A 55,331-nucleotide genomic window follows, 5' to 3' on the forward strand; every position below is an offset into this window, starting at 1 on the left:
GTCGGACATCGGCGCCCGCCATTCCCAGCTGCTGAGAGCGCAGGACACACTCATGGACACCTCCGTCACGCTGGAGGCCCAGCGCTCCGGCCTCGAGGACCTCGACCTGGGGCGGGCCGTGCTCGACCTCAAGCTCCAGGACAACTCGTACCAGGCGGCCCTCGCGGTCACGGCCAAGGTGCTGCAGACGTCGCTGATGGACTTCCTCCGATGAGCGCCGTGACGACGACGGTGACCTTCACCGCGCCTCCCTTCGGCCTCGAGCCGGCCGTCGACTTCGTGCTCGACGACATCGACGGGGCCGTCGGGCTGCACGCCCTCCGCGCCGTCGACCCCGCGACCCGCGAGATCGACGCCTCCGTGCGCCTCTTCGTGCTCGACGCCGCCGTGCACCTGCCCGACTACTCGCCGGTGCTGACCGACGAGCAGACGTCCGCGCTCGACCTCCGCTCGGCCGACGAGGCCCTGCTGCTCGTCGTCGCGACGCCGGCCGAGACGGGCATGACCGTCAACCTGCTCGCCCCGGTCGTCGTCAACGGCCGCACGGGATCGGGCACCCAGCTCATCCTCGAGGGCCAGGACTGGCCGCTGCGCGCGGAGCTCGCCGCGCGCTGACCCCGCCGCCGCCCGTGCGCGGCCCGTCCGCGGCCTGTCCGCGGGCGGAGGCGACGATCCCTCGCTCGTCACGGTCGTGCAACGATGCGCCCCACGTGTCGCCTCCGTCGTGTCTGATGGAGCGATGGAGGCGCGGAGCACGACGACGAGGCGCCCCCGGCCCCGACGCCTCGCGCTCGGCGCCGCGGGGCTGGCGATCGTCGTCGCCGCGGGCCTGGCCGCCTGCACGGGCGGCGACTCCGGGGCGGGCTCGGCCGACGCCTCCCGCTCGGCCTCCGGCAGCGCCTCGGCCCCCGTCACCACCGACCGCGGGCCCGCGCCGGCCGCCCGTGCCGCGGCCACCGGCGCGGTGCGCGTCGCGCCGGGCGCCGAGCCCACCGACGTCGTCACGGGCCTCGACTCCCCCTGGTCGGTCGTCCGGCTCGACAGCGGCTCGTCGTTCGTCAGCCTGCGCGACACCGGCCGCGTGGTCGAGCTGACCGCCGACGGCGACGTGCGCGACGTCGCCGAGATCGACGGGGTCGTGCACCAGGGCGAGGGCGGCCTGCTCGGGCTCGCCGTGCTCGCGGGCTCGCCGTCGTACCTCTACGCCTACGCGACCACCGACTCCGACAACCGCGTGCTGCGGGCCCCGATCACCGGCACGGCGGGCTCCTACGGGCTCGGCCCGGTCGAGGAGGTGCTCACGGGCGTGCCGAAGGCGTCCAACCACGACGGCGGCCGCCTGGCCTTCGGCCCCGACGGCATGCTCTACGTCACGACGGGTGACGCGAACCGGGGCGACGAGGCGCGCGACCCCGACTCGCTCGCGGGCAAGATCCTGCGCCTGTCGCCCACCGGCGACGTGCCCACCGACAACCCGATGCCCGGGTCGCCCGTCTACACGCTCGGCCACCGCAACCCGCAGGGCATCGCCTGGGACGGCTGGGGCTCGATGTGGGCCGCCGAGTTCGGGCAGGACCGCTGGGACGAGCTCAACGCCGTCAGCCCCGGCGGCGACTACGGCTGGCCCGACGTGGAGGGCACGGCCCCGTCGTCCGACACGCTCGCGCCCGTGCTGCAGTGGGGCACCGACGACGCGAGCCCGAGCGGCCTGACCGCCGTAGGCTCGACCCTCTTCCTCGCCGGGCTCGGCGGCGAGCGCCTGTTCGAGATCCAGGTGCCCGAGGCGGGGGTGGCCACCGCGACCGAGCGCTTCGCCGGCGACGACTCGCTCGGGCGCGTGCGCGACGTGCTGCCGGGGCCCGACGGCACGCTCTGGCTCGTGACGAACAACACCGACGGCCGCGGCGACCTGCGCGCCGGCGACGACCGGATCGTCAGCGTGCCGCTCTCGACCCTGGGCTGACGCGGGCGGCCGCGCGGTCTCGGACGGAGTCGCGTGTCGCGTGCGCGGCGGACGGCCAGTTCCGCACACCGGCGGTTACCCTCGTACTCGATGAGCCAGCACGACCCCTCCCTCGGATCAGCCTCCGGCAGCGCCCGCCCCGGCAGCGCCTCGGAGGGCCGCGCGCGCCCCGACAGCTCCGCCTCCGGCTTCGACCCGGTCAGCCTGCGCACGGCCGTCGACGTCGGCGCCGCCGAGGCCCGGCTCGCCGCCCTCGGGCAGAGCCGCAGCACCTCCGCCCTCGGCGAGCGCGCCGACCTGCTGCGGACGCTGGGCCGCCTCGACGAGGCCCTCGCGATCGCGGAGGAGGCCTTCCGCCTCGCCCACTTCACCGGCGACCGCGCCGACTCGACCGCCGCGCGCATCCGCCGCGCCCACGTCCTCCGCGAGCAGGGCAAGCTCGAGCGGGCCCTGAACGACCTGCACACCAGCCGCATCACCGCCTCGACGGAAGAGTGGCGCGACCTCGAGACCGCCGCCGCCGAGCTCGAGGGCTACACGCTCTTCGACCTGGGCCGTCACGACGAGGCGCAGGAGGCCCTGCAGCAGGCCGTCGTCGCCTTCGAGGCCACCGGCGCCCCGCGCGACCGCGTCGAGGCCCTCCGCCGCGCGGTCGAGGGCGTGCTCCGGGCGTACCTCTCGGGCACCGGGCCGATCGAGCCGGTCAGCGCCCCCGCACCCGCCGACGTCCCGGCCGCGTCCGCGGCCGCCGCGCCGGCTCCCGCGGCCGGCCCTGTGTCGGATGTCGACGCGCGCCCCGGCGACACCAACCCCGTCGACCTCTCCCGCCCCTCCGACGCCCTGGTGCCGACCACGGCGCCCGTCCCCGACGAGCGACCCGCGGCTGTCGCCCCGGGCTCGGCCCCGGCCGGCTCGTGGCGCCCCAGCCAGCCCGCACCGGCGGGCGACCCCCAGCCGGAGCTGCCGCCGCGCGCCGACGCCGGCCTGTGGAGCAAGATCTCCGGCCTCGCCGCCAACGCCTCGGCGCACCGTGAGCGCACCGAGCGGGCCGAGCGCGCCGCCCGCGGCGACGGGCGCGGCGACGCACGGGCCGACGGCTCGCGCGACGACGAGCCGCGTCGTGGCACCACCGGCGTGACCGGCGTGGTCGACGGGCTGCCCCGTGACGACCAGCCGACGACGTGGCCGTTCCCTCGCCGCTGACCCGCGCCTCCTGACCCTCCCGTGGCCGACCTCGACCGGGTGCGGCGCTGGGCCGACGCGCTCATCGCCCTGCACCTCGACCCCGCGGTGTGGAGCTTCGCCTTCGACGCGGCCAAGACCCGCGCGGGGCTCTGCAACTACACGGCGAAGCGGATCTCGGTGTCGCGGCACCTCGCCGGCCGGTACGAGGACGACGAGATCCACCAGGTGCTGCTGCACGAGGTCGCCCACGCGATCGCCGGGGCGCGGGCAGGCCACGGTCCCCGCTGGCGGGCCACCGCCGCCGAGCTGGGCTACGTCGGCGGCCGGCTGCACGACGGTGCCGTCGCCACCGAGCTGGCGCCGTGGGTGGGGGTCTGCCCCGCGGGCCACGAGCACCACCGCTACCGCCGGCCGACCAAGGTGCTGACCTGCGGCCGGTGCGCCCGGAGCTACGACCCCGCTCACGTGATCACCTGGACGAAGCGCGAGGTCTGAGCCGCGGCGGCGACACCGCCTAGGGTGGTCAGGTGACTGGTCAGTGGCTGCGTTCCGACACGGGCACCCCGTGGTTCTTCGACTCGGGGGCGCTCAGCCTCGACTTCGCGTACCTCGGCGGGTTCCGGGCCGGCTCGCGGCTCGGCCCCGAGTCGGGCTTCGCGCTGCCGGCCGACGGGTCGGTGCCGTGGGACGGCCTGCTGCTCACCGCCGACCTCGACGACTGGGTCGCCGAGCGCTGGCCCGGCGTGGGGGCCGCCGCCTCCGACCGCGAGCTGGCCGACGCCCGCGCCCTGCGCGACGCCGTCGCCCGCCTCGCCGTCGCCGCGACGGACGCGACGTCGCCCGACCCCGACGACGTCGACACCCTCAACCTGTTCGCGGCAACCCCCGACGTGCCGCCGACCCTCGCGGGGGGCCGACGCCAGGCGGGTGCGGGGCGGCTGCGGCTGGGTCAGGCCCTGGCCTCCGTCGCGCGCGACGCCGTCCGCCTCCTCGACGAGGTCGGGTTCGGCGGCGGTGACGACTCGCGCCTCCGGCGCTGCTCGAACCCCGAGTGCGGCCTCGTCTACCGCGACGAGTCACGGGGGCGCAGCCGGCGGTGGTGCTCGATGCAGCGCTGCGGCAACCGGGCCAAGGTGCGGGCGCACCGGGCCCGTCTCGCCGCGGGCTGACGCTGCCGGGACACGGCAGTGCGGCGGGTCGCCGTCCTCCCGCGCGGGCCATCGCTGACCCGCCGGGGAGGACGGCGACCCGCCGCACCGGTCAGATCGTCTACTCGACGACCTGCACGTCCTTCCAGAACGCGACGTAGCCCGAGTAGTCCTGGCCCACGCGCTCGAACGACGTGGGGATCGGGGTCGGGTAGCTCCACGCGCGGTCCTGCAGCAGGGTGTCGCCCGACTTCACGCTGAAGTACTGGGTGTCGCCCTTCCACGGGCAGTGGTACTGCGTCGGGCTCTCGGTGAGCAGCCCGGCGTCCACGCTCGCGGGCGGGAAGTACCAGTTGCCCTCGATCGAGATCAGGTCGCTCTTCGGGGCCTCGGCCACCACGGTGCCGTCGCTCAGCACTGCCTTCATCGTTCCTCCTCTGGGGTCCGTCCGGGCCCGGCCGGCTCGGCCCGGCCCGTCGAGGTGAACGCTACGCCCGCGCGCGCTCTTCCCCGACGACGCGCAGCGGCTGCTCAGGGGCCCGGGCGGCCGCGACGGCGTCGGCCCGGCCGGCGCCGGCCAACTCGGCCGCGGAGACGGAGGCGCTGAGCAGGTGGGCGGACGCGCGCCGCAGCGAGACGGCCGCCGCGCAGACGAGCGCGGCCTCGGGCGACGAGAAGTCGACCCCGGCCGCGGCGAGCGCGTCGACGACGGCCCCGGCGGCCAGCTGGTCCTCCCCGGCGGGGCGGAACCCGTCGTCGTCGACCGACCCGGCCGCCACCACGGCCACGACCGCGCGGTCGCCCCGGCGGGACTGCCGGTCGAGCACGTGCCGGGCGACGTCGTCGGCGGCGGAGGCGGCGGTCACCGACAGCAGGTCGGCCCCGTCGTCGACGAGGTCCGCCACCCGGTCGAGCACCTCGGCGCGCGCGAGGAGGCCGTGCCCGTCGAGCACGTCGACGACGACCACGACGTGGGCGCCCGCCACGACGCGGGCCGCGCCCGGGACGCCGTGGTCGAACCGGACCTGGTACTTCTGCTGCTGGGGCTCGCTCACCCGTCGAGGCTACGTCGGGGGCGGGCGCGGGTCGCGGGTGTTGCGGCGCGTTACGCGGGCGGCTGTGGGGCGACGGGGGGCGGGGCGGGGCGACGGGGGCGGAGCGGCTGCGGTCGCGGGGCGGGGCCTGCCCAGCACCGGGGGTGCACACTCGACCCATGCACGTGCAGCTCAAGATCCGCCTCGCCTGCCCCGTCGACGCCGCCGCCGACGCGCTGCGCGACCCCGCCGTCATGGTCGCGGTGACGAAGCCCCTCGTCGTCTACCGCTCGGAGGAGCCGGGCGGGTTCCCGCACCGCTGGGACGAGGAGGCGCACCCGGTCTCCGCGCGCATCCTCGGCCTGGCCTCGCTGGGGCACACGCACGTCGACCTCGACTGGCAGGAGCGTGACGGGGCCTGGATCCAGCGCGACACCGGGCGCGGCACCTCGGGCCAGTTCGCCTCGATGCGCATCGACCACCGCATGGCCGTCTCCCCGATCGGCGACGGCGAGACGCTGCTGCGCGACCGCCTCGTCTTCCACGCCGGTCCGGTCGGCGTGCTGCTCTGGCCCGGGCTGTGGGCCGTCTGGCAGTGGCGGGCGCTGCGCATGAAGCAGCTGGCGCCGACCTGGCGCACGCCGGACGCGCACCCGCGCCACGCGGGCTGAGCGCCGGGCGCGCGCCCGGCGCGCTCAGCGCCGCGCGGGTGCCGTCCGGGCCGAGCGTCAGCCCTTCGGCTCGTCGTCCACGACGACCGACACCGTGTACTCGCCGTCGTCCTGCCCCTCGGTCGAGATGGTCGAGACCGAGTCGTAGAGCACGTCGTAGCCGGGAGTGTTGACGTCGCAGTGCACCTCGTCGCCGTCGACCACGGGCACCGCCTCGTCGCCGCAGTCGACGTCGGGACGCGTGCCGACCTCCTGCTCGAGGGCGTCGGCGACCGCCGTGGCGAAGGCGTCCGCCGACACCGTGGGCGACACGGAGGCCGAGGCGCTGCAGCCGACGACCCCCAGGGCGAGGGCGGCCGCGACGAGGGCGGTGCTGGTGACGGTGCGGACTGTGCTCATGGTTCCCCCTGTGCGGGAGGCACGCCGGTCGTCCCCCCGGTGTCGAGCTTGCCACGGACGGTGGGAGGCACGTTCCCGGTCGACGAGGAGGGCCCGGGTCTAGCGTCGAGCCGGTGACCGACCCGACCCGCGACTCCTCGACCCCCACCGCCTCCCCCGTCTCCACCGTCGACTCGGGGCTCGACCTCGCGGCCTGGCGGCGGACCATCCACGGGCTCTACCGGCAGGTGCGCGAGGCGACCGACCTGGCGGCGGCCCACGACCTGTGGCGGCGCACCCGTGACGAGCTCTTCGCGACGAACCCCGTCACGCCGCTCCTGCCGGAGGACCGCCCCGTCTTCACCGGCCTGCCGACCGCGCCGTACGACCCGGCCTGGCGGTTCGAGGTGCCGATCACGCCCGCCGAGCCGCACCGCATGACCGTGACGACCGGCACCGACGGCGACGTGCCCTTCGACCGCGTGGGCCTGGTCGACGTGCCCGGGGTCGGCAGCCTCGACGTCTGGCGCCTGCGCTCGTACGGCGGCGGCCTCTTCGTGCCCGTCGGCGACGCCCTGGCCGGGAAGCCCGGCGGCACCTACGGCGGAGGCCGCTACCTCGTCGACACCGTCAAGGGCGCCGACCTCGGCCCGGGCTCCGAGCCCGGCTCGATCGTGCTCGACTTCAACTTCGCCTACAACCCGAGCTGCGCGTACGACCCGGCCTGGGCCTGCCCGCTCGCGCAGCCGGGCAACCGCGTGGCCGTGGAGATCCCGGTGGGCGAGAGGTACCACGGGGCGCACTGACGTCGGCGCGGTGGGCCCGCCGTCCCGAGCCGGGGTCGAGGTGATCGCCCGACGCCTGTCGCGCTCGGCGGCCTCAGCCGCTAGACTGGGACCACTTGTGGATCGATCCGTTCGGTCCCCTGCGTCGTAGCACGCCCCTCCCCGCCTCCCGACCTGGCACACACCCAGGCACCCAGCAGGCGCGCGAAGCTCACTCTGCGGCGAAACGATCGTGCACACCTGCACCGTCGCCACACCTCGAGCCCGGCTACGACAGCCGCTCTCCGGCTCTGCACCGCCCTGCCGTCCGCGCCCTGCGCAGACGTCGCGGCCGTCCGCAGCCCGGCCCGGCTCGACACCCTGCCCCTGAAAGGCACGCATGTCCACCACGCTCCCCGTCACCGACGTCGCCGACGCCCCCACCGCCTCCTTCGCCTCGCTCGGCGTCCCGGCCCCGATCGTCGCCGCCCTCGCGAAGGACGGCAAGGAGAACGCCTTCCCGATCCAGATCGACACGCTGCCCGACACCCTCGGCGGCCGTGACGTGCTCGGCCGCGGCAAGACCGGCTCGGGCAAGACCCTCGCCTTCTCCATCCCGATGGCCGCGCGCCTCGGCGGCGCGCTGGCCGGCGGCGCCCGTCGCGCCGGTCGCCCCCTGGGCCTCGTGCTCGCCCCGACCCGCGAGCTCGCCACCCAGATCGACGCCGTGCTGGCCCCGCTCGCCGCGGCCTACGGCATGCGCACCACCACGATCTTCGGCGGCGTCTCGCAGAACCGCCAGGTGCAGGCCCTCAAGGCCGGCGTCGACATCGTCATCGCGTGCCCCGGCCGCCTCGAGGACCTCATGAAGCAGGGCTTCATCAAGCTCGACGCCGTCGAGGTCACCGTGCTCGACGAGGCCGACCACATGGCCGACCTGGGCTTCCTGCCCGGCGTCACCCGCATCATGAAGGCCACCCCGAACGACGGCCAGCGACTGCTCTTCAGCGCGACCCTCGACAACGGCGTCGACAAGCTGGTCAAGCAGTTCCTCCACAACGAGGTGCTGCACTCGGTCGACGAGGCGAACTCGCCCGTCGCCAAGATGACCCACCACGTCTTCGAGACCGAGTCGCTCGACACCAAGAAGGCGCTCGTCGAGAAGCTCGCCTCGGGCAAGGGCCGCCGCATCCTCTTCATGCGCACTAAGCACCACGCGAAGAAGCTCGCCAAGCAGCTCACCGACTCGGGCATCCCCGCCGTCGACCTGCACGGCAACCTCTCGCAGCCGCAGCGCGACCGCAACCTCGCCGCCTTCCAGGACGGCTCGGCCCGCGTGCTCGTCGCCACCGACGTCGCCGCCCGCGGCGTGCACGTCGACGACATCGAGCTCGTGATCCACGTCGACCCGCCGACCGAGCACAAGGCGTACCTGCACCGCTCGGGCCGCACCGCCCGCGCCGGTGCCGAGGGCGACGTCGTCACCCTCGTCATCCCCAGCCAGAAGCGCGACGTCGCCCAGCTGATGAAGAAGGCCGACATCCGCCCCACCATCACGTCGGTCACCCCGTCGTCGCCCGAGGTCGCCGCGCTCGTCGGCGAGGTCGCCGCGTACGTGAAGCCGGCCCCCCGTGCCGCCGTGCAGCAGCAGGGCGGCGGTGGCGGCGGTCGCTCGCAGGGCGCCAACGCCCAGCGCAAGCGTGCCGCCCGTCAGGACAGCCAGGGCAACCCGATCGCCCGCGCCGACCGCTCGGGTCGCCCCGCGGCGGCCGGTGCCGGTGCCGGCGGCGGACGGTCCGGAGGCGCGGGTCGCGGCTCCGAGGCCGGTCGCGGCGGTGCCGGTGCGGGTCGCTCCGGCGGCTCGCGTCAGGGCTCCGGCCAGGGCTCGCGCGACGGCGGCTCGCGCCGCGACGCCGCGCCCCGGGGCGGCGCCTCGACCTTCTACTCGACCGAGTCGGGCCGCGGCGCCGTGACGCCCGTGCGCGAGGACTCGCGCGACGAGGCTCGCGGCACCCGCCAGACCGGGCGCCGTGCGCAGAGCGACGGCGGCCAGAGCCGCACCAACGCGGTGCGCAACGACCAGGCCGACTTCGCCGCCTCGCAGGGCCAGCGCTCCGGCGGCGGCGCCGGCGGCGGCTCGCGCCGTGCGTCCTCCGACGGCGGTCGCCCCGGCGGCCTCAAGGTCGGCGGCCTCGTCGGCGGCAAGCCGCGCGGCGGCGGCGGCCAGCGCGGCGGTCGCTGAGCCACCAGCTCGACTCTCGTCTCGCTGACGCACCCGCATCACCTCGGGCCCCGCTCCGGGCGCGCACCCTCCCCGGGTGCCGCGCCCAGGGCGGGGCTTCGTCGTCGCCGCTCCGCGCGCGGCGGATGACGAACCACGTTCTCGCCCTCGAACCACGCCGCGGCCTGGTTCCGGTGCGAAGACCTGGTTCATCACCGCCTACTGGCGACGGGCATGACGCCTGCGTCGGCGAGGGTGAGCGCCAGTTGGCGCGGGTCGTTGACGGTCGACCAGTCCCAGCGGGCGAAGCCCGAGACCTCAGGCAACGCGCGGATGCGGTCCTCGCGTTTCTTCTCCTCGATCTTGACCTGATCCAGGCTGCGCCCGGAGCGCCGGGCCAGCTCGAAGTACTTCATCGCCCCGTCGAACTCGCCGACGACCCCGAGCCCCGGCCACCAGAAGTCCACCCGGCCGATGAATCCGCGCCTGTCCCAGAACTCCTTCTGCAGTTGCGGGAGAGGAACCCCGATCTCGACCATGACGACCCGGCTCAGCGACTCGCCCGGCGACTCGGACGAAGCGTCTGCCAGGTCGAGGGCGAGCAGCGCTCTGCGCCGTCCGACCAGAGGCGCGCCCTCCACGGCGGCCCGGAGCGCGGCGTCGTCGAAGGCACCCTGACGCAGACCGTGGTCGAGCGCGACCACGGAGGAGCGGAGGTCGTCGAGACGAGCGGTGTCCGTGGCGGCCCGGAGAGGCCTCACGACCCGCAGCCCGTCGACCGAGCCGACCTCCTCGTCTGCGAGCGGGGCGCCGTGGCGGACGACCAGCGAGGTCGTCTGGGTCGTCCGACGTGCGCGGTGGATGACGTGCGTGCGCGACGGCATGGGCGCGAGCAGGGGGAACCCGTGCACGGCGAGCGCAGATCGATGCGACACGACGAGGTCGGCGCTCGACCGCGCGACGGTCGCGCGCACGACGACGGCGTGCCGCTGCTCGGGCGACGCACGGGACCACGCCGTCGCGGCGACGTAAGTGCCCGGTGCGACCCGCACCAGCTCGCCCCGCTCCGCGGCCCTCCGGAGCGCCCGATCGTCACGGCCCGCGGAGACGATCGACGAGCGGTGGATGAGCGTGCCGACGAGCGGCTCGGGTGGGGTGGCGACGGGCGAGGGCCGCAGGAGCGGAGGAGCAGGAGTCATGCCGACGAGAGTGTCGCCGACTGCGCACGGTCAGGACTGGCGGCGAAGCCGTCTGTGGACGCCCGACCCGCGACTCCCCCTGTGGAGGACGGCGACGATCGCGTCGCACCCCCGACGGGGGCACCACGTTCTCGCAGCCGAACCAGGCCGCGGCGTGGTTCCCGTGCGAAGAAGTGGTGCGACCGACGGGCGACGGCCGTGGACGGGCGGGCGGGCGGGCGCGGAGCGGAGAGCGAGGCACCACGTTCTCGCCACCGAACCAGGCCGCGGCGTGGTTCCCGTGCGAAGAAGTGGTGCCTGACGGGTCGCGGGCCGGGCGCGCGGCGGGCGCTAGTGCAGGGCGCCGACGGAGGCGAGCGCGGAGCGGAGCAGCGCGCCGCGGCCGCCCTCCATCTCGTCGGCGACCTCGGGGCTCGCCGCCTGGTGCGGCGTCAGCCAGGTGAGCTCGAGCGCGTCCTGGCGCGGCTCGCAGGTGCCCGTCACCGGCACGACGTAGGCGAGCGACACCGCGTGCTGGCGGGCGTCGGTGTACACCGACGAGCCCGGCAGCGGGAAGTACTCGGCGACCTGGAACGGCACCGGCGACGGCGGCAGCTGCGGGAACGCCATCGGCCCGAGGTCCTTCTCGAGGTGGCGGAACAGCGCGGTGCGCAGGCTCTCGCCGTACATCACGCGGCCCGACACGAGCATGCGCGACATCTCGCCCTCCGGCGACGCCCGCAGCAGCACGCCGACCTCGGTGACGATGCCCATGCCGTCGACCCGCACCGGCACGGCCTCGACGTAGAGGATGGGCAGCCGCTGGCGGATCGAGTGCAGCTCCTCCTCGGACAGCCAGCCGGGATTGGGGTCGGGGGTCTGCACGGAGCTCATGGCCCATGTCTACAGGCAGCGCGCGGCGCCCGGGCGACGAAACGCTAGGGGCGAACACGCCGACGACCGCCGGGCGCCGGGCGGGCACGCCCCGAGGTGGGCGCGGCGAGACGGTGCGGAGCGACCCCACGAGGCGAGGCGAGCCAGGGCGAGGCACGACGAGCGGAGCACGAGGAGGCGCGCCCCGTGACGCCCCGCTGGCTAGGCTCGGCGCATGGTCACCATCGATGCCGCCCTCGTCCGCTGGTCCACCGACGAGGCCGAGCGTGCCGGCCGCCCGTTGCTCGTGCTGCTGCACGGCGTCGGGTCGCACGAGGGCGACCTGATCGGGCTGGCTCCGTACCTGCCCCGTGACCTGGCGATCGCCTCCCTCCGGGCTCCGCTGCCGCACGGCGACGGGCACTCCTGGTACCCGCTCGCGCTGCCCGGCTCGCCCGAGCCCGGCCCGGTCGACGAGGCCGCGGAAGCGGTGCTCGCGTGGGTCGACTCGCTCGGCGACGCGCACCCGTCGGTGGCCCTGCTCGGCTTCTCGCAGGGGGGTTCGCTGACGCTGCAGCTGCTGCGCCACGCCCCCGAGCGCTTCGCCTGGGCGGCCGTGCTCGCGGGCTTCGTCGTGCCCGACGACTCGGAGGCCACGTCGCGTCGTGACGCCGAGCTCGCGCGGGTCCGCCCCGACGTCTTCTGGGGCCGCGGCGACGTCGACGCGGTCATCCCGCTCGACGCCGTGCAGCGCACCGCCGACTGGCTCGCCGCCCACGCCGACGTCGAGGAGACCGTCTACCCCGGCCTCGCCCACGGCATCAGCCAGGAGGAGCTCGACGACCTCAACGCCTTCATCTCGCGCGTGACCAACCCGCTGGCCGGCCTCGACCCGGACACTCTCGACAGCGACAGGGACAGCGACGTCGCGGTGACCGACCGCGACGCACCCGACCGCGCGGCCGCACCCGCACCCGCACCCACGGCCCCCGCGGCCGCAGCGCCCGAGACGGCCCCCGACGCCACCACGACCTCCGACGCCGACACCCTCGCCGTCGACGCCGGCCGGCGCATCGGCACCGTCGACGACCCCGCCGTCCGCTAGGCGGGAGCGCCCCGTGGTCACGATCTCCGTCACCGGCACAGCGACGCACCGGCACCGGGCCGAGCGCGGCACCGTGCGCCTCGGGCTGGCGAGGGAGGGCGCCGACCGCGAGCAGGTCCTCCGCGACAGCGTCGCCCTGCACGACCGGGTGACCGCCGAGGCCACCGTGCACCGCCGCCAGGGCGCCGCGACCTGGTGGAGCGCCGACGACGTCACCGTGGGGCCCGTGCCCGGTGCCTGGCAGGAGGACGGCACCCGCGCCTCCACCGGGCTGGTCCGCTCGCGGTCGACGGTCGCCGTGCGGTTCTCCGACGTCGCCGTGCTCGCCCGCTGGGTCGCGGGGATCGCCGCCCTCGAGGGGGTCGCCGTCGAGGGCGTCGAGTGGTCGCTGAGCCACGACCGCCGGCCCGAGGTCGACCGCGCGGCGCGGGTCGCCGCGGTCGCCGACGCCGTCGTCCGCGCGGTCGACTACGCCGACGCCCTCGGGCTCGGCACTCCGACCCTGCGGTCGCTCTGGGAGCCGGGGCTGCGCCCGGGTGCCGGAGGCGCGGGCGCGGCGGGCGGACCGGCCCTGTTCGCGCGCGCCGCGTCCCCGTCCTCGGCCGACGACGGCTCGCTGGCGTTCGCGCTCGTGCCCGCCGACGTCGAGGTGCACGCCGAGGTCAGCGCGGACTTCGTCGCGGAGGGCTGAGGCCCCCGCCCGCTACACGCTCCGCCAGCTGTCGTCCTGCAGGTGCGACCCCGCCTGCGGGCCCATCTGCAGCATGCCGCCGTCGACGGCCCAGGAGGCGCCCGTCACGTACCCGGCGGCGGGTGACGCCAGGAAGGTGATCACCGACGCGATCTCCCACGCGTCGCCGGGACGCCCGAGCGGGATGCCCGGCCGGTCGACCCCCGTCGGGTCGACGTCGGTCTGGCCGGTCATCGGCGTCGCGATCTCGCCCGGGGCGACGGCGTTGACCGTGATCCCGTCCCGACCGAGCTCGAGGGCCATCGTCTTGAGCAGCCCGCCGAGGCCGTGCTTGGCGGCGTCGTAGGCCGCCGACCCGACCCGCGGCTGGTGCTCGTGCACGCTCGTCACGCCGATCAGGCGGCCGCCCCGGCCCGCGGCGACCATGCGGCGCGCGGCCCGTTGCAGGCAGACGAAGGCGCCGTCGAGGTCGGCGGAGACGACCCGTCGCCACTCGGCCAGGGACATGTCGACGACGAGCTCGGAGGCGCCGGTGCCGGCGTTGGACACGAAGACGTCGAGGCCGCCGAGCCGGTCGGCCAGCTCGTCGACCACGTCGCCGCAGCGCTCGAGGTCGGTCGTGTCGAGCTGCGCGACGTGGGCGGTGCGCCCGTGCGAGCGGACCTCCTCGGCCGTGGCCTCGGCCCCGGCCTCGTCGTCGAGCCAGGTGACGCCGACGTCGAGCCCGGCGACGGCGAGGGCGACGGCGGTCGCCCGGCCGATGCCCGAGTCGGATCCGGTGACGATGGCGTGCTGCGGGGTGAAGGGGGGCACGGCGGTCCTCTCGACGTCGGTGGCGGTGAGGTGCCGGCGGGAGGCTGCCCCTCCCGCCGGCTCCTGCGACGCTAGGCCGGAGTCGCGGGTCGGGTCGGGCCTTGACAGCCGCCTCCCCGAGGTGGCAGCGCGGGCACCGAGCGGCTGGCGTGGCCCCAGGGCCCCCACCGCGCCTCCCCGGGGCCCGCGGCGGTGCGCGCCGCCCGCGCGCCTCCCCGGGGCCCGCGGCGGTGCGCGCCGCCCGCACCGCGCCTCCTACCGGGCCGGCAGCTGCTTGCTCCAGACTCCCTCGTGCTCGAGCGGGACGAAGCCGACGGCCTCGTTCACGTCGAGCATCGGGCGGTTCTCCTCCGCGTTGAAGGTGATGACGGCGGGGTGCCCCGGGCGCTCGGCGGTGAGGAGGTCGGTGGTCGCGACCTTGAGCAGCCAGCCGAGCCGGTGCCCGCGGTGCTCGCGCAGCACCAGGGTGTCCTGCTGGAAGGCGGGCGACGCGAGGTCGGCCGGGGCCGCCAGCTGGCTGAAGCCGACCAGGTGCCCCGACGGCACGTGCTCGACGACGGCCGTGAAGCGGGTGCGGGGGCCGGCGAGCGCGAGCTCCTCCTCGTCGCGGAAGCGCTCGGCCGTCCAGACGTCCTCGGGCTCGGGCACGCCGCCCGCGGGGGCGTCGGTGCTCATGCGCGTCTCGAGCAGGGCCAGGTCGACGAGCCAGCGCTCGGGCGAGCGCCCGACCCACGAGTGCAGCCGGTAGTCGTCACCGGCGGAGGCGCGGGCCCGGTCGCGGATCTCGCCCAGCGCCTCCTCGTCCGGCGGCAGCGCGAGGCGGCTGCAGCGCATCACCTGGCCGAGCTGCCACCCGCGGCCGCGCAGGAACCGCACCTCGACGTTCGTCGCGGGCACCGAGCCGGCGCCGGTCGGCGGGGTCAGCCGGGGCTCGCCGTCGCCCCGCGACCGCACGTAGGCGATCAGCTGGGTGCGCCCCTCGGCGGCGGCGAGCGCCTCGAGGTGGTCGGCGAGCACGGTGCCGAAGCCGCGACGGCCGACCTCGGGCAGCACGCAGACGTCGAGCCACGCGGTGCCGGCGGCGTCGCCGGAGCGCCGCGTCTCGTAGTCGCCGACCGCGACGACGACGCCGTTCTCGCGGAGGACGAACCGGCGGCGGTCGGACCACGTCGTGTCGAGGTAGCCGGTGAGCAGCTCGGCGGGGCTCCACGAGAGCTCGTCGCTGCCGACGGCGGCGCGCCGGACGGCGTTCTCGACCTCGACCGACTCGACGAAGTCGGCGGCGTCGGGCGCGTCGATGCTCGCCGGGACGACGACCTGCTCGACGACGGCACCGGTGTGGGGGTGCGTGGTGCGGACGGTCGCCGCGGCGGTGCCGCCGGCGGTGTCGACGGTGCCCGCGGGGGTGTCGACGGGGATGCCGGCGGGGATGCCGCCGGGGCGGGGCCCGGTCGGCTCGGGGGTGCTGGTGCTGGGGGTCATGTCGGCCCTCGGCCGCAGGGGCGTGCGGCGGTGCGCGCCGCCCGGTGGGCAGCCGACCAGACTAACGCGTCCGGTGCGCGGAGTCGAGGGCGCGGTCGTGGTCGGCGGGTCGGCGTCCTCCCGGGCTGGCCCGCGCCCGCCCGCCCAGGAGGACAGCGACCCGCCGCAGGGGTAGACCGGAGCGATGACCGACCACTCCGAGCTCCTCGCCCGCCACGACCTCGAGCGCTTCGTCGACGCCCAGGAGGCGGACGGCACCTTCGACCGCGCCCTCCGCGAGCTGCGGAACGGGAACAAGCGCACCCACTGGATGTGGTTCGTCTTCCCGCAGGCGGCCGGCCTCGGCACGAGCGAGACGTCGCGCCGCTACGCGATCGGCTCCATCGGCGAGGCCCGTGCCTACCTGGCGCACCCGCTGCTCGGCCCGCGCCTGCTCGACAGCGTCGACGCCCTGCTCGACCTGCCCGGCGACGACGCGGTCGCGGTGCTCGGCGACGTCGACGCGACGAAGCTCCGCTCGTCGCTCACCCTCTTCGCCCAGGCGGACCCGTCCGAGCGACGCTTCTCCGACGCGCTCGCGAAGTTCTTCGACGGGCAGCTCGACCCGGCCACGCTCGAGCACCTCTGAGCGCGGGCTCTCCGCCCGCCGCCGGCGCACCCAGGACGCACGGCCCGCCCAGCACGCACGGCACGCTCAGCACGCGCGGTACGCCCAGCCGGCGCCGCTAGCCTCGGCGGATGAGCGTCTACATCGCCGGCTGCGGAGACCTGGGCACCGAGGCAGGGCTGCGGTTCGCCGCCGCCGGGCACCGGGTGGTGGGCCTGCGGCGCCGTGCCGAGCTCGTGCCCGCGCCCCTCGAGGGCCGTGCCGTCGACCTCCGCACGGAGACCCCCGTCATCGACGACGACGCCACGGTGGTCGTCGTCGCCCTGGCCGCGGGCAGCCGCGATCCGGACGAGTACCGGGCGACCTACGTCGACGGGCTGCGCCGGGTGCTCGACGCGATCGAGGCCTCGGCGGCCGACCCGCGACTCCTCGTGGTCTCGTCGACCGCGGTCTACGACGTCGACGACGGCAGCGTCGTGACCGAGGAGACCCCCGCGACGGGAGCGAGCCCGACGGCGGCGGTGCTGGTGGAGGCGGAGGCGCTGCTCCGGGAGCGCGCACCGCACGCGACCCTGCTGCGGCTCTCGGGCATCTACGGCCCCGGCCGCGAGCGCCTGATCGAGCAGGTGCGCGGGGGCGACGCGACCCTCGCCGAGCAGCCGAGGACGTCACCGCACACGAACCGCGTGCACCGTGACGACGCCGCGGCCGCCATCGTCCACCTGGCGGGCCTCGCGATGATCGGTCCGGTCTACCTCGTCACCGACGACGAGCCGGTGCGGCTCGACGACGTGCTCACCTTCCTCGCCGCGGAGCTGGGCGTCGCCGCCCCCGCGCCCGCGCCTCCCCGCGGTCGCCAGGCCGGCGGCGACAAGCGCCTGTCGAACGCGCTGCTGCGCGCGACCGGGTTCTCGTTCACCTACCCGACCTACCGCGAGGGCTACCGCGCGGTGCTGGCGGGCGAGGGCACCCGGCACGACTGACGGGCGTGCCGCCGGGCGGTCACGATGCGCGGCCGGCGTACCCGCCGACGACCGCGCCGTGACCGCTCGGCAGCGCGGTCACCAGCGGGGGTGCACCTGGTCGCGGAAGTACTGGTCGTAGATGCGGACGACCTCGGAGTCGAGGCCCTCCTCCAGCTCGACGTCGCCGGCGGCCGCGTTGGCCCGGGCCTGCTCGACGTTGCGGGCGCCGGGGATGACCGTGCTGACGCCGGGCTGGTCGACGATCCAGGCGAGGGCCGCCTGCGGCACCGTGACGCCCTCGGGCACCGACTCGGCGAACTCGCGCGCCGCGGCGACGCCCTGCTCGAAGTCGACGCCGCTGAAGGTCTCGCCCTGGTCGAAGGCCTCGCCGTGGCGGTTGAAGCTGCGGTGGTCGTTCGCGGCGAAGGTCGTCTCGGTCGTGTACTTGCCCGAGAGCAGGCCGCTGGCCAGGGGCACGCGGGCGATGATGCCGACCCCGGCGCGCTGGGCGGCGGGGAGCACCTCGTCGAGGGGCTTGAGCCGGAAGGCGTTGAGGATGATCTGGACGGTCGAGACTCCGGGGCGGGCGATGGCGGTCAGGGCCTGCGCGGTCTCTTCGACGCTGACGCCGTAGGCCGCGATCGCGCCGTTCGCCACGAGCTCGTCGAGGGCGTCGTAGACGGCGTCGTCGGAGTAGACGGCCGTCGGCGGGCAGTGCAGCTGGACGAGGTCGAGCGTGTCGACGCCGAGGTTGCGCCGCGAGCGGTCCGTCCACGCGATGAAGTTCTCGCGCACGTAGTTCGAGGGCACCTGGTCGGCGCGGCGGCCCATCTTCGTGGCCACGGTCAGCGGCACGTCGGGGTTCGCGGCGCGGAACGTGCCGATGATCTGCTCGCTGCGGCCGTCGCCGTAGACGTCGGCGGTGTCGAAGAAGGTGACGCCGGACTCGACGGAGGCGCCGAGCACCTCGAGAGCGTCGCTCTCGGAGACGTCGCCCCAGTCGGCGCCGAGCTGCCAGGTGCCGAGGCCGATGACGGAGACTTCGCGGCCGGTGCGGCCCAGGGTGCGACTGTGCATGGGGACGAGCGTAGGCGTCGCCGCCGACATCGGCCCGCCGGGCCGGTCGGGAGCGACCGCCGGGCCCTCCGGTCGGTCGTGCTCAGCGCCTCGTCGTCGCGCGCCCGTCCGCCGCCCGGCGCACGGCCGCCCGCACGATCGCCCAGGCGACGGCGACCAGCACGAAGGCGGCGAAGAGCAGCACGACCCCCACGCCGACGCTGCCCTTGGCGAGCGAGACGAGGCCGACCACCGCGGCGATCGCCGACAGGAAGCCGAGCCCCCGGGCCGTCGCCGCCTGGGCGCGACGCGCGAGGCGCGACCGCGAGGGGCCCGCCACCTCAACCGAGACGACGCGCGGCGTCGCCCGCGGCCGTGAGGGCGGAGGCGAGCTCCTGCTCGGACCTCTCGCGCGCCTCCGCCGGCATCGCGAGCAGCTCACTGAGCGTGAGGTCGGTCGTGATGACCTCGACCGCCATGCCGAGCGCCCCGCCGAGCACCTGCTGCAGCACGGGCACGGCGTGGTCCCAGCCGGCGGTCGGCGTGCCCGCGTCGTAGGCGCCGCCGCGGCTCGTGACGACGACGGCCGGGCGGCCCGCCATCGGCTGCTGGTCGTCGCCGTCGAGCGGCGCGGTGACCGAGGGCAGGTGGACGTTGTCGATCCAGGCCTTGAGCGTCGACGGCACCGTGTAGTTGTAGAGGGGAGCGCCGACGAGCACCACGTCGCTGGCCACCAGCTCGGCGATGAGCTCCTGCTGCAGGGCCTCCGCGGCCGGGTCGGGCGACGCGCCCGCCGGGCGCAGGCGCGGCGGCCAGTGCAGCGCGGCGTCGGCGAGGTGCGGCAGCGGGTCGGCGTGCAGGTCGCGGCGGGTGACGGTGTGGTCGTCGCCGAGCGACCGCCAGGCGGCGGCGAACGCCGCCGTGATCGCCCGCGAGCGCGAGGCCCCCAGGTCGGCGGACGAGTCGAGGTGCAGCAGGTTCGGCATGCGACCACCGTAGCCGCGGCCGCCCGGCCGGTTGTCGGGGGTGCAGGGCAGGATGGCCTGCACGATGACCGACGTGCTCGAGAAGTTCTCCCCCGCGACCCGCGAGTGGTTCCGCGGTGCCTTCCCGGCGCCCACGCTCGCCCAGGTCGGGGCCTGGGAGGCCATCAGCGCCGGCGACGACGCCCTCGTGATCGCGCCGACCGGGTCGGGCAAGACCCTCGCGTCGTTCCTCTGGTCGATCGACACGCTCGCCAGCGGGCCCGCCCCCGAGGCGCGCGAGAACCGCACGCGGGTGCTCTACATCTCGCCCCTCAAGGCCCTCGGCGTCGACGTCGAGCGCAACCTCCGCTCGCCCCTCGTCGGCATCACCCAGACCGCGCGACGCCTCGGCATCGAGGCGCCCGAGCTGACCGTGGGCGTGCGGTCGGGCGACACCTCGTCGGGCGACCGCCGCCTCCTGCAGCGCACCCCGCCCGACATCCTCATCACGACCCCCGAGTCGCTGTACCTGATGCTCACCTCCGCGGCCCGCGAGAACCTCAAGGGCGTGCACACCGTGATCGTCGACGAGGTGCACGCCGTCGCCGCCACCAAGCGCGGCGCCCACCTCGCGCTCTCGCTCGAGCGCCTCGACGGCCTGCTCGACAAGCCCGCCCAGCGCATCGGGCTCTCCGCGACGGTCCGCCCGCCGGAGGAGGTGGCGCGCTTCCTCTCCGGCCGCAAGACCGTGACGATCGTGAACCCCCGGTCGGAGAAGACCTTCGACCTCAAGGTCGTCGTGCCGGTCGACGACATGACCGAGCTCGGCACGGCCGCGCCGCTCGAGGGCTCGGCCGCGGGGTCGGCCCCGCAGGGCTCGATCTGGCCGCACGTCGAGGAGGGCATCGTCGACCTGATCCTCGACCACCGGTCGACGATCGTCTTCTCGAACTCCCGTCGGCTGGCCGAGCGCCTCACGGCCCGCCTCAACGACATCTACCTCGAACGGACGGGCGGTGACGAGGCCGTCGCCGAGTCGAGGTCGACCACGGTCGGCCGCGAGCTGGTCGCCGTGGTCGCGGCCGCCGGGGCGGTCGGCGACGAGGCCGACCTGGCCGTCGACCCCTTCGCGCCTGCCGCACCGGCTGCCCCGGGGCGGAACCCCGCGGTCGGAGGCGGTGCTCCCGCCCAGCTGATCGGCGGCAGCGGGCAGACCCAGGGCTCCGAGCCGCTGCTCGCCCGCGCGCACCACGGCAGCGTCTCGAAAGACCAGCGCGCCCTCATCGAGGACGACCTGAAGAGCGGGCGCCTGCGCTGCGTCGTCGCCACCAGCTCGCTCGAGCTCGGCATCGACATGGGCGCCGTCGACCTCGTCATCCAGGTCGAGTCGCCGCCGTCGGTCGCCAGCGGCCTGCAGCGCATCGGCCGCGCCGGGCACCAGGTCGGCGAGACCTCGCGGGGCGTGATGTTCCCGAAGCACCGTGCCGACCTCATCCACTCGGCGGTCGCGGCCGAGCGCATGGTCGCCGGTCTGATCGAGGAGCTCCGGGTGCCGACCAACCCGCTCGACGTGCTCGCCCAGCAGACCGTCGCCGCGGTCGCGCTCGACGAGATCGACGCCGACGAGTGGTTCGACACCGTGCGCCGCAGCGCCCCCTTCGCGACCCTGCCCCGGTCGGCCTACGACGCGACGCTCGACCTGCTCAGCGGCAAGTACCCGTCCGACGAGTTCGCCGAGCTGCGGCCCCGCATCGTCTGGGATCGTGTGCACGGCACGCTGACCGGCCGGCCCGGCGCTCAGCGGCTCGCCGTCACGAGCGGCGGCACCATCCCCGACCGCGGTCTCTTCGGGGTCTTCATGGTCGGCGAGAAGGCCGCCCGCGTCGGCGAGCTCGACGAGGAGATGGTCTACGAGTCACGCGTCGGCGACGTCTTCGCGCTCGGCGCGACGAGCTGGCGCATCGAGGACATCACGCACGACCGCGTGCTCGTCTCCCCCGCCTACGGCCAGCCCGGCCGCGTCCCGTTCTGGAAGGGCGACGGCATCGGCCGCCCCGCCGAGCTCGGCCGCGCGATCGGCGGGTACCTCCGCGAGCTCGCGGGCTCGTCGGCCGACGACGCCGCGGCGCGGGTCGCGGCCGGCGGCCTCGACGAGCGGGCCGCCAAGAACCTCATCGCCTTCATCGCCGAGCAGCGCGAGGTCGCGGGCCACGTGCCCACCGACACGACCCTCGTCGTCGAGCGCTTCCGCGACGAACTCGGCGACTGGCGTCTCATCCTCCACTCCCCCTACGGCATGCAGGTCCACGCGCCCTGGGCCCTGGCGGTGTCGGCCCGCATCCGCGACCAGCTCGGGGTCGACGGCGGCGCCATGGCGGCCGACGACGGGATCGTCGTGCGCATCCCCGACACCGACGCCGAGCCTCCCGGGGCCGACCTCTTCCGCTTCGAGCCCGACGAGCTCGACGACATCGTCACCGAGGAGGTCGGCGGCTCGGCGCTCTTCTCCTCGCGCTTCCGCGAGTGCGCCGCCCGTGCCCTGCTCCTGCCCCGGTACAACCCCGGCCGTCGGTCGCCGCTCTGGCAGCAGCGCCAGCGGGCCTCGCAGCTGCTCGACGTCGCGCGCAAGTACCCGCAGTTCCCGATCGTGCTGGAGGCGGTGCGCGAGGTCCTGCAGGACGTGTACGACCTGCCCGCCCTGATGAGCCTCACCCGGGAGCTCGAGACCCGCGCCGTGCGCGTGGTCGAGACCGAGACCGAGGTGCCGTCGCCCTTCGCTCGCTCGCTCCTCTTCGGCTACGTCGCGGCGTTCATGTACGAGGGCGACTCGCCCCTCGCCGAGCGCCGGGCGGCCGCGCTCTCGCTCGACTCCACCCTCCTGCAGGAGCTCCTCGGCCGCGCCGAGCTCCGCGAGCTGCTCGACGCCGACGTCATCGACCAGCACGAGCTCGAGCTGCAGCGGCTCGCGCCCGACCGTCGGGCCCGCGACGTCGAGGGCGTCGTCGACCTGCTCCGCCTGCTCGGGCCCCTCACCACCGCCGAGATCGTCGAGCGCAGCTGGCTGGCCGAGACGGCGGGGTCGGCGGCGGCGGAGCCCGACGACGAGGCCCTCGGCAAGCTCGAGGCCGCGCTGACCGACCTAGCGCGGTCGAACCGCGTGCTGCGGTTCACGCACGCCGGCGTCGAGCGCTGGGCCGGCATCGAGGACGCCTCGCGCCTCCGCGACGCCCTCGGGGTGGCCCTGCCCATCGGCGTGCCGACCGCGTTCGTCGAGCCCGTCGACGACCCGCTCGGCGACCTCGTCGGCCGCTTCGCCCGCACCCACGCTCCGTTCACGCCGCTCGCCGTCGCCGAGCGGCTCGGCCTCGGCACGGCCGTCGTGCTCGAGACCCTGCGCCGGCTCGGCGTGCAGCGGCGCGTCGTCGAGGGCGAGTTCCGCCCGAAGCACCAGGGCAGCGAGTGGTGCGACGCCGAGGTGCTGCGCCGCCTGCGCAGCCGCTCGCTCGCGGCGCTCCGCCACGAGGTCGAGCCCGTCGCTCCCGACACGCTCGGGCGCTTCCTGCCCGCCTGGCAGCACGTCGCCACGGGCACCAAGGGCAGCGGCCTGCGGGGGCTCGACGGCGTCGTCCAGGTCATCGACCAGCTCAGCGGGGTCGCGCTGCCGGCCTCCGCGTGGGAGTCGCTCATCCTGCCCGCCCGCGTCACCGACTACTCCAGCGGCATGCTCGACGAGCTGACCGCGACGGGCGAGGTCATCTGGTCGGGCTCCGGCAGCCTGGCCGGCAACGACGGCTGGGTCAGCCTGCACCTCGCCGACGGCGCCCAGGTGACCCTGCCCGAGCCGCTCGGCACCGACACCGACGAGCTGCAGCGCGAGGTGCTCGCCGCGCTGGCCGGCGGCGGCGCCTACTTCTTCCGCCAGCTCTCCGACGCGGTGGGCAGCACCGACGACGACGCCCTGGTCACCGCCATCTGGGATCTCGTCTGGGCCGGGCAGATCACGAACGACACCTTCGCCCCGCTCCGCACCCAGGTCGGCGGCAAGGCGCCCCGGCCGCGCACGCCGACCCGCTCGCGCTCGTCGTACCGGAGCCGCGGGCGCGTCACGATGCCCCGGCAGGCGGGGCCGCCGACGGTCGGCGGGCGCTGGTCGCTGCTGCCGCTCGCCGAGCCCGACGCGACGGTGCGCGCCGCCGCGATGGCGGAGATCCTGCTCGAGCGGCACGGCGTGGTCACGCGGGGCGCGGTCGCGAACGAGGGCGTGCGCGGCGGGTTCTCGACGGTCTACAAGGTGCTGAGCGGCTTCGAGGAGTCGGGCCGGGCACGGCGCGGCTACTTCGTCGAGGGGCTCGGCGCGGCGCAGTTCGCCACCGGCCCGACCGTCGACCGGCTGCGCTCGTTCGTGCGCGACGAGACCGACCGCCGCGACGACGACGCCCTCGCCGCCGCGGGGCGCGGGCGCGAGATCCCCGTCGTGACGCTCGCGGCGACCGACCCCGCGAACCCGTACGGCGCCGCGCTGCCCTGGCCGGGGCAGGCGCCCGAGGGCGTGCTCGACCCGACCCCCGGCGGGAAGCCGTCGGCGGCCGGTGGCGCGGCCGCGGCCGGCGGCGGCACGGCGGACGCCACGACGAGCGCGGCGACCGCGGCGACCGCGGCGACCGCGACGGGCGGTGCCGGCGCCGGCGCCGGCGTCGGCACGGCGACCACCGCCTCAGCAGCGTCGACGCCCGCCAGCAAGAAGAAGGCGGGCCACCGGCCCGGGCGCAAGGCCGGGTCGCTCGTCGTGCTGGTCGACGGCCGTCTCACGATCTACGTCGAGCGCGGGGGCAAGACGATCCTCACCTTCGGCGAGCCCGACGACCGAGAGCTTGCCCTCGCGGCGGGCTCGCTCGCCTCGGTCGTGCGGTCACGGCTCGGCAAGCTCGCGGTCGAGCGCGTCGACGGCGAGTTCGTGCTCGGCACCCCGTTCGGCGACGCCCTGCGCGACGCGGGGTTCGCCCCGACGCCCAGCGGCGTCCGGCTCAGGTCGTAGAGGGCACCGATGCCCGAGGGAGACACCGTCTACCGCGCCGCGAAGAACCTCGACGCGGTGCTGCACGGCCAGACGCTCACGGCGAGCGACTTCCGGGTGCCCGCGTTCGCCACGGTCGACCTCAGCGGCGAGGTCGTCGACGACGTGATCAGCCGCGGCAAGCACCTGCTGCACCACATCGGCGGCCTGACCCTGCACACGCACCTCAAGATGGAGGGCTCCTGGCACATCTACCGCCGGGGCACCCGCTGGCGTCGCCCCGCGCACCAGGCGCGCGTCGTGCTCGAGACCGACGAGTGGGTGACCGTCGGGTTCGACCTCGGCGTCGTCGAGCTCGTCGAGCGCGACCCGGAGGACAGCGTCACGGCGTACCTCGGCCCCGACCTGCTCGGCCCCGACTGGGACGCCGGGCGGGCCCTCACGAACCTCGAGGCCGACCCGGCCCGCGAGGTGGGCCTCGCGCTGCTCGACCAGCGGGTGCTCGCCGGCGTCGGCAACGTGTACCGGGCCGAGATCTGCTTCCTCCGCGGGGTGCTGCCCACCCGGCCCGTGGGCGAGGTGGCGAACCGCGCGAAGGTGATCGACCTGGCGCACCGGCTCATCGTCGCCAACAAGGACAGGGTGGAGCGCACCACGACCGGCACCCTCCGCGGCACGACCGACTGGGTCTACGGCCGGGCCGGCAAGCCCTGCCTCCGCTGCGGCACGAAGATCCTCCGCGGCGAGCTCGGCGAGTCCGAGCTCGAGCTGCGCGACACCTACTGGTGCCCGCGCTGCCAGACCTGAGCTGACCCGACCCGACCTGAACCGGCTCGATCTGGGCTGACGGCCCGACCGGGCCCGACCCGACCGGGCCCGATCCGACCGGGCCGACCCGCGACTCCCCCCGTCTTCGTGACGAACCGTGACGCTCACGCGGGTCACGCCGAGGAGGCGACCGTACAGTCGGCAGCACCCGGTCCGCACCCGACGCGGACCCGCCAGGAGGTCGTCATGACGTCATCGTCCATCGCCGAGCAGGTCAGCACCTTCAACGAGGGCTTCACCGCGCAGATCGGCCCCGAGCTCTCGGCCGTCTTCGACGCCGAGCAGCAGGCGCTCACCGCCGCCGGCCGCCCGGACGACGCCGTCGGGGTCGGCGACCAGCTGGTCGACGCGACCCTTCTCACACCCGAGGGCGCCGAGGTGTCGCTGGCGACCGTCGTCGGCGAGGGCCCCGCGGTGCTCGTCTTCTACCGCGGCGCCTGGTGCCCGTACTGCAACCTCACGCTCAAGACCTACCAGGAGCAGCTGCTGCCGACCCTCCGCGACCGCGGCGTCGGCCTCGTCGCGATCAGCCCGCAGACGCCCGAGGGCTCCGAGCTCGCGACGAGCAACGGCAGCCTCGACTTCCCCGTGCTCTCCGACCCGGGCAACGTGCTCAGCCGCGCCCTGGGCATCGTGACCGAGCCGACCGCCGAGGCCCGCGCCGCCCACACGCAGCTGGGCTTCGACGTCGCCGACAGCAACGCCGACGCGACGGGCGACATCCCCTTCCCCACGGTGCTCGTGGTCGACGGCGACGGCCGCGTCGTGTTCGCCGACGTGCACGTCGACTACACGACCCGCACCGAGGTCGACGAGGTCGTGGCCGCGCTCGACCTGCTGCCGTAGCGCGGGGGCGCCCCCGTCGTCGAGGTGCCCCGTCCTGGGTCCTGCCTCCGCTCGGGGGCCCAGGACGGGCCGCCTCCACGCCGAGTGGGGCTCAGGAGGCGCGCTGCGGCCCCCGGCGGAGCACCAGCTCCAGCCCGTCCACCTCGTCGACCTGCTCGCCCACCAGCACGAAGCCGTGCGACCGCGCCAGGGCCAGCGAGGGCGCGTTGTCGGGGCTGACGCTCGCGCGCACCGACCGCACGGCGGGAGCGGCGTCGCAGAACGCGAGCACCGCCTCCAGCACCTGTGCCCCGACGCCCCGGCCGCGCAGCTCGGGCAGCACGGTGTACGACACCTCGACCTCTCCGTCGGCGTCGGGTCGGCCGTGGAACCCGGTGTGGCCGACGACCTGCCCGTCACGGGTGGCGACCCAGGCGACCCAGGGCTCGTCGCGCTCGTCGGCGAGGATCTGCTCGAGGCGGATCGCCCAGAGCCAGCCGTCGTCGAGGAAGGCCGCCGGCAGCTCGACGCCGATCGCCACCGACGCGAGGGCCAGGTCGCCCGCGACGAGCGCGTCGACCGCACGCAGGCCGAGGGGCCCCACGGCGACGGCGTGCTGCCGTGCTGCCGGGGGGCCCTCGGGTGTCGTCATGCGGTCAGCCTAGGGCGGGCCCGCTACTGCTCTCCGCGCCCCACCCGCGAGTGGCGACGGCCGTAGGCGAAGTACACGACGACGCCGATCACGAGCCACACCGCGAAGCGCGCCCAGGTGAGCGTCGTGAGGTTGAGCATCAGCCACACGCAGAGCGCGGCCGAGAGGATCGGCAGCACCGGCGACCACGGCACGCGGAAGGCGCGCGGCAGGTCGGGGCGCTGGCGGCGCAGCACGATCACGCCGATGCTCACCAGCACGAAGGCCGAGAGGGTGCCGATGTTGATCATCTCCTCGAGCACGCCGACGTCGGTGAGGCCGGCGATCAGCGCGACGACGACGCCGGCCAGCACCTGCACGCGCACGGGCGTGCCGCGCTTGGCCGAGGTCTTGGCGAGGCCGCGGGGCAGCAGGCCGTCGCGGCTCATCGAGAAGACGATGCGGGCGAGGCCGAGCAGCAGCACCATGATGACGGTGGTGAGGCCGATCAGGGCGCCGACCGCGATGACCTTGGCGGCCCAGTCGACGCCGACCAGCTCGAACGCCGTCGCGAGGTTCGGGGTCTCGCTGGCGGCGAGGTCGCGGTACGACACCATTCCGGTCAGCACGATCGCGACGAGCACGTAGAGCAGCGTCACGATGCCGAGGCCGAGGAAGATGCCGCGGGGAAGGGTCTTCTGCGGGTCCTTGACCTCCTCGGCGCTCGTCGCGACGATGTCGAACCCGATGAAGGCGAAGAAGACGAGAGAGGCGCCGGCCAGCAGGCCGAACACGCCGTACTGCGCGGGAGCCGCGCCGCTGAGGAAGGAGAACAGCGACTGCGTCCACGCGTCGGTGCTGCCCTCGCCCGTGCGGGGCTGCGAGGCGGGCACGAACGGCGTGTAGTTCGAGGCCTTGACGAAGAAGAACCCGACGACGATCACGAACAGCACGATGCCGACCTTGATCACCGTGAAGACGCCGCCGACGCGCGAGCTGAGCTGCGTGCCGAGCACGAGCAGCACCGTGAAGACGGCGACGATGAGGAAGGGGCCCCAGCTGAGGTCGACCGGCCCGAGGGCGATCGTGTCGGGCAGCGGCACGCCGAACTGCTCGAACACCGTGCTGAGGTAGATGCCCCAGTACTTGGCGAGCACGGCGGCGCCGGTGAGCGTCTCGAGGATGAGGTCCCACCCGATGATCCAGGCGAGGAACTCGCCCATGGTCGCGTAGGTGAAGGTGTACGCGCTGCCCGCGACGGGGATGGTGGAGGCGAACTCGGCGTAGCACATGATCGCCAGCCCGCAGGTGACGGCGGCGAGGATGAACGAGATGATGACGCCCGGCCCGGCGAAGTTCGCGGCGGCGTTCGCGCCGACCGAGAAGATGCCGGCGCCGACGGCGACCGCGATGCCCATCAGGGTCAGGTCGGTGACGCCGAGCGAGCGCTTGAGCTTGCTCTCGCCCTCGAGCGAGTCCTGGATCGAGGCCTCGACCGACTTCGTGCGCCAGAGGCTGCGCGACCCGGGGCCGTGGGTGGGTGCGGTCATGTCGTCTCCTCGCTCGACCTGCGCCGCCCCGGCCGGAGCGACCCGCCATGCTACCCAGCAGACAGGCCCCGTGACGACGGGGCGGCCGGGCTGGGTCGGCTCCGTGGTGCCGGCCGCACCGCGACTCCTACGATGGCCGGGTGGACGACGACGAACGCGGGGCCTGGCAGCCGACCCCGCCGCCGCGCCCCGACGTGGCGTGGGAGTCGCGGGTCGGCCAGGGCAGCGGGCCCGCCCCCGCAGACGCCCCCGCCCGCACCGTCGGCCGCGAGCCGCACGCCGACGCCGACGCGGCCGCCGCCCCCGCCGCCGGCACGTCGCCTCCCCCGCCCCCGTCGCGCCTCGCCGCCGCCGCGGCGTCCGTCGCCGCCGCCGCCCGCGCCGGCTGGGCCCGCCAGGGACGCGGCCACCGCCTCGCCCTGGTCGGCGTCGCCCTCGTCGCCGCGACCGTGCTCGTGACGACGGGCGGCGTGCTCGCCCGCCCGAGCTGGGCGCCCCTCGCCGCCCCCGGCGCCGCCGTCGACGAGCTGCGCGGCCCGCCCACCGACGGCCTCTGGCGCACCGACCTCGGCGCCGCCTTCGACCTCGACCTCTCCGACCAGTGCACCTCGCTCGAGGTGGTCGCCGACGTCGGCGCCGACGACGTCGTGGTCGGCACGCGCTCCCAGGGCTACGGGGACGGCTCGCCCTGCGGCGGCACCGGCGGCCGCCTGCTGCGGCTCGACACCCGCACCGGCGAGCTGCGCTGGGGGCTCGACCTCGGCGCCGAGCTCGGGCTGGCCGTCACGGGCGCCCGCGCCGCGGTCGCCGCCGACGGCGAGACGGCCCTCGTCTCGGCCGACGGCGTCTGGGGGCGCACCTCCGGCACGGTCGCCCGCGTCGACACGACCGACGGCCACGTCGTCGAGCGACTCGACGACGCGGCCGCCGGGCTCGCCCCCGGCACCCTGCTCGAGGCGCTCCAGGTCGAGGGCGACGCCGTGCTCACGTCGGCCACCGACCTCGACCGCTACGACCCGGGCGGGGGCCTCGAGCTCGGCCCGGGCGACGCCGACCGGCTCACCCTCTTCGCCGCCGACGACCTGTCGCGCCCGGTCTGGTCGGGGCTCGGCGCGAGCGCCTCGCAGGCCTGGCTGGTCGGGGGCACGCTCGTGGCGCAGCTCGTCGACCCCGCGGCCTACGCCGTCGACGCGGAGGACGCGGTGGCCGACGCCGTCTGGTCGACCGTCGACGTGGGCACGGGCCAGGCGCAGCCGCTGCCCGGCGAGGCGCGCGACCTCGGCAGCGTCGAGGCCTGGGGCGACCGGCTCGTGCTCGGGCGGCAGGTCTCGTCGGCGGGCGACTCGGTCGTCTCGCTGGTCGACCCCGTCGAGGGCCCGGTCTGGTCGCGCGACCTGCCGCCCGGCACCTGGACCCGGCTCAGCGCCGGCTGCCTCGTCGTCTCGGACGACTCGGGCACCGTGACCTGCGTCGACCCCGACACCGGCCGGGCCCGCTGGAGCCGGGAGCTCGAGACCGACGACGAGGGCCGGGCGGCGAGCTCCGGCTTGACGGTGAACGGCTGGGTGGTGCCCGGGTCGGGCACGCCCGAGGAGTCGGTGGTCGTCTCGACGGCACCCGGCCAGATCGAGGAGTCTTCGGAGGGCGAGACCGACCCCGTGTGGATCGTCGACCCGGCCACGGGCGAGACCCGCCTCGACCTGACGCTGCCCTCGGCGTCGGTGGTGGTCGCGGCCTCGCGGACGACCGGCTACGCCCTGCGCAGCTGGTGGAGCTCCGACTCCCCGCCCGCGGTCACGGCCTTCGACCTCGCCGACGGCCGGACCCTCTGGACGCACGAGATCGGCACGACCGGCTCGCTGTCGCCGTTCTGGCGCCGCACGCTCGTGACCGTCGACGACGGCGTCGCCCGGGGCCTGGCCGACGACGTGCACCTGCCCGGCTGACCCCACCAGCGGGAGCGCTCAGCGCACCAGCATCGGGAAGACGAACACCGCGAACAGGAAGAACGCGGCCGTCACGGCGAAGAGCACGTACGTGCCGCGGCCCACGGCGGCCTGCCCCTGGGCCTCGCGGCGGCGCATCACGCGGCGGCGGTAGACGACCTGGAGCACGATCAGGACGACCGCGGCGACGGCCAGGATCGTGACGACGAGGGCTTCGATGGGACTGCTCCGTTCGGGGGCGGCGGGCTGCCAGCCTACCGGCCGCGGCCCGGGCGACCGGTGGGCTCGTACGATGGCGCTGCACGAGGAGGCGCGGTGCGCGACCCCGAGGACGGAGGGCCAGGTGACCGAGGCTCCGTGGCGCCCGCCCCGCCCGCCCCGCGGCGACGACCCCTGGTCGGCCGGCGCCGACGACGCCCGCCGCGCCGAGCCGCTCGCCTCCGCCGACCCGGCCCCCGACGACGCCCGCCCGGCCGGCGCCGCCCGCCCCGCCGACCGCGACGCGACCCGACGGCCGTGGCCGCGCCTCCTGCGGGGCCCGCACCGCGCCTCCCGGGGCCGTCGCCTGCTGCTCGCGGCCGGCGCCACCCTCCTCGCGACGACGCTCGTCGTCACGGCCGGGGTCGTCACGCAGCCGCGCTACCCCGTCGGCCGGCCGCTCGGGGGCGTCGTCGTCGACGAGCTGCGCCGGCTGCCGTCGCCCGACGGCTGGGTGCTGACGCCCGACCGGCTGGGCGTCGACGGGGTCGACACCGCCTGCCTCGACTACACCGTGATCGGCCGGGTCGGCGGCGGGTCGCCCGACCTGCTCGTCGCCACGAGCACGCAGCTGACCACCGTGCTCGGCGTCTGCGACGACCGCGACGGCCTCGGGGAGCGCGTCGCGCGGCTCGACCCCGGCACCGGCACCGTGCGCTGGTCGCTCGACTCGGACGCGGTGGGAGGCGGCGGCGGGGCCCTGCAGGTCTGGCCCAGCACCCGACGCGGCGACCTGCTGCTCAGCACCGGCGCGTTCGGGGGCTTCGGCGTCTCGGAGTCCGGCTTCGCCCGCGTCGACCTCGACACGGGCGAGCTGCTCGAGGTGCAGGCGACCGAGGCCGGGCTGCGCCGCGTCGTCGACGCGAACGACGAGTGGGTGCTCGTCCGCACCGACCCCGACCGGAGGGGCGACCGGGGCACGTCGTTCGTCGACGGCGACTCGCGGAGCCGGCTCGAGCTCTTCGCGCGCGACGACCTCGACGCGCCGACCTGGTCGGGGTCGACCTCCGACCAGGAGGACGTCGTGCTGCTCGACGACGCCGTGCTCGTCTTCGCCCGCGGCGCAGCCGTGCGGGTGGACGCCGCGAGCGGCGAGACGAGCCCGTGGGGCGACCGCTGGCGCACCCCCGTGACGCCCGTGCGGCGGGGCGAGCTGCTGGCCGTCGACTCCCCCGGCTCGGACGGTCGCGTCGACACGGCCGAGCTCGTGGTCTACGACCTCGACGGCACGGAGCTCTGGCGCCGCCGCCACGACGCCGACCGCACGCCGGTGCTCTCGGGCGGCTGCGTCGTCTTCTCCGGGCGGGACGCACTGTCGTGCGTCGACCGGCTGACCGGCGACGAGCGCTGGAGCGTGCCGCGCGACGACGACGACCGGGGCGTGCCGATCGTGCTCGAGCCCCCGGTCGGCCAGAGCGGGCGCGACGCCTTCGTGCGGACGTTCGTCCGGGCGCCGTCCGGCGACGACGACGGCGACCGGGTCGTGGCGATGATCGACGACGCCACGGGCGAGCAGCTGCTCGAGGCGGCCGTGCCGAACGAGTCGACCATGGAGCGCGCGTCGGAGTCGGTCGGCTACGCCTTCTCGCTGCTGCGCTACGCGAACACCGGCGACCTCGTGGGCCGCTCGGTGACCGCGTTCGACCTCAGCGACGGGCGGCGGCTCTGGCGAGCGGAGCCCGACGAGCTCGGCGTCGACGACCTGCAGTTCTGGGGCGGGGTGCTGGTGGGCATCGGCCGTGACGGCACCGTCCGCCGCTTCGGCGACCCCGTCCGCCTCGTCGGCTGACCGGGCGGACGGGGGGAGGCGCGGGTCAGCCCGCCGAGGCCGCCCCGGCGGCCAGGATGTACGCCATGGCGTACGACCGCGAGTTGCCGTTGTCGATCGCCGTGTCGGGCAGGGCGTCGAGCGTGGTCAGCGCCGAGGCGGCCGCGTCGGGCCCGGCCAGCGCCGAGTACATCAGGACGTAGTCGCCGAGGGCACCGGCGAAGCCGTCGGGGGCCGCCTCCGCGACCAGCGCGTCGACCTTCTCCGCGCCTCCCGCAGGCTCCGACCCCAGGTAGCCGATCGAGGTCGGCGACAGGGGGATCAGCTGGATGCCCGCGATGGCCGAGGGCTCGGCCGAGAACCAGGTGGCGTAGTCGCGCTTGCCGCCCCAGTTGAGCGAGACGACCTCGTGGTCGAAGCCCTCGAAGACCGGGTCGGAGAGGTCGGGCGCGACGTAGTAGGCCAGGGCCGACTGCGTCTCGGCGCTGAGCATCCACGACGCCTCGTCGCCCAGGGCGGCGTCGCCGCTCGCGGCGGCCCAGAGGGCGAGGCCGGAGTAGGCCGTGACGGCCTCGGACGACGACTCCTGGTTGTTGCCGTCGGCGAAGGGCGAGTAGCCGCTCGCCCAGCTGTGCGACCAGTAGGGGTCGAACGCACGGCGGTCGGGGAACGAGCCGTTCTGCGCGCCGGAGGCGATGTCGGCGGCGAGCAGGTCCATCACGGGCTGCCAGCGCTCGGCGAGGGCGGGGTCGTCGGCGGCCATGACGCCGGCCGCGTAGAGGAAGTAGCCGTAGTGGAAGTAGTGGTCGTTGAACTCCTCGGAGCCGAACGACACGGCCTTGCCGACGACGCCCTTCACCACGGGGTCGTAGACGAAGCACTCCTGGTCGCGGGTCTCGCAGCCGGCCGGGTCCGTCCACAGGTCGAGCTCGTCGACGATGGCCTTCTTCAGCGTTGCCGCCGACTCGTCGTCGCCGAGCTGCACGGCGAGCTGCCAGAGCATCGAGGCCCGGTAGAGCGACTTGCCGCCGAAGTAGGTGTCGGCCGCGAAGGTGGGCAGGGCCGCGACGTCCTTCGTCAGCTGCTCGCCGACGGCGGTCTTCTGCTCGTCGGTCAGGCTGCCGAGGTCGAGGCTCGCGGCGGGCGCCGTGGTCGGCGCGTCGAAGGTCAGCGAGCTGCCGACCGCCAGGGGCACGGTGCCGTAGACGGTCTCGTAGCGGAGGCCGGTGTCGGTGCCGCCGGAGACCTTCGCGGTCTGCCCCTGGTGGGGCGCCGCGACGACGAGGGTGTCGCCGCCCGCGGCCGTGGCGTAGGCGAGCTCGGTGGTGGTGACCGCGTCATCGCCCTCGCCGGAGGACGACCACGACGTCGCGACGCCGGTCAGCGGCGAGGCGGCCGCGTCGAGCACGGTCGAGACCTGCTCGGACGACGCCCCGGCGGGGATCGCGACGAGCACGACGCTGCCGCCCTCGTCGAGGTCGACGCTGGTGCCGTCGAGCGTGCCGCCGTCGACGACGACGCCCCAGGTGGAGTCGCCGACCTCGATCGTGCCGCGGCCGTCGCCGGCGGCCGTCACGGCGGCGCCGAGGGTGTCGGTCTGGGCCGAGGCCGCCGTGTACGACACGGTCGGCGAGCCCTGGGCGACCACGGTGTGGCCGAGCACGGCGTCGCCGTCGCGGTGCTCGACCGTGACGGAGACCTCGTCGTACGCGCTGACGACGGACTCGGTCGCGCCGAGGTCGAGCGTCACGTCCGGCAGGGCCGGCCCGACGATCGCCGTGGGCGAGGTGACCGGCTGCGGCATGCCGGCGGCGATGCCGTCGTCGGTCAGCTGGAACGAGATCGGGTACGGGAAGACCGGCATGGGGGCGTCGCCGAAGACGAGGCCGGAGAACCACTTGTTCGTCGGCGGCACCAGGCCGTCGGCGAGGCGCATCGTGGGCACGTCGCCGACCGACTCCTGCGGCAGGGTCTCGACCAGCGGGTCGACCTGCGACGCGGGGAACACGCCGCCCGTCGGGGGCGTGGAGTCGTCGGGCGTGGCCGTGCCGCCGTCGGGCGACGCGCTGCCGCTGGTGCAGCCGGCGAGCACGAGGGCCCCGGCGGCGGCGAGGGCGACGCCCGAGAGGAGGCGGGAGGCGGCGGGGCGGGGGGTGCGTGCGCTGATGGTCAGATGCCGATCTGTCGGAGGAAGCCCTGCACGGCGTCGGTCGGGCCCGCGAGGACGCCGTCGTCGCGGAGGTGGAGCTTGGCGGTGACTGGCGTGCCGGGGCTGACGAGCCCGCCGAAGGAGCCCTGGACGAGCTCGTCGCTGGCGACCTGGAGGGTCGTCTCGGCGCTGCCGTCCTGGGTCTCGACGGTCACCTCGGAGACGGTGCCGACCACCGAGGTCTGGTTCGGCAGCTGGAGGTCGACGACGGCGCCGGGCACGATGCGCTCGTAGTCACGGGGCGTCAGCACGAAGTCGGCGCGGACGAACAGGGTGTCGGACTTGTCGATGGTGGCGAGCGAGGCGCCGGCCTGCACGAAGCTGCCCTCCTTGAGGGTGACGTCGGCGACCGTGCCGTCGACGGCGGCCTTGAGGGTGAGCAGGCCGTCGGCCGCGACCGAGTAGGTGGCCGTGTCGTAGGTGACGAGGCCCTTGTCGATGTCCTGCAGCAGCGAGAGGCTCTGCACCTCGAAGAGGGTGTCGCCCTCCTTCACGGTGTCGCCGTTCTCGACGTACGACTGCGTGATGGTGCCGCTGTAGTCGGAGCCCACGGAGTACTCCTGGGCCGCGATCTCGGCGCTGGTGCTGATGGCCTGCTGCTGGCGCTGCGTGAAGATCATCGTCGAGCCGGCGACGAGCACCAGCACGACCAGGATCCCGGCGGTGAGCTTGAGTCGGTTCATCCAGGTCATGAGGTGACCTCCTGCTTCTGCTTCTCGGCGGTCGAGCCGTCGGTGTCGTCGGTGCGGCGGGCGGCCTCACGGCGGCCGCGTCGGGTGGCGAGCGCCTGGGCGCCGACGAGCATCGCGTGGCGCTCGTCGTCGCGGGCGGCCTGCTCGGGGTCGTCGCTGGGGGTCATGTCGGCGAGGTGGCGCAGCTCCTGCAGCTCGCGCAGCTCCTCCGCCGAGCGGGGGGCGGGCCGCGACACCTGGGTGCGGGTCGGGGCGGCGGAGGGCGTCTCGTCGTGGAGCACGAGGGCCTCGGGCTCGGGCAGCTCGCCGCGCTTCGCCGCGCGGGCGTAGCGCTTGATGGCCCGGGCCTCGCGGCTGGCGGCCACCATGAAGGCGGTGAGGATGCCGGTGTTGAGGAGGTTCCACACCGTGGCCAGGGTCAGCACGCCGTTGTCGACGTCGCGCACGATGGCGACGAGGCTCGTCAGCGACAGGAAGACCCAGAACAGCACCTGCGGGATGATGAAGTTGAAGGGCGACGAGACCTTGCCGGCCCGCCCCGTGACGCTCCACGCCTCGTCCTTGCCGCTCAGCACGTTCCAGAGGGCCTTGACGTAGATCGGGAACGACACCGACGCGAGCATCAGCACCTCCCAGCGGAACGACCCGAGCGTGTAGAACGCGAGCACGATCTGCATGAGGTAGAAGCCGGCGTAGAAGAGGAACCACTGCAGCACCGAGATGTGCAGGTTCATCGGGCGGAGGTCGAAGAAGATCTCCATCGGCGGCACGAGCAGCAGCAGCAGGGGCGCGATGCCGGTGAGGTAGTTCGTCGCGGTGACGAAGTACTGGAGGCGCTGGTCCATCGTGAGGCGGCGGCGCGGGCTGAGCGGGAAGTGGCGGAAGAGGATCTCGAAGCCGCCGGTCGCCCAGCGGAGCTGCTGCTTGCTGTAGGCCTCGATGGTCTCGGGGGCGTCGCCCACGGCGAGCGTCAGCGGGATGTAGATCGAGCGCCAGCCGGCCTCGTGCAGGTGCAGGCTCGTCCAGACGTCCTCCGACTTGGAGTCGGTGTCGATGCCGCCGACCTCGTCGATGGCCTCGCGGCGGAAGATGACGTTGGTGCCGACGCAGAACGCGGCGTTGAAGCGGTTGCGGCCCGGCTGGATGAACCGGTAGAAGACCGTCTGCATGTAGCCCGCGCCGCGGCTGACGAGGCTCGTCAGGTTGCCGTAGGTCTGCGGGGTCTGGACGAAGGCGACCTTCTCGTCGACGAAGAACGGCACCGTCTCGAGCAGGAACCCCTCCTTCGGCACGAAGTCGGCGTCGAAGATGGCGAAGTAGTCGCCCTTGGCGATGGCCAGCGCGTGGTTGACGTTGCCGGCCTTGGCGCCGTTGCTGCTCAGGCGGCGGATGTAGCGGGCGCCGAGGGCGGCGGCGAGGTCGCGGACCTCGTCGCTGCGGCCGTCGTCGAGGACCCACGTGCGGTGGGCGCCCCGGAGCGCCAGCGCGGCCTTGACCGTCGTGGCGATCTTGGAGAGCTCCTCGCCGTAGACGGTGATGAAGACGTCGACCGTGACCTCGCGACCGTCGACGACCATCGGCCAGAGGTGCGGGGTGCCCTCGAGGCCGCGTCGCTCGATCTCGGCCTCGTCGAACAGCGTGTCCTGCGTGGCGTGGAAGTCGAAGTCGCGGGGGTCCTGACCGCCCGAGAGGATCGTCCACATGGCCAGCAGCGCCTGCACGACGAGGATCGCCTCGGCGACGATGATCATCGAGTAGGGCAGCAGGTCGCCGCGGTTGCTGGGGTTCAGCAGGAACTGCGCGTAGAGCAGGATGCCGAGGGTCGCGACCAGCACCAGCAGCACCATGACGGGGCTGTGGCTGCGCGTGCCCTCCGCCCGGGAGCGGACGGCCTCACGCTGCGCCGACACGGGTCGGCGGGTGCGGGCGGCGGGCTCGACGACGTCGGGTGTCAGGTGCCGCACGACGGCTCGGGAGGCTGTGTCGTGCGTGTCGTCGGGCCCGCCGCCGTGGCGGGGGCTCTCGTCGGTCGTGCCGGGGGTGCGCGGGACGTCGCGCATGGTTCGGGACATGCGTGTGCTTCTCCAGGTTCGGGCTGGGGAGACCGGGCGACTGGAGCGGGGTGAGCGCGCCGGACGTCCGGTGAGGGGCGTCGGCGACTCCGGCGACGAGGGGCGACGGCCCCGGGGCGGGGGCACGTCGGACGGCCGGTCGTGCTGGTCGTCCGTGGGGGCACCAGGGGGTGTCGGCCGGAGGGGTGGTCCGGCTGCAGGGTGGCCCGGTCGTCGTGTGGGCCTTTCGGGGGACCGCACGTCGACTTCGATGAACAGTACAGGGGCGTTCGGAGCACACTAGCCCCCCGGACGGGGGGCATGCCCCCCGTCCGGGTGCCGACTGCCCCGGGTTGCCGGGCCTGACGCCCGCTCCGCTCGCCCGGATTGTCACCCGTCCGGGTGACGACGTCACCCCCTGCGGTGTCCCCCGGGCGCACCGGCGCACCGGGCGCCTCGCCGCGCGGCGACGACAGGGTGACAGGTGCTTCAGGCGCCCGGGCCGGAGAGGCCGAACAGGGCGACCACCTCGTCGAGGTCGCGGCCCAGGACGAGGTCGAGCGGCCCGACGTCGCCGGCGTCCGCCAGCTGCGCGACGGCCGCGCCCGACGAGCCGTCAACGGCACGGGGTCTGCCCGCGACCGTCAGATCCACCGGCTCGGCCCCGGCGCGCACCGGCGCGTCAGGCAGCGGGTCGAGGCCGTCGGCGGCGCGCCGGTCGCCGGCGAGGGCCGCCAGCACCCAGCGTTCCGCGAGGCCGACCGGGCGCAGCGACGCGAGGGGCGACCGGTGCCCCCGGCCGAAGACGACCGTCATGGTGTCGCGGAGCTCGACATGCCAGGCGACGCCACCGACGTCGAACCGGCAGAGCTCGTCGGAGTGGAGGTCGACGACGGCCCCGAGGCGCTCCAGCGCCCGCACGGACGTCGGGCCCAGGAGGCGCGCGGTCGTCGAGGCCTCGCGCTCCCGACGCTCGCGCTCGAGCACCGCCCGGGCGGTCGGGGCGTACTCGGCGTCGAGCGCGTCCGGATCGAGCGGCGCGCCCTCGGCGAGGCGCGCGTGCAGCCACGCCGGGTCGAGCTGGCCGAGGTAGCGGAAGCGCACCTGGACGACCCCGGAGGGGTCCGGCGCGGTGAGGGGCCCGTCGGGGACGAGCAGGGCGACACCGTGGTCGACCGACCACACCGCGACGACGGTGCCGTCGACGACGGCCACCCACGACCAGCCCTGCGCGCGCACGTCGGGGCTGCTGCGCTCGACCACGTCGCTGACGAGCGACCCGGCCGGGACCCGCAGCTCGCGGCGGTGCGTCCGGGCGTCGTCGCCCATCGACACGCTCTCCCGGTCGACGACGACGACGAGCTCCGCGGGCACGTCGCTCGACGCCGCGCCGACGAGCCGCGACCAGATCCCCATGACCGTGACGCTACCGGGAGGTCGGTCCGGCCGCGCCCGGGGGGGCCTCCTGCCCGCGGGGGACGAGGCCCGGCGTGCGGTCGCCGTGTCCACGAGCGTGACGGCTACAGCGCGCTCGCCCAGCCGGCGAGGAACTCCGCGCCCGCCTCGTCGTGGATCAGCCCGGAGGCGCTCGTCAGCACGGCGTACGGCTTCTCGGGGACGCCGTCGGCCGGCCGCACGTCGACGTGGGCGACGGAGTGGCCGTGCTCGTGCAGCCAGTCGGCCATCGCGTAGTCGCTCCGCGAGTCGCCGACCGTGCGCCAGGCGAGCGGCGCGGGGCCGTCGAGGGCCAGCAGCTCGAGGGCTCGCTCCGCCCCCAGGTCCTTGCCGAGCCGCATGGACTCGATGTCGGTCGAGATGATCGTGGGGTCGACCCGCCACTGGACGGCGCCGGCGGCGTCGGGCCGCACGTCGTCGAGACGGCGCACCCCGGCGCCGCGGCGGGTCAGCGCCTCCATCGCCCACTCGTCGAACTCGCGCTGGCGGGCCAGGTAGGTGGCCGACTCGACGCTCGTCAGCTGCTCGATCGAGACCATCGCGCGCTTCGTCCGGTCGAAGAAGACGAGGTCGGCGTAGTCGCTCGCGACGAGCGCCTCCATCTCGTCGGCGAAGTCCGCGGGCATCGCGAGGCCCGGGTCGACCTGCACCTCGCTCATGCCCGTCGGTCCGTGCTCGGGCCCGATCGAGAACCACGACGCGCCCTTCTCGCAGACCGCGTGCACGCGGGCCCCCGCGGGGAGGCCGGCGGCGATCAGCTCGCCGACGACCTCGTCGCGGATGAAGGCGTCGGAGCGGCCCGTGTTGAACACGACGGGCGTGCCCGCCGCGGCGAGCACGACGAGGTCGCGCGTGATCTCGGGCAGCGCGATGCTGCGGGTGACGGGGCTGGCGATCGGCCCGTCGACGTCGAGGAGGAGACCGAGGGCGGGCTGCGGGGCGGCGTTCACCCGGTCATCTTCGCAGGCGCGGCGACCCGAGGAGTCGCGGGTCGGGTGACCGGGGTCAGGGAGCCGGGGTCAGCTCCGCCACCTGGGGCAGGAACTCGGCGAGCGCCACGCCCACGACGGCGACCGACACGGCGATGCTCACGACGGTCAGGACGAGGTAGACGACCATCGGCGCGACGCCCCGCCCGGTGCGGCGCTTGACCACGACGGCACGGCCGATGACGTAGACGACGCTGAGGAACGCCCACGGCCACGCGAAGGGGCGGTCGACGCCGCGGCGCTTCAGCGCACGCCAGTCGAAGAAGGCGAGCACGACGGTGAGGGCGTAGAGGCCCCAGCTGACGAGCTGGGCCAGGAGCATGCCGGGCGACGAGGGGGCCGCGGTGCTGCCGGCCTCGGCGAGGCGGAGGGTCTCGTCGAGGTACGACGAGATGTCGACGAACGCGAGGGTCAGCAGGCTGAGCAGCGGCGTGACGGCGATCGCCCACATGTACGGGGTCGACGGGTCGGCGTCGGTGCGCTGCGGGGCCGGCGGCCCGTAGGAGTTCGGCTGGCCCGTCCACGGCTGCTGGCCCTGGGCGGGCTGCTGGCCGTGGCTGGGCTGCTGGCCGTAGGCGGGCGGCTGGCCGTAGGCCGGCTGCTTACCGTAGGCGGGCTGCTCACCGTAGGCCGGCTGCTGGCCGGACGGGGGCTGCGGGCTGAGGCCCTTGCGGGGTTCGTCGCTGCCGGGCTGGCCCGGGTAGGAGGGGAAGGTCATCGTCGGTCCGTCCGGTCGGGGCGCAGGGTCGCTCCACTGTAGCGACGAGGCGACCACCGCCTCCTCGGCCACGCGACGGAGACGCAGCCCCTCCCGGAGTGGGAGGATGGTCGCTCCGGACCTGAGGAGGACTCCCGTGGCGTTGCTCCCCGAGCCTGTCATCGCGGCGCTCGACGCGTTCGCGGCCCCCGACCGCCGCGACGACCTGCGGTCGCTCGCCGCCGGCGACACCGACCCGTCGCCCGACCGCCTCGCGGCGCTCACCGAGTCGACCGACTGGGTCGACATGGCGGCCGCCCACAGCGTCGCCCCCTCCCTCGGCGACCCCGAGGGCCTCCGTCGCCTGCTGACCGCCATGGGGGCGGAGGGCCGCTGCGCCGTCCTCTCCTCTGCCGGCTCGGAGGACGACCGCGACCTCGGCGGCGCCCTCGACAGCGTGCTGCACCAGTCCGGCGGCGCCCTGGTGGTCTGCCGACCGGGGCCCCTCGCCTTCCTGATCACCGCCTCCGGCGAGCACTGGCTGCTCAGCGACCGCGAGGTGCCCCAGCTCACCGGCCCGATCCCCGTCGTCAAGCCGTAGCCGTCACCCATCCGGGTCGTCGACACGACACCCGGGGCGGACAGGCCGCCGCCACGGGTGCAGTGTCGGAGCATGGCTGATGACGACGACCGGCAGACGACCTGGGACGACTTCCACGACGACGTGACGATGACCGCGTCGGAGCTGGAGGCGTGGCTCGAGACCGACGAGTCGAAGGAGGTCGGGCAGCACTCCGAGCCCGGCGGCGAGTCGGTCGGGCACGAGAGCGGCCGGCACATCGTGCGGATCCTGCACACGAAGAAGGCCGACCTCACCGACGACGACTGGGCCCACATGGCCAAGGTGCACGGCTACGTCGCGCGGCACTCGAAACAACGCCCGGACGGCGACGTGACCGACACGAAGTGGCGCTGGTCGCTGATGAACTGGGGCAACGACCCCCTGGGGTGAGGCGGAGCCAGTCTTCCTCGGAGCCGAGATACCTTGCGATACCTTGACTCAGGTATCCACTCGTATCCGGAAGGGAAGTTCGTGTCTCAACCCAGTCCCTACACACCCGGCGAGGTGGCGCACTCCATCGTCGGACGAGCCGCGCAGTTGAGCTACTTCGACGAACGCATCCAGGTGATCACGCAGTTGCGACGGTTCGTCGCCCGCGTCAGGGTGGATCACGCCTCCCGCGGGCTGGGCAAGACGACCCTGCTGCGGCAGGCCGAGCGGCGGATGCGCGCAGCGGGCATGCGTACGGTCTGGGTCACGGCGGACCCGGAGGAGTCACTGGTCGCGAGTGTCCTGGGCAAGCTGGCCAGCACAGTCCCTCCTGGTTCGTCCCGCTGGGATGCTCTCAAGGCGTCCGTGGACTCAGCGAGCGTGTCGCTCGGCATCCCCAGCATCGTTGAGGCCTCGGTGACGATGAGCCCGCAACGGACTGCCCCCACGGCGGGCGCGGCCGAGTCGTTCAAGCAGGCGATCGTCGCGGCGACCGATGCCATCGAGGCCGACGGCGGCACGGGCCTGGCCGTCCTCGTCGACGAGATCCAGGCTGCCGACGCGAGTGGGCTCCGTGCCATCGCCTACGCATGGCAAGAGTTGGCTAGCGAGCGACCCAGCACGCCGGCAGGCTTGTTCGCAGTCGGCCTGCCGAACACGTCCGAAGTGATCGGGAGAGCGGTGACGTTCAGCGAGCGTTTCGACTATCGCCCTCTCCTCGGTCTGGCCGATGAGGAGGTGGAACTGGCTCTGGCCGGTCCCGCCTCGAGTGCCGGGGTCCGGTGGACGACCGACGCTCTGCAGCTGGCGGTCCGTGAATCGGAGGGATACCCGCACAAGGTGCAACTCCTCGGCGACGAAGCATGGAAGGCAGCCGGGTACCCACCCGCGGGAAGCGTCATTACGGAGTCGATGGTCACAGCTGCTCTCTCAGGGGTCGATGAACAGATGGCGGAGCTCTTCCGAGCCCGATGGAGGAGCGCGTCGCCCGCTGAGCGTGAGATGTTGCTCGCGATCGCTCGTCTGGGAGGCACCCGGGTGAAGCGAGAGGAGATCGCCGACGCGCTAGGGAAGTCGACGAGGAGCATCAGCAGCGCACGTGACCGCCTGATGCAGAAGGGCATCGTCGAAGCCTCGGAATTCGGCTTCCTGAGCTTCACCGCGCCGGGTTTTCGTGAGTACATCCTCAGGATCGAGGAGAACTAGCGCGGATCAGGTCGCGGCGGGCCCGGCGTCGGGGGCCCGCGGCAGACTGGCCGCATGAAGACCGCCCTCGTCACCGGATCCACCCGCGGCATCGGCCTCGCCGTCGCCCGCGACCTCTCCCGAGACCACCACGTCGTCGTGCACGGCCGTGACGAGGAGGCGGTGCGCGCGGTCGTCGCGACGCTCCCGTCGGCCTCGGCCTGGGTCGCCGACCTCTCGGGCCCGGCCTTCGCCGCCCCCGAGCTCGACCGCCTCGACGTCGTGGTGCACGCCGCCGGCGTGATCGGCGGCGACACCGTCGACTCGACGACGCGCGACGACTGGCGCCGCGTCTTCGAGGTCAACGTCTTCGCCGTCGCCGAGCTGACCCGGCAGCTGCTGCCCCCGCTCCGGGCCGCCGAGGGCACGGTCGTCGCGATCAACAGCGGCTCCGGCTTCACGGCCGGCACCGGGGGCGGCACCTACGCCGCGAGCAAGTTCGCCCTGCGCGCCCTCACCGACGCCCTCCGCGAGGAGGAGCGCCCGCACGGCGTGCGCGTCAGCTCGGTGCACCCGGGCCGCGTCGACACCGACATGCAGCGCGAGCTCGTCGAGAAGGAGGGCGGGCGCTACGACACCGGGCTCTACCTCGAGCCGCAGTCCGTCGCCGACGCGGTGCGGCTCGTCGTCGACCTGCCGCACGGCGCCACCGCCGAGGTGGTGTCGGTGCGGCCGACGCGCCGCGCCTGACCCGGCGGTCTAGCGTGCACGACATGACGACTGCGAACACCGAGACGGCCGCCAAGGCCGGCTCGTCGGCCCACGGCCCCGTGACCCTGCTGATCCTGGGGGCGAGCGGAGACCTCGCCTCGCGCCTCCTCATGCCCGGCCTCGGCGGGCTGCTCGCCCACGAGCCCCAGCGTCGCGTGCAGCTGATCGGCGCCGGCGTCGAGGAGTACACCGCCGAGGAGTGGACCCAGCGCGTGCGCGACTCGTTCGCGTCGGTCGACGCCTCGGGCCCCGCCGTCGACGCCCTGCTCGAGTCGACGCGGTACGTCACGGCCGACGTGACCGGCGCCGAGGGGCTGCGCACGCTCGTCGAGGCCTGCGACTCGCCGCCCTCGATCTACTTCGCCCTGCCGCCGGCGATCACCGAGAAGGCCTGCGCGGCGCTGCGGGAGGTCGACCTGCCCGACGGCACGGCCCTCGCCCTCGAGAAGCCGTTCGGCACCGACCTGGCCTCGGCGAAGGCGCTCAACCGCTCGGTGCTGAAGCTCGTGCCCGAGGACCAGGTGCACCGCGTCGACCACTTCCTCGGCCGGTCGACCGTGCTCAACCTGCTCGGGCTCCGCTTCGCGAACCGCCTCATCGAGCCGATGCTCAACAACCAGCACGTCGAGAGCGTCGAGATCGTCTACGACGAGGAGCTCGCACTCGAGAACCGCGCCCGCTACTACGACCACGCCGGCGCGATGGTCGACATGATCCAGAGCCACCTGCTGCAGGTGATGGCCGTGCTGACGATGAACGCGCCCGCGACCCTCACCGCCGCCGACCTCCGCGACGAGAAGGAGCTCGTGCTGCGCGCCACCCGCATCTGGCAGGACGACGCGACGCGCCACACCCGCCGGGCCCGCTACGGCGCCGGCTCGGTCGACGGCCGCGAGCTGCCGGCGTACGCCGACGAGCAGGGCGTCGACCCGTCGCTCGAGACCGAGACGCTCGCCGAGGTCGTCGTCGAGGTGCAGAACTGGCGCTGGGCCGGCGTGCCGATCCTGCTCCGCTCGGGCAAGGCGCTGGCCTCGCGCCGCCGCGAGATCGTCATCACCTTCCGCCCGCCGGCCCACGTGCCGCGCGAGTTCGTCGGCGGCGGCGAGCCCGACCGCCTGCGCATCGCGATCAGCCCCGACGAGATGTCGCTCGAGCTGAACGTGAACGGGCCGGGCGACGCGTACGACCTCTCCCGCGCCTCCCTCAAGGCCGTCTTCGGCGCGTCGGACCTGACGGCCTACGGCGAGGTGCTCGAGGGCATCCTCGACGACGACCCGACGCTGTCGGTGCGCGGCGACTCCGCCGAGGAGGGCTGGCGCATCCTGACGCCGGTCGTGCAGGCCTGGTCGAGCGGGGCCGTGGCCCTCGACGAGTACCCGGCGGGATCGGCCGGGCCGTCGTCGTGGCCCGCCGGGCCCCTGCAGGACGAGCCCGCCGAGCGCTCCGAGGAGGGCGCCGAGCTCGCCCACGACGCCGACGACCCGCAGGCCGGGCGCGACTGAGCCGGCGGCCCGGCCGGTCGACGGCCCCGGCCCGTCGGCGGTCCGGTACACGGACGCTGCCGCTGACGATCTGAGGGAGTCGCGGGTCGGCCGCCGCGCTCAGCCGAGCGTCACGAAGGCGGTGACGTCGTCGCGCGGCAGCTCGTCCGCGACAGCGGTGACCGTCATCGACCGCAGCCCCACGTACGCGCCGTAGCTCGAGAGGAACGCGGTGTCGCTCGCGTCGCGCCCGGTCGCGATGCGCACGAGCGTCTGCCGCGGGGCGAGGGCCGTCGCGTCGACGACGTGCCAGGCCCCGTCGACCCACGCCTCGGCGACGGCGTGGAAGTCCATCGGCGCGAGGCCTGGCGCGTAGACCGACACGAGCCGGGCGGGCACGTCGAGCGCCCGCAGCAGGGCGACGACGAGGTGCGCGTAGTCGCGGCAGACGCCCCGCCGATCGAGCAGCGTCTGGACGGCGCCGTCGGTCGGGGCGCTCGCGCCCGGGACGTACGCCAGCTGGGCGCCCACCCACGAGCTCACCGCGGCCAGGAGCCCGCGCCCCACGAGGCCTCGGAACTCGGCGCGGGCGGTCGGGGCGAGGGTGTCCGACTCGCAGTAGCGGCTCGGCCGCCGGTAGCGCACGAGGTCGATCTCGTCGCGCTCGGGGGCGTCGGCGTGGCCGGTCACGGTGGCCCGGTAGTCGACGACGACCGTGCCGGGGCCCACCTCGCAGAGGTGCAGTCGCGTGCCGTGGCGGTCGTCGACCTCGCGGACGTCGACGGGCTCGCCGTCGAGCGTGACGGCGAGCTGCTCGTCGAGCTCCGTGCCCGGCAGGCGCGCGGCGGCGATCGAGAGGACGAGCTCGGCGGGGCCCGCCACGTCGAGGTCGAGGTGGGCGGTGGCGGTTCGGCGCATGCGCCGATGATGCCAGGCCCCGGGGTCGGGCACGTGTCGGCCCCGTCACGGGCTCGTGACACGGCGTCGGAGGCACTAGCGCGGGGGTCTCGACGGTGTCAAGGGGTCGGGACCGGAGCCGTCCATGCCCGGGCGGGCATCTACCGTAGTGAGCTGAGGAGGAGCACGTTGGGGACACTGTTCTACGGGTCGGACCGGACGGCCGTCGACATCGACGACCGGACGCTCGCGCACCTCCAGCTCGCCGTCGTCGCGAAGCTGCGTCGGCACGAGAGCTTCTCCCTCACCTGGCGCGACAGCGACGGCTCGGGCCAGGGGCGCCACGTGCTCTGGGTGCACGAGTCGATCCCGCTCCGCTTCGTCTACGCCGGCAGCCGCATGGCCGCGATCAACCGCGCGTGGGTCGACGCGATGCTCGCGACGGCGACCACGACCACGGGCATGCGCGTCGTCCCCGAGCCTCCGCTCGGCAGCGGGGCCGTCGCCGCCGGGGACGCGGCCTCCGCGCTGGGCTGACCCGCGCCTCCCGGGGGCCCCGGTGCCGGTGCCGGTGACCGACATCCTGGCGGCACGGCTGTCAGGGGTCGGCGGTTGGATCGGGGCATGCCCTCGTACCGCGTCGCCCTCTCCGTGGGCACCCTGCGCCCCGGTTCCCGCCCCGACGAGCTGCTGCCCCGCGCCGCCGACGCCGCGGCCGAGCTGACGACGGTGGAGGCGCGCGACATCGTGCTGAGCCGCGGCGAGCCCCAGCTCGTCGTGCGCTACACCTCGCCCGACGACGACGTCGCGGTGGCCGTCGGCGCCGTGGTCGAGGCGACGGTCGGCGAGCTCGCCGACGTCCTCAGTGGCCGGGTGCTGCGCCGCGACGGCGGGGCCTGGACGCTGGTCGCGGCCGTCTGACGCGGGCTGGTCGGCGCGGGCTGGTGGGTGCGAGCTGGTCGGCGCGGGCCTAGCCTGCGGGAGGCGCGGTGCGGGCTCCGGTCCTAGCCCACGCCGGGCGCGGGGCGGGCCGGGCGGACGAGCCGGCGCTCCCACGCGCCGGTCGGCACGTCGAGCTTGCGCGTGCCGTCGGCGACGAACCCGTGCCGGGCGTAGAACGCGAGTGCCCGCGCGTTGCGCTCGAAGGCCCAGAGGTACGCGGCCCCGTCGCCGAGCGCCTCCTGCAGGAGGGCGTCGGCGAGGCCGCTGCCGCGGTGCGCGGCACCGACGTAGAGGGTCGTCAGCTCGACGAGGTCCAGGTCGAACGGGTCGTGGCGGAGGTCGCCGTGCGCCCAGCTGACGACGCCGGCCACCTCGCCGCGCGCGTCGGCGCCCGACGCGTGGCCCGCGGCGTCGGGCACCCGCGCGACCACCACGTGCCGCGCCGGCGAGGCGATGCGCAGGCCCCACGAGGCCACCCGCTCGGGCACGCCCACGGCCGCGAGGTAGGCCGGGTCGACGACGTCACGGTAGGCCTCCCGCCACGTCTCGGTCTGGAACACGGCGACGTCGTGCACGTCGGCGGCGCTGGCTGTCCACAGCGTCCAGGGCCGCGGCTCGGGCCGCGCGGCGGGTCGCGCCGTGCGACGCGCCTCGGCGGCGTCGCGGGGCTCCGGCGGGGTCATGCGCCCATCCTGCCCAGGGTGACGCGACGGTGTCCGGGTGACCCGCGCCTCCTCGACCTCTCCCCGTCGGGTGCGTAGGCTCGGCGCATGAGGGGACAGGCGAGGGTCGCGACCGTGCTGCTGACGGCGGCGCTCGGCGCTGTCGTGCTCGCCGGCTGCGGCGACGACGAGCCGGTCGTCGAGGTGACGCCGAGCCCCGTCAGCCCCACCGCGACTCCGGAGCCCGCGACGCCCGAGCCCACGCCCGCGCCGACCGTGACCGTGCCCGCCTCCCCCGGCGACGGCGCGTCGGAGCCCGGACCGGCCCCGACCTCGCTCGTGCCCGTGCCGCGCGAGGAGGACGAGTTCAAGACCATCCCCCCGCAGACCTGAGGGTCGAGGCCGGGCGGGCGGGTGCGACCGGGACGGGCCGTCACGGTCGCCCGGCGGGGTCGCACTCGCCCGCCGATACCTGAACAACGGGCGGGCGCCGGGCAGGACGACGACGGCGGGGCGCCTCCCGAGGGAGTCGCCCCGCCGTGAGCGGGTCAGGCGATGCCGATCAGCCGGCGCCGATCAGTACCAGTTGACCGACTGGCTGTGGCCCCAGGCGCTGCACGGGGTGCCGTACGCGCGCTTGATGTAGTCGAGGCCCCAGGCGACCTGCGTCGAGGCGTTGGTCGCCCAGTCGCTGCCGGCGGTGGCCATCTTGCTGCCCGGCAGGGCCTGCGGGATCCCGGTCGCGCCGCTGGGGTTGTAGGCCTGATAGTTCCAGCCGGACTCCTTGGTCCAGAGGTTCACGAGGCAGCCGTACTGGTCGCTGCCCCAGCCGTACTTCGACGAGGCGAGGGACTGCGCGGTGGCCTTGGCGCCGGCGGGCGTGTTCTGCGCGGCGAGGGCCGCGGCGGCGTCGGCAGCGGCCTTCGCGGCGGCGGCGGCCTGCGCCTCGGCCTCCGCCTGGGCGGCGGCCGCAGCGGCGGCAGCGGCCGCAGCGGCGGCCTGGCGGTCGGCCTCGGCGGCGGCGGACTGCACGGTGCGGGCGCTGTCGACGGTCGCGGCGACCCGGTCGGCGAGCGTGTCGGCGTCGAGCGACTCGTAGTCGGCCAGGGAGGCGACGCTGGTCTGCAGGGCCGACGCGTCGACCTTGCCCTGCGACGACGCGACGACCTGCGACGCGGCGTCCATCGTGGCCTTCGCCTGCGCGTCGGCGAGGGCGGACGCGATGGCGTCCTCCTGCCTCTCGGTCTCGGCGGCGTGGGCGGCGGCGACGGCCTCGGCCGACGGCGCACGGTTCACGAGGGCGAAGCCGGAGCCAGCCACGAGGGCGACCGCGGCGATCGAGCCGACGGCGACGGTGCGCCGACGGGCGGTGCGACGCCGGGCGGAGGCGAGCTCGCGGCGGGTGGGGGCGGCCGCGGCGGGGGCCGTCGGCCTCGTGCCCTCGGCGGGCACGGTGGCGCTGGTGTTCTCGGGGGTCATGTCGTCCAATGCTCGGCCGACCCGCGCCTCCGGAGGGGGTCCGGGTGCTCCTCGAGGGAGCGGGCACGCGTCACGCGGGGGCGATCACCGCGCTGGCGGTGTCGGACGGTCCCTCCGGATCTCGGGGCACGGCGTCTCCGGCCTGCGGGGGCAGGCTCCCGGGGTTCGGGCGAGACGGCGCGAGGACGCGTCAGCGTGATGGGGTCGGTGTCGGTGGTGCGGCAGGGCTCGGGGCCCGGTCCTTCGTCCGCGCTCCCGCGGGGGACAGGGCGTACGCGCAGACGAAGCCTCGAGCATGCACGCCCGGCCTGAACGGGACCGACCGGGTTCCTGGCAAATCCCTGTGCGCTCTCGACCTCGCTGCACATGCCCAGGTCGGAATGTGCGGGCAGCTCAGTGCAGGCGGGTGAACCGGGGGCCGTCGTGGTCGCCCCGGGTCACGTGCGCGACGAAGTCGGTGAGGGGGCGCACCCAGAACGAGTAGTCGTCGTAGAGCTTGCGGTAGAAGACCAGGGGCTCCTCGGTCTCGCTGTGCCGGCCGGTGCCCACGACCTCGTAGAGGGCGCCCTTGAAGTGGCGGTAGATGCCGGGCTCGGGAGGCGCGGGCAGGGTCGCAGGGGCGGGCGTCGGCTCGGTCATGCGCCCAGGCTAGGACGCCTCCGGCCCGCGACGCACCACGTCCTCGCACGGGAACCACGCCGCGGCGTGGCTCCTCGGCGAGGACGTGGTTCGTCAGCGAGGAGGCGGTGGTGCCGTTACTTGATCGCGGCGCGGATCTCGGCGGCGGCACCGGCGACGTCGTCGGCCGAGTAGATCGCGGCGCCGGCGACGGCGACCTGCGCGCCGGCGTCCTGCACGGAGCCGACCGTGGCGGCCTTGACGCCGCCGGCGACCGAGAACGGCACGCCCGAGGCGCGGCCGGCCTCGAGCAGCTTCTCGAAGGTGAAGCCCTCCTCGGCCTGCTCGTCGAGGCCGGCGTGCATCTCGACGAACTCGGCGCCGAGCGCGACGACCTCCTTGGCACGGGCGGCCTTGTCGCTGACGCCGATCAGGTCGACGACGATGCCCTTGCCGTGCGCCTTCGCGGCCTTGACCGCACCCGCGATGGTGCTGTCGCCGGCGACGCCGAGCACGGTGACCAGGTCGGCACCGGCCTTGAAGGCCTCGTCGGCCTCGAGCTCGCCAGCGTCCATCGTCTTGAGGTCGGCGAACACGATCTTGTCGGGGTGCGCCTCCTTGATGGCGGTGATGGCGCGGAAGCCCTCCGCCTTGATCAGCGGGGTGCCGAGCTCGATGATATCGACGCTCGGGGCGGCGGCGGCCGCCAGCTCGAGGGCGGCGTCGGTGGTCAGGGTGTCCATGGCGAACTGCAGCTTCATGTGGTGCTCCTTCTGTGGTGGGGTGAGGGGGTGTCGAGGAGGCGCGGTGCGGCTACTCGAGGTTGGCGTGGCGGGGCCACATGTCGTCGGCGCTCTGGCCCGACCGCTGCCAGAGGGCGTGGAACAGCGCGTCGCCGACCAGCACGACGACCTGCTCGAAGAGGCCGCCGGCGTACTGCGCCGAGGCGGCCCCCGAGCGGTCGAGCTTGTCGGCGGCGGGCACGATCAGCACGGCCGTGGCGACCTCGGCCAGGGGCGACGAGTCGTCGGTGGTGACCGCGGCGACGCGGGCCCCGGCGTCGACGGCCGACCGGGCCGCGCCGACGATGCCGCCGGTGGTGCCCGAGCCGCTCGCCGTGAGCAGCACGTCGCCCTCGCCGATCGCCGGCGCGGTCACCTCGCCCACGACGTGGACGGTGAGGCCCAGGTGCATGAGGCGCATGGCCGTCATGCGGAGCGCAAGGCCCGAGCGGCCGGCTCCGTGCACGAAGACGCGGCGCGCCCCCGAGAGCAGGTCGGCGACGGCGGCGAGGCCGTCGGGGTCGGTGTCGACGACGGCACGGACGGCCCGGTCGACCTCGGCGCGCACGAGGTCGAGCGCGACGGAGGGGACGGCGGCGTCGGGGTGGTCGGCGGTGTCTGCGGGAGGCATGGCTCCTGGTCTACGCGCACCGCGCCTCCCCGGGGCCGTCCGTCCGGTGGGGGCGACCTGCCCGAACGGGTAGGTCGAGGAGGCGCGGGTAGGGTCGGGCGGGTGACCGACCACGACCTTCCGCTGCCCTCGCCCGCCAGCCGGGCCCTCGTCGTCGAGCACGCCCGGGCCGTGTCGGACCTCGTCGACCGGCAGGCCCTCACGCTCGAGTCGCTGCTCGCGACGCTCCGCTCGACCCGGCTCGACGACCGCGCCGCCCGGACGCTCGCGACCGAGATCGCGGCCTCGGCCATGGTCGAGATCCGCACCGAGACCGACCAGCAGCGCTCGCTGCTGCTCGAGCCGGTGGTCGGGGCCTTCGCGCGACTCCGGAACGACCTGCGGCCCCTCGTGCGGTTCGGCGACCTCGACGTGCAGTTCGTCGAGCCGCCCGCGACCGGCCGGGCCCTGCCCGGCGAGGTGGCCCACGCCGCGCGCGCCATCGTGCGGAGCGCGGTGCTCGCCCTCGTCGACTCCGGGCGGTCGAGCCGGGTACGGATCCAGTGGGACTGCGACGGGCTCAACCTGCTGATCGGGATCCGCGACGACGGGGCCGGCGAGCTGACGGTGCACGACGACTCGCTGCGGCCGATCGCCGAGCGGGTCGCGGCGCTCGACGGCTCGCTCGACGTGGCGTCGACGCCGGGGTGGGGCAGCGACGTCGCCGTGACGCTGCCGCTCGACCCGCCCGCGGAGCCGGGCAGCCTCGACGAGTCGGTCGCGCTCAGCCCGCGCGAGCGCGAGGTGCTGCGGCTCGTCGCGTCCGGGGCGCGCAACCGGTCGATCGCCCAGGCGCTCGGCATCAGCGAGAACACGGTGAAGTTCCACGTCTCGAACCTGCTGCGGAAGGCCGGGGCCGCGACCCGAGCCGAGCTGACCGCGCTCGCCCGGTAGGGGGGCTGGCGGCGCCCCGGCTCCGGTCGGCCCGCCCCCGCTCCCGCACCAGCCCCACCCCACCCCAGCCCACCCCAAGCTCCCGGTCTCTCTCTCAAATTTGAGAGCGATCCGCGCCGGAGGAGCGCAGGGACGAGGGAGTCGCGGGTCGAGATCACAGATCACTCTCGTTCTGCCCGGAGCGGCCCCTCGCCGGGCAGACTGGACACACTGTGGACGAGACACCGGACGCGACGCCCCCCGCCCCGCACGGCCCCGACCGGCCGGCGGACGTCGGCACGCCCGCGGCCGCGGCCGCCGCCGCCCCCGCCGCCGACGCCGGCACCGACGCCGCACCCCGCCGCCGCCTCCCGCGCCGCACCGCCCTCCTCGCCGGCGCCGCCGCGCTGGCCCTCGTCGCCGCGGGCACCGTCGCCGTCGCCGTGACCCGCGGCGAGCCCGCCGCCGCGCCGACCTCCGCGCCCGTCGCCGCGCCGACGCCCAGCCCGAGCCCCACCGCCACCGCCGCGCCGGCCCCGGCGGCCGTGCCCGCGCCTCCCTCGCCCGAGGCCCTGGCCGCGCTCCCGCTCGCGTTCTTCGACGCGGTCGTGCCCGAGCTGCTCGACGGCGGCGACCTCACGCCGACCAACCAGTGGACGATCGCGACCCCGCGAGCCGCGCTCGTCGCCCTCTACGCGAGCCCCTCCGCCGACGCGGCCCCGGTCGCGACGTTCGGCGCCACCGTCCCGACGCTGAACCGGCCCGCCGCCACCGCGGTCTGGGGCACGAGCCCGGGCCTCGACGGCGGCATGGTGCTCGTGGCGACGCCCGCCCGCAACGCCACCCCCGGCGACGGCGGGGTCGCCGCCGCCCCGAGCGCGACGTTCGCCTGGGCACGGGCGGCGGACTTCACGCTCAGCCCCGCGACGCAGTCGGTGCTCGTCGACAACGCCAGCTCGGTGATCTCGGTGCTCGGCCAGGACGGCGCCGTCTCGGCGCAGGAGGTCGCCCGTCTCGGCTCCCCCGACGACCCGACGCCGGCCGGCACGGCCACCTACATGGAGGCCAACTACGTCGACCCGAGCATCGGCTACACGCAGGGCCAGCCGATCGCGCTGACCGGCGCGCACTCGCCGCTGCTGGCGGGCTACGGCGGCAACTCCGCGCTGACAGCGATCCACTACTACCCCGACCCCACCGGCTCCTCGCACGGGTGCGTCCGGGTGTCGGCGGCGATGACGCAGGCGCTGGCGACGCTGCCCGTGGGCACGCCGATCCAGTTCACCTGACCGCGGGAGGCGCGGGCGGGGCCGGGCGCGCACCGCGCCTCCCCCAGGGCCTGCTGAAGAGATCTGCACGAGTTCGTCAGGATCCGTCCTGCGGCGACATTCCTAGGTGAGGGGGGTGGACATGGACCTGACGACGGAGAGCGACTCCGATCTCGTACGACGCACGGCGACGGGCGACCGGCACGCGCTGTCGACGATCTTCGACCGCTACGCGCCGGCCGTGACCCGGTACGCGTGGGCGCTGGTCGACAGCCGCATGGACGTCGAGGAGGTCGTGCAGGACACGCTCGTCACGATGTGGCGGCGGTCGGCCGAGATCGTGCTGCACGACGGGTCGCTGCTGCCCTGGCTGCTCGTCGCGTGCCGCAACCACGCGATGAACCTCCGTCGCAAGCGGGTCCGCGACTCCGCCGACGAGCTGCCGCTCGACCTCGCCGACCTCGACCAGGAGGACGCGGCCGAGGCGCGGGAGCGGCTCCGCTGGGTGCGCGCCGAGATCGACGCCCTCAGCCCCCTCGACCAGCAGGTCATCGAGCTGTGCCTCATCGAGGGACGCTCCTACGCCGAGGCCGCGAAGGCCCTCGGCATCAGCGTCGGCTCCCTCACCCAACGGGTGAGCCGGAGCCGCGCCCGACTCAGGAAGGCGGTGACGAACGATGGACGTTGAGCCCCCCGTCGGTGACGACCTGAACCGCATGCTCGTCTCGATGAAGCAGCAGGTGCTGCAGCGAGCGGCGACCGAGCCCCCCGCCAAGCCCCGCCCGTGGGCCCGCCGGCACCTCGGCCTCACCCTCGGCCTCGTGGCCCTGCTCGGCATCGGCGGCGCCTCGGGCGCCCTGGCGCTCGTGCTGCCCTCGCCGTTCGAGGCGGCCGCGCCGGCCTCGCCGACGAGCACGCCGGAGCCCTCGGCGACGCCGCGCGCGACGGCGACCCCGACCTTCACGCCGACGGCGCCCGAGCAGGACCCGGTGCCGCGGCCCGCGTACGACGTGGACTGCGCGACGCTCGGCGACCAGATCGGTGTCGGCCAGCTGGTCGAGGACTCGGCGCCCCTCACCTGGGGCCCCGAGCACTTCGACGTGACGAACGCGGCCTACCTCCAGGCGGGTGCCCTCACCTGCTCGTGGACTCCCGAGGGCTACCCCTACGCGGAGTACCGCGTCGGGGTGACCGTCTCCCCCGCGGGGGACCGTGGTCGGGAGTGGATCTCCGGGCTCCGCGAGTCGGGCCTGGCGAGCCTCGGCGAGGGCGACGTCTCGGCGGTCACCTGCCCGGAGGGCACGATCTTCTGCAACACGTCGGTCGTGGCGGGCCCGTGGTGGATCGAGACCACGAACTACGCCCGACCGGACGCCGTTACCGGGGAGAGGGAGACCCTCACCCCGGACACGATCCGCCCCGTCGTGCAGGCGCTCCTCTCGGAGCTCGCCACGGTCACGCCGCCCCGCCCCTGGCTGGTGCCCGACGGCGCCTGGCAGGTGTCGGGCTGCGAGGCCCTGCCCACCCCGGCCGTGATGAGCGAGGCCGTCGGCGGTGTCACGTACGAGGCACCGCGCGACCTGCTCGAGGAAGCCCCCCTGACCGGGATCCGGACCACGCAGCTGAAGGAAGGCCAGTGCGCGTGGCAGTCCAGCCCTCCGCCGGGCGAGAGCCAGGTGCTCAGCGACATCTCGGTCGGCTGGATCAGCGGGGGCGGCTGGGCCCCGGGCACGGCCACGACGCCCGGCACGCCGGTGCAGGTCGAGGGAGCCGACCGGGCCAGCGTCCAGTGCTACGAGGAGGAGGGCGCGTCGTGCTGGGTGGACGTCGTCGTCGGTGACAGCTGGATCCGTCTCCAGGGCAGCGTCTTCTCCGAGTACTCCGAGGACGACGCACGGCGCCTCATCCCCGCCGCGGAGGCGATCATCGCCGCGGGCACGCGCGGCTGACGAGACCCGGCTCGGCGCGGGGGCGCCGGGCCGTGGTCGGCCGCCGGGGGGCGGTCGGCCCGGGGTCGGGGGCCGGTGCGGGGGCACCGGTCCACGACCTCGTCACACGGGATGCGCGGGAGGCCGCTGCAGGTCAGCTCCGGAAGAGGCGGATCGTCCCCTGCAGCCCGGCCCCCGCGTCCGCCGCGACCGTGCCGGTGCGGGCGAAGTCGGCCCAGATCTGGCGCACCCGCCGCCCGCGGCGGTCGACGTCGGCCCAGTCGGCGTCGCCGACGAGCATCGTGTGCCCCCAGGTGTCGACGCCGCCGAGCAGCAGCGGCACGTCGGTCACGTGCGCGGCGCCGAAGACGGCCCCCTCCGGGGCCCAGGTGAGCTCGTAGCGGACGGCCCGGCCGCCGGCCGCCCGGTGCCGCGCCGCGAATGCCCGGGCGTCGCGCCCGTAGATCGCGTGGGTGGTCGCGCCGACGAGCAGGCGCCGGAACGCCCGCCCGACCACCGGCAGCCCGGCCAGGCGCTCCAGCGCCGGCACGAACGCGAAGAACAGGCCCGTCTCCTCGCTGGTCGACCCGATCAGCAGGTCGACGTCGGGCGCGACCTCGCGCCACGCGGCCTCCCGGTCGGCCTCGGCGGGCAGGGGCGCCTGGCCGTACTGCAGCCCGAACGCCATGCCCCCGCGGAGGCCGAACCGGCG

The 55,331-nt window shown here is 75.1% G+C and carries 56 protein-coding genes (2 of these 56 running past the window's edge); 30 read left to right on the forward strand and 26 right to left on the reverse strand.

Translation table 11 applies throughout. The annotated features are described in order from the left end of the window. The 6 genes from FHR77_RS11880 to FHR77_RS11905 all read left to right on the forward strand — a co-directional run. Positions 1-214 carry the end of a flagellin N-terminal helical domain-containing protein gene (locus tag FHR77_RS11880; RefSeq protein ID WP_056057544.1) on the forward strand. 674 nt of this gene lie to the left of the window's left edge, so only the last 214 of its 888 coding nucleotides appear in the window; the start codon falls outside the window, past its left edge; its stop codon occupies positions 212-214. Continuing rightward, a complete protein-coding gene (fliW, locus tag FHR77_RS11885) occupies positions 211-615 on the forward strand; it encodes a flagellar assembly protein FliW (RefSeq protein ID WP_167260468.1) in 405 nt (134 codons plus the stop codon). Before FHR77_RS11880 ends, fliW begins: the two co-directional genes overlap by 4 nt. Positions 616-739: 124 nt before the next feature. Continuing rightward, the gene (locus tag FHR77_RS11890) at positions 740-1,963 is read left to right on the forward strand and encodes a PQQ-dependent sugar dehydrogenase (protein WP_167260470.1); all 1,224 of its coding nucleotides are present in this window, start codon (positions 740-742) and stop codon (positions 1,961-1,963) included. 90 nt (positions 1,964-2,053) lie between these two features. Further along, positions 2,054-3,166: a tetratricopeptide repeat protein gene (locus tag FHR77_RS11895; RefSeq protein ID WP_167260472.1), complete on the forward strand. Its 1,113-nt coding sequence runs from the start codon at positions 2,054-2,056 to the stop codon at positions 3,164-3,166. A gap of 21 nt (positions 3,167-3,187) precedes the next feature. Beyond that, positions 3,188-3,643: a SprT-like domain-containing protein gene (locus FHR77_RS11900; protein WP_056057556.1), complete on the forward strand. Its 456-nt coding sequence runs from the start codon at positions 3,188-3,190 to the stop codon at positions 3,641-3,643. Between the two features lie 32 nt (positions 3,644-3,675). Further along, complete coding sequence (locus FHR77_RS11905) at positions 3,676-4,317, forward strand: CGNR zinc finger domain-containing protein (protein WP_307803197.1); 642 nt, start codon at positions 3,676-3,678, stop codon at positions 4,315-4,317. A 100-nt stretch (positions 4,318-4,417) separates the two neighbouring features. On the opposite strand, the gene FHR77_RS11910 is transcribed toward FHR77_RS11905, so the two are convergent. Further along, positions 4,418-4,723: a DUF427 domain-containing protein gene (locus FHR77_RS11910; RefSeq protein ID WP_167260474.1), complete on the reverse strand. Its 306-nt coding sequence runs from the start codon at positions 4,721-4,723 to the stop codon at positions 4,418-4,420. 61 nt (positions 4,724-4,784) lie between these two features. After that, positions 4,785-5,351, reverse strand: a complete 567-nt coding sequence (locus tag FHR77_RS11915; RefSeq protein ID WP_167260476.1) for a hypothetical protein — start codon at positions 5,349-5,351, stop codon at positions 4,785-4,787. A gap of 158 nt (positions 5,352-5,509) precedes the next feature. Here FHR77_RS11915 and FHR77_RS11920 point away from each other — a divergent pair, with 158 nt between their 5' ends. Next, positions 5,510-6,001 carry a hypothetical protein gene (locus FHR77_RS11920; RefSeq protein ID WP_167260478.1) on the forward strand — a complete coding sequence of 164 codons (492 nt, stop codon included), beginning with the start codon at positions 5,510-5,512 and terminating at the stop codon, positions 5,999-6,001. 57 nt (positions 6,002-6,058) lie between these two features. Here the strand turns inward: FHR77_RS11920 and FHR77_RS11925 are convergent, their stop codons facing one another. Beyond that, complete coding sequence (locus tag FHR77_RS11925; RefSeq protein ID WP_056057570.1) at positions 6,059-6,400, reverse strand: DUF4333 domain-containing protein; 342 nt, start codon at positions 6,398-6,400, stop codon at positions 6,059-6,061. 113 nt (positions 6,401-6,513) lie between these two features. Here FHR77_RS11925 and FHR77_RS11930 point away from each other — a divergent pair, with 113 nt between their 5' ends. Together FHR77_RS11930 and FHR77_RS11935 are read left to right on the forward strand one after the other, a co-directional pair. Then, positions 6,514-7,185 carry a DUF1684 domain-containing protein gene (locus FHR77_RS11930; RefSeq protein ID WP_167260480.1) on the forward strand — a complete coding sequence of 224 codons (672 nt, stop codon included), beginning with the start codon at positions 6,514-6,516 and terminating at the stop codon, positions 7,183-7,185. 358 nt (positions 7,186-7,543) lie between these two features. Next, a complete protein-coding gene (locus FHR77_RS11935; protein ID WP_167260482.1) occupies positions 7,544-9,385 on the forward strand; it encodes a DEAD/DEAH box helicase in 1,842 nt (613 codons plus the stop codon). Positions 9,386-9,576: 191 nt separating this feature from the next. Here the strand turns inward: FHR77_RS11935 and FHR77_RS11940 are convergent, their stop codons facing one another. Further along, positions 9,577-10,563 carry a type IV toxin-antitoxin system AbiEi family antitoxin domain-containing protein gene (locus tag FHR77_RS11940; protein WP_167260484.1) on the reverse strand — a complete coding sequence of 329 codons (987 nt, stop codon included), beginning with the start codon at positions 10,561-10,563 and terminating at the stop codon, positions 9,577-9,579. 330 nt (positions 10,564-10,893) lie between these two features. Beyond that, the gene (locus tag FHR77_RS11945; RefSeq protein WP_056057579.1) at positions 10,894-11,436 is read right to left on the reverse strand and encodes an NUDIX hydrolase family protein; all 543 of its coding nucleotides are present in this window, start codon (positions 11,434-11,436) and stop codon (positions 10,894-10,896) included. Positions 11,437-11,650: 214 nt separating this feature from the next. Here FHR77_RS11945 and FHR77_RS11950 point away from each other — a divergent pair, with 214 nt between their 5' ends. Together FHR77_RS11950 and FHR77_RS11955 are read left to right on the forward strand one after the other, a co-directional pair. After that, positions 11,651-12,520 (forward strand): alpha/beta hydrolase, encoded by an 870-nt coding sequence (locus FHR77_RS11950; protein ID WP_208380813.1) that lies wholly within the window; start codon positions 11,651-11,653, stop codon positions 12,518-12,520. Between the two features lie 13 nt (positions 12,521-12,533). Continuing rightward, the gene (locus FHR77_RS11955) at positions 12,534-13,211 is read left to right on the forward strand and encodes an SIMPL domain-containing protein (RefSeq protein ID WP_167260486.1); all 678 of its coding nucleotides are present in this window, start codon (positions 12,534-12,536) and stop codon (positions 13,209-13,211) included. A 12-nt stretch (positions 13,212-13,223) separates the two neighbouring features. On the opposite strand, the gene FHR77_RS11960 is transcribed toward FHR77_RS11955, so the two are convergent. Together FHR77_RS11960 and FHR77_RS11965 are read right to left on the reverse strand one after the other, a co-directional pair. Then, the gene (locus tag FHR77_RS11960) at positions 13,224-14,024 is read right to left on the reverse strand and encodes an SDR family oxidoreductase (protein ID WP_167260488.1); all 801 of its coding nucleotides are present in this window, start codon (positions 14,022-14,024) and stop codon (positions 13,224-13,226) included. A 255-nt stretch (positions 14,025-14,279) separates the two neighbouring features. Continuing rightward, on the reverse strand, positions 14,280-15,506 hold the full coding sequence (locus FHR77_RS11965; protein WP_167260490.1) for a GNAT family N-acetyltransferase: 1,227 nt from the start codon (positions 15,504-15,506) through the stop codon (positions 14,280-14,282). Positions 15,507-15,690: 184 nt separating this feature from the next. Here FHR77_RS11965 and FHR77_RS11970 point away from each other — a divergent pair, with 184 nt between their 5' ends. Continuing rightward, a complete protein-coding gene (locus FHR77_RS11970) occupies positions 15,691-16,134 on the forward strand; it encodes a DUF1810 domain-containing protein (protein WP_056057591.1) in 444 nt (147 codons plus the stop codon). Between the two features lie 110 nt (positions 16,135-16,244). Then, the gene (locus FHR77_RS11975; RefSeq protein WP_167260492.1) at positions 16,245-17,096 is read left to right on the forward strand and encodes an NAD-dependent epimerase/dehydratase family protein; all 852 of its coding nucleotides are present in this window, start codon (positions 16,245-16,247) and stop codon (positions 17,094-17,096) included. A gap of 78 nt (positions 17,097-17,174) precedes the next feature. Here the strand turns inward: FHR77_RS11975 and FHR77_RS11980 are convergent, their stop codons facing one another. The 3 genes from FHR77_RS11980 to FHR77_RS11990 all read right to left on the reverse strand — a co-directional run bounded on the left by FHR77_RS11980 (position 17,175) and on the right by FHR77_RS11990 (position 19,120). Then, complete coding sequence (locus tag FHR77_RS11980) at positions 17,175-18,155, reverse strand: aldo/keto reductase (RefSeq protein ID WP_167260494.1); 981 nt, start codon at positions 18,153-18,155, stop codon at positions 17,175-17,177. 82 nt (positions 18,156-18,237) lie between these two features. Then, positions 18,238-18,474: a hypothetical protein gene (locus FHR77_RS11985; protein ID WP_167260495.1), complete on the reverse strand. Its 237-nt coding sequence runs from the start codon at positions 18,472-18,474 to the stop codon at positions 18,238-18,240. A gap of 1 nt (position 18,475) precedes the next feature. After that, complete coding sequence (locus tag FHR77_RS11990; RefSeq protein WP_167260497.1) at positions 18,476-19,120, reverse strand: FMN-dependent NADH-azoreductase; 645 nt, start codon at positions 19,118-19,120, stop codon at positions 18,476-18,478. A gap of 64 nt (positions 19,121-19,184) precedes the next feature. Here FHR77_RS11990 and FHR77_RS11995 point away from each other — a divergent pair, with 64 nt between their 5' ends. The 3 genes from FHR77_RS11995 (at position 19,185) to FHR77_RS12005 (ending at position 25,787) form a co-directional block, all read left to right on the forward strand. Continuing rightward, on the forward strand, positions 19,185-24,134 hold the full coding sequence (locus FHR77_RS11995) for an Lhr family ATP-dependent helicase (protein WP_167260499.1): 4,950 nt from the start codon (positions 19,185-19,187) through the stop codon (positions 24,132-24,134). A 9-nt stretch (positions 24,135-24,143) separates the two neighbouring features. Beyond that, on the forward strand, positions 24,144-24,920 hold the full coding sequence (locus FHR77_RS12000; protein WP_167260501.1) for a DNA-formamidopyrimidine glycosylase family protein: 777 nt from the start codon (positions 24,144-24,146) through the stop codon (positions 24,918-24,920). Between the two features lie 207 nt (positions 24,921-25,127). Further along, positions 25,128-25,787, forward strand: coding sequence for a peroxiredoxin-like family protein (locus tag FHR77_RS12005; protein ID WP_056057606.1), 660 nt, complete (start codon positions 25,128-25,130; stop codon positions 25,785-25,787). A gap of 91 nt (positions 25,788-25,878) precedes the next feature. Here the strand turns inward: FHR77_RS12005 and FHR77_RS12010 are convergent, their stop codons facing one another. After that, complete coding sequence (locus tag FHR77_RS12010; RefSeq protein ID WP_167260503.1) at positions 25,879-26,418, reverse strand: GNAT family N-acetyltransferase; 540 nt, start codon at positions 26,416-26,418, stop codon at positions 25,879-25,881. 23 nt (positions 26,419-26,441) lie between these two features. Next, positions 26,442-27,947 carry an APC family permease gene (locus FHR77_RS12015; protein ID WP_056057609.1) on the reverse strand — a complete coding sequence of 502 codons (1,506 nt, stop codon included), beginning with the start codon at positions 27,945-27,947 and terminating at the stop codon, positions 26,442-26,444. A gap of 140 nt (positions 27,948-28,087) precedes the next feature. Here FHR77_RS12015 and FHR77_RS16675 point away from each other — a divergent pair, with 140 nt between their 5' ends. Further along, on the forward strand, positions 28,088-29,893 hold the full coding sequence (locus FHR77_RS16675) for an outer membrane protein assembly factor BamB family protein (RefSeq protein WP_167260505.1): 1,806 nt from the start codon (positions 28,088-28,090) through the stop codon (positions 29,891-29,893). An 18-nt stretch (positions 29,894-29,911) separates the two neighbouring features. Here FHR77_RS16675 and FHR77_RS12025 read toward each other — a convergent pair whose 3' ends face one another. Further along, positions 29,912-30,061, reverse strand: a complete 150-nt coding sequence (locus tag FHR77_RS12025; RefSeq protein ID WP_156370137.1) for a hypothetical protein — start codon at positions 30,059-30,061, stop codon at positions 29,912-29,914. Between the two features lie 175 nt (positions 30,062-30,236). On the opposite strand from FHR77_RS12025, the gene FHR77_RS12030 reads away from it, so the two are divergent. Continuing rightward, positions 30,237-31,940, forward strand: a complete 1,704-nt coding sequence (locus tag FHR77_RS12030) for an outer membrane protein assembly factor BamB family protein (RefSeq protein ID WP_167260507.1) — start codon at positions 30,237-30,239, stop codon at positions 31,938-31,940. Positions 31,941-31,965: 25 nt separating this feature from the next. Here FHR77_RS12030 and FHR77_RS12035 read toward each other — a convergent pair whose 3' ends face one another. The 6 genes from FHR77_RS12035 to FHR77_RS12060 all read right to left on the reverse strand — a co-directional run bounded on the left by FHR77_RS12035 (position 31,966) and on the right by FHR77_RS12060 (position 40,033). Then, positions 31,966-34,011: a glycosyl hydrolase gene (locus FHR77_RS12035; RefSeq protein ID WP_167260509.1), complete on the reverse strand. Its 2,046-nt coding sequence runs from the start codon at positions 34,009-34,011 to the stop codon at positions 31,966-31,968. A gap of 77 nt (positions 34,012-34,088) precedes the next feature. Continuing rightward, positions 34,089-34,820 carry an efflux RND transporter periplasmic adaptor subunit gene (locus FHR77_RS12040; RefSeq protein WP_056057626.1) on the reverse strand — a complete coding sequence of 244 codons (732 nt, stop codon included), beginning with the start codon at positions 34,818-34,820 and terminating at the stop codon, positions 34,089-34,091. Further along, positions 34,817-36,892: a glycosyltransferase family 2 protein gene (locus tag FHR77_RS12045; protein WP_243861662.1), complete on the reverse strand. Its 2,076-nt coding sequence runs from the start codon at positions 36,890-36,892 to the stop codon at positions 34,817-34,819. Before FHR77_RS12045 ends, FHR77_RS12040 begins: the two co-directional genes overlap by 4 nt. Positions 36,893-37,360: 468 nt before the next feature. Next, positions 37,361-38,287: a hypothetical protein gene (locus tag FHR77_RS12050; RefSeq protein WP_167260511.1), complete on the reverse strand. Its 927-nt coding sequence runs from the start codon at positions 38,285-38,287 to the stop codon at positions 37,361-37,363. Positions 38,288-38,391: 104 nt separating this feature from the next. Beyond that, entirely contained in the window at positions 38,392-39,276 is an 885-nt protein-coding gene (locus FHR77_RS12055; RefSeq protein ID WP_167260513.1) for a hypothetical protein, read from the reverse strand. 55 nt (positions 39,277-39,331) lie between these two features. Continuing rightward, a complete protein-coding gene (locus FHR77_RS12060) occupies positions 39,332-40,033 on the reverse strand; it encodes a hypothetical protein (protein ID WP_167260515.1) in 702 nt (233 codons plus the stop codon). Positions 40,034-40,169: 136 nt separating this feature from the next. On the opposite strand from FHR77_RS12060, the gene FHR77_RS12065 reads away from it, so the two are divergent. From FHR77_RS12065 to FHR77_RS12085, 5 genes are all read left to right on the forward strand, one after another. Continuing rightward, complete coding sequence (locus FHR77_RS12065) at positions 40,170-40,613, forward strand: hypothetical protein (protein WP_167260517.1); 444 nt, start codon at positions 40,170-40,172, stop codon at positions 40,611-40,613. A 72-nt stretch (positions 40,614-40,685) separates the two neighbouring features. Continuing rightward, positions 40,686-41,024, forward strand: coding sequence for a DUF3140 domain-containing protein (locus tag FHR77_RS12070; protein ID WP_167260519.1), 339 nt, complete (start codon positions 40,686-40,688; stop codon positions 41,022-41,024). Positions 41,025-41,138: 114 nt separating this feature from the next. Then, the gene (locus tag FHR77_RS12075) at positions 41,139-42,269 is read left to right on the forward strand and encodes an ATP-binding protein (protein ID WP_167260521.1); all 1,131 of its coding nucleotides are present in this window, start codon (positions 41,139-41,141) and stop codon (positions 42,267-42,269) included. Positions 42,270-42,323: 54 nt separating this feature from the next. Continuing rightward, positions 42,324-42,998, forward strand: coding sequence for an SDR family oxidoreductase (locus tag FHR77_RS12080; RefSeq protein WP_167260523.1), 675 nt, complete (start codon positions 42,324-42,326; stop codon positions 42,996-42,998). 23 nt (positions 42,999-43,021) lie between these two features. Further along, positions 43,022-44,521 carry a glucose-6-phosphate dehydrogenase gene (locus FHR77_RS12085; RefSeq protein WP_167260525.1) on the forward strand — a complete coding sequence of 500 codons (1,500 nt, stop codon included), beginning with the start codon at positions 43,022-43,024 and terminating at the stop codon, positions 44,519-44,521. Positions 44,522-44,620: 99 nt separating this feature from the next. Here the strand turns inward: FHR77_RS12085 and FHR77_RS12090 are convergent, their stop codons facing one another. Beyond that, the gene (locus FHR77_RS12090; RefSeq protein ID WP_167260527.1) at positions 44,621-45,418 is read right to left on the reverse strand and encodes a transglutaminase-like domain-containing protein; all 798 of its coding nucleotides are present in this window, start codon (positions 45,416-45,418) and stop codon (positions 44,621-44,623) included. Positions 45,419-45,586: 168 nt separating this feature from the next. Between FHR77_RS12090 and FHR77_RS12095 the strand changes: the two genes are divergently transcribed. Together FHR77_RS12095 and FHR77_RS12100 are read left to right on the forward strand one after the other, a co-directional pair. After that, positions 45,587-45,934, forward strand: a complete 348-nt coding sequence (locus FHR77_RS12095; protein ID WP_167260529.1) for a DUF7882 family protein — start codon at positions 45,587-45,589, stop codon at positions 45,932-45,934. Positions 45,935-46,021: 87 nt separating this feature from the next. Then, positions 46,022-46,318: a hypothetical protein gene (locus FHR77_RS12100; RefSeq protein ID WP_167260531.1), complete on the forward strand. Its 297-nt coding sequence runs from the start codon at positions 46,022-46,024 to the stop codon at positions 46,316-46,318. A gap of 83 nt (positions 46,319-46,401) precedes the next feature. Here FHR77_RS12100 and FHR77_RS12105 read toward each other — a convergent pair whose 3' ends face one another. Next, complete coding sequence (locus FHR77_RS12105) at positions 46,402-47,022, reverse strand: GNAT family N-acetyltransferase (protein ID WP_167260533.1); 621 nt, start codon at positions 47,020-47,022, stop codon at positions 46,402-46,404. Positions 47,023-47,109: 87 nt separating this feature from the next. Between FHR77_RS12105 and FHR77_RS12110 the strand changes: the two genes are divergently transcribed. Then, positions 47,110-47,394 (forward strand): hypothetical protein, encoded by a 285-nt coding sequence (locus FHR77_RS12110; RefSeq protein ID WP_167260535.1) that lies wholly within the window; start codon positions 47,110-47,112, stop codon positions 47,392-47,394. 183 nt (positions 47,395-47,577) lie between these two features. Here FHR77_RS12110 and FHR77_RS12115 read toward each other — a convergent pair whose 3' ends face one another. The 4 genes from FHR77_RS12115 to hxlB all read right to left on the reverse strand — a co-directional run bounded on the left by FHR77_RS12115 (position 47,578) and on the right by hxlB (position 50,511). Next, the gene (locus tag FHR77_RS12115) at positions 47,578-48,480 is read right to left on the reverse strand and encodes an aggregation-promoting factor C-terminal-like domain-containing protein (protein WP_208380814.1); all 903 of its coding nucleotides are present in this window, start codon (positions 48,478-48,480) and stop codon (positions 47,578-47,580) included. 393 nt (positions 48,481-48,873) lie between these two features. Continuing rightward, positions 48,874-49,119: a DUF1653 domain-containing protein gene (locus tag FHR77_RS12120; protein WP_167260537.1), complete on the reverse strand. Its 246-nt coding sequence runs from the start codon at positions 49,117-49,119 to the stop codon at positions 48,874-48,876. 116 nt (positions 49,120-49,235) lie between these two features. Beyond that, complete coding sequence (hxlA, locus tag FHR77_RS12125; protein ID WP_167260538.1) at positions 49,236-49,859, reverse strand: 3-hexulose-6-phosphate synthase; 624 nt, start codon at positions 49,857-49,859, stop codon at positions 49,236-49,238. Positions 49,860-49,911: 52 nt separating this feature from the next. Then, positions 49,912-50,511, reverse strand: coding sequence for a 6-phospho-3-hexuloisomerase (hxlB, locus tag FHR77_RS12130; RefSeq protein WP_167260540.1), 600 nt, complete (start codon positions 50,509-50,511; stop codon positions 49,912-49,914). 102 nt (positions 50,512-50,613) lie between these two features. On the opposite strand from hxlB, the gene FHR77_RS12135 reads away from it, so the two are divergent. The 4 genes from FHR77_RS12135 to FHR77_RS12150 all read left to right on the forward strand — a co-directional run bounded on the left by FHR77_RS12135 (position 50,614) and on the right by FHR77_RS12150 (position 54,640). Continuing rightward, the gene (locus tag FHR77_RS12135) at positions 50,614-51,444 is read left to right on the forward strand and encodes a LuxR C-terminal-related transcriptional regulator (protein WP_167260542.1); all 831 of its coding nucleotides are present in this window, start codon (positions 50,614-50,616) and stop codon (positions 51,442-51,444) included. 212 nt (positions 51,445-51,656) lie between these two features. Next, a complete protein-coding gene (locus FHR77_RS16680; RefSeq protein WP_167260544.1) occupies positions 51,657-52,712 on the forward strand; it encodes a L,D-transpeptidase family protein in 1,056 nt (351 codons plus the stop codon). A gap of 121 nt (positions 52,713-52,833) precedes the next feature. Further along, positions 52,834-53,379, forward strand: a complete 546-nt coding sequence (locus tag FHR77_RS12145; RefSeq protein WP_167260546.1) for an RNA polymerase sigma factor — start codon at positions 52,834-52,836, stop codon at positions 53,377-53,379. Further along, complete coding sequence (locus FHR77_RS12150) at positions 53,369-54,640, forward strand: hypothetical protein (protein ID WP_167260547.1); 1,272 nt, start codon at positions 53,369-53,371, stop codon at positions 54,638-54,640. The genes FHR77_RS12145 and FHR77_RS12150 overlap by 11 nt, the downstream gene beginning before the upstream one ends. Positions 54,641-54,773: 133 nt before the next feature. Here the strand turns inward: FHR77_RS12150 and FHR77_RS12155 are convergent, their stop codons facing one another. Next, a protein-coding gene (locus FHR77_RS12155) for a carboxylesterase family protein (protein ID WP_167260549.1) crosses the window boundary here: on the reverse strand, positions 54,774-55,331 show its end. It continues 819 nt past the right edge of the window; only the last 558 of its 1,377 coding nucleotides appear in the window; its start codon lies off the right edge, out of view; the stop codon is at positions 54,774-54,776.

Origin of the sequence: Frigoribacterium endophyticum, assembly GCF_011759585.1 — a bacterium.
Classification (GTDB): domain Bacteria; phylum Actinomycetota; class Actinomycetes; order Actinomycetales; family Microbacteriaceae; genus Frigoribacterium; species Frigoribacterium endophyticum.

Coding starts and splice junctions, on each gene's coding strand:
- fliW (WP_167260468.1), top strand. CDS start 211: ATGAGCGCCGTGACGACGACGGTGACCTTCACCGCGCCTCCCTTCGGC.
- FHR77_RS11890 (WP_167260470.1), top strand. CDS start 740: ATGGAGGCGCGGAGCACGACGACGAGGCGCCCCCGGCCCCGACGCCTC.
- FHR77_RS11895 (WP_167260472.1), top strand. CDS start 2,054: ATGAGCCAGCACGACCCCTCCCTCGGATCAGCCTCCGGCAGCGCCCGC.
- FHR77_RS11910 (WP_167260474.1), bottom strand. CDS start 4,723: ATGAAGGCAGTGCTGAGCGACGGCACCGTGGTGGCCGAGGCCCCGAAG.
- FHR77_RS11920 (WP_167260478.1), top strand. CDS start 5,510: ATGCACGTGCAGCTCAAGATCCGCCTCGCCTGCCCCGTCGACGCCGCC.
- FHR77_RS11925 (WP_056057570.1), bottom strand. CDS start 6,400: ATGAGCACAGTCCGCACCGTCACCAGCACCGCCCTCGTCGCGGCCGCC.
- FHR77_RS11935 (WP_167260482.1), top strand. CDS start 7,544: ATGTCCACCACGCTCCCCGTCACCGACGTCGCCGACGCCCCCACCGCC.
- FHR77_RS11940 (WP_167260484.1), bottom strand. CDS start 10,563: ATGACTCCTGCTCCTCCGCTCCTGCGGCCCTCGCCCGTCGCCACCCCA.
- FHR77_RS11945 (WP_056057579.1), bottom strand. CDS start 11,436: ATGAGCTCCGTGCAGACCCCCGACCCCAATCCCGGCTGGCTGTCCGAG.
- FHR77_RS11950 (WP_208380813.1), top strand. CDS start 11,651: ATGGTCACCATCGATGCCGCCCTCGTCCGCTGGTCCACCGACGAGGCC.
- FHR77_RS11965 (WP_167260490.1), bottom strand. CDS start 15,506: ATGACCCCCAGCACCAGCACCCCCGAGCCGACCGGGCCCCGCCCCGGC.
- FHR77_RS11970 (WP_056057591.1), top strand. CDS start 15,691: ATGACCGACCACTCCGAGCTCCTCGCCCGCCACGACCTCGAGCGCTTC.
- FHR77_RS11975 (WP_167260492.1), top strand. CDS start 16,245: ATGAGCGTCTACATCGCCGGCTGCGGAGACCTGGGCACCGAGGCAGGG.
- FHR77_RS11980 (WP_167260494.1), bottom strand. CDS start 18,155: ATGCACAGTCGCACCCTGGGCCGCACCGGCCGCGAAGTCTCCGTCATC.
- FHR77_RS11990 (WP_167260497.1), bottom strand. CDS start 19,120: ATGCCGAACCTGCTGCACCTCGACTCGTCCGCCGACCTGGGGGCCTCG.
- FHR77_RS11995 (WP_167260499.1), top strand. CDS start 19,185: ATGACCGACGTGCTCGAGAAGTTCTCCCCCGCGACCCGCGAGTGGTTC.
- FHR77_RS12000 (WP_167260501.1), top strand. CDS start 24,144: ATGCCCGAGGGAGACACCGTCTACCGCGCCGCGAAGAACCTCGACGCG.
- FHR77_RS12005 (WP_056057606.1), top strand. CDS start 25,128: ATGACGTCATCGTCCATCGCCGAGCAGGTCAGCACCTTCAACGAGGGC.
- FHR77_RS12010 (WP_167260503.1), bottom strand. CDS start 26,418: ATGACGACACCCGAGGGCCCCCCGGCAGCACGGCAGCACGCCGTCGCC.
- FHR77_RS12015 (WP_056057609.1), bottom strand. CDS start 27,947: ATGACCGCACCCACCCACGGCCCCGGGTCGCGCAGCCTCTGGCGCACG.
- FHR77_RS12040 (WP_056057626.1), bottom strand. CDS start 34,820: ATGACCTGGATGAACCGACTCAAGCTCACCGCCGGGATCCTGGTCGTG.
- FHR77_RS12045 (WP_243861662.1), bottom strand. CDS start 36,892: ATGTCCCGAACCATGCGCGACGTCCCGCGCACCCCCGGCACGACCGAC.
- FHR77_RS12050 (WP_167260511.1), bottom strand. CDS start 38,287: ATGGGGATCTGGTCGCGGCTCGTCGGCGCGGCGTCGAGCGACGTGCCC.
- FHR77_RS12060 (WP_167260515.1), bottom strand. CDS start 40,033: ATGACCTTCCCCTCCTACCCGGGCCAGCCCGGCAGCGACGAACCCCGC.
- FHR77_RS12070 (WP_167260519.1), top strand. CDS start 40,686: ATGGCTGATGACGACGACCGGCAGACGACCTGGGACGACTTCCACGAC.
- FHR77_RS12080 (WP_167260523.1), top strand. CDS start 42,324: ATGAAGACCGCCCTCGTCACCGGATCCACCCGCGGCATCGGCCTCGCC.
- FHR77_RS12085 (WP_167260525.1), top strand. CDS start 43,022: ATGACGACTGCGAACACCGAGACGGCCGCCAAGGCCGGCTCGTCGGCC.
- FHR77_RS12090 (WP_167260527.1), bottom strand. CDS start 45,418: ATGCGCCGAACCGCCACCGCCCACCTCGACCTCGACGTGGCGGGCCCC.
- FHR77_RS12100 (WP_167260531.1), top strand. CDS start 46,022: ATGCCCTCGTACCGCGTCGCCCTCTCCGTGGGCACCCTGCGCCCCGGT.
- FHR77_RS12105 (WP_167260533.1), bottom strand. CDS start 47,022: ATGACCCCGCCGGAGCCCCGCGACGCCGCCGAGGCGCGTCGCACGGCG.
- FHR77_RS12110 (WP_167260535.1), top strand. CDS start 47,110: ATGAGGGGACAGGCGAGGGTCGCGACCGTGCTGCTGACGGCGGCGCTC.
- FHR77_RS12115 (WP_208380814.1), bottom strand. CDS start 48,480: ATGACCCCCGAGAACACCAGCGCCACCGTGCCCGCCGAGGGCACGAGG.
- FHR77_RS12120 (WP_167260537.1), bottom strand. CDS start 49,119: ATGACCGAGCCGACGCCCGCCCCTGCGACCCTGCCCGCGCCTCCCGAG.
- hxlA (WP_167260538.1), bottom strand. CDS start 49,859: ATGAAGCTGCAGTTCGCCATGGACACCCTGACCACCGACGCCGCCCTC.
- hxlB (WP_167260540.1), bottom strand. CDS start 50,511: ATGCCTCCCGCAGACACCGCCGACCACCCCGACGCCGCCGTCCCCTCC.
- FHR77_RS12145 (WP_167260546.1), top strand. CDS start 52,834: ATGGACCTGACGACGGAGAGCGACTCCGATCTCGTACGACGCACGGCG.
- FHR77_RS12150 (WP_167260547.1), top strand. CDS start 53,369: ATGGACGTTGAGCCCCCCGTCGGTGACGACCTGAACCGCATGCTCGTC.